Annotated in this window: 55 protein-coding genes and 2 pseudogenes (1 of these 57 running past the window's edge); 21 read left to right on the top strand and 36 right to left on the bottom strand. The window is 58.5% G+C overall.

Annotated features, from left to right (window positions below; all coding sequences use genetic code 11):
* Window positions 1–915, bottom strand: the 5' portion of a protein-coding gene (locus DHN12_RS13625; protein WP_108860699.1) for an NAD(P)H-quinone oxidoreductase. 72 nt of this gene lie to the left of the window's left edge; only the first 915 of its 987 coding nucleotides appear in the window; the start codon lies at window positions 913–915; the stop codon falls past the left edge of the window.
* Between the two features lie 55 nt (window positions 916–970).
* The gene (locus DHN12_RS13620; protein WP_108860698.1) at window positions 971–1,663 is read right to left on the bottom strand and encodes a COQ9 family protein; all 693 of its coding nucleotides are present in this window, start codon (window positions 1,661–1,663) and stop codon (window positions 971–973) included.
* A 111-nt stretch (window positions 1,664–1,774) separates the two neighbouring features.
* Here DHN12_RS13620 and rpsU point away from each other — a divergent pair, with 111 nt between their 5' ends.
* On the top strand, window positions 1,775–1,981 hold the full coding sequence (gene rpsU, locus DHN12_RS13615; protein ID WP_005614280.1) for a 30S ribosomal protein S21: 207 nt from the start codon (window positions 1,775–1,777) through the stop codon (window positions 1,979–1,981).
* Between the two features lie 293 nt (window positions 1,982–2,274).
* Window positions 2,275–3,312, top strand: a complete 1,038-nt coding sequence (locus DHN12_RS13610; RefSeq protein ID WP_108860697.1) for a CAP domain-containing protein — start codon at window positions 2,275–2,277, stop codon at window positions 3,310–3,312.
* A 60-nt stretch (window positions 3,313–3,372) separates the two neighbouring features.
* On the opposite strand, the gene ppk2 is transcribed toward DHN12_RS13610, so the two are convergent.
* On the bottom strand, window positions 3,373–4,290 hold the full coding sequence (gene ppk2 / locus DHN12_RS13605) for a polyphosphate kinase 2 (protein WP_108860856.1): 918 nt from the start codon (window positions 4,288–4,290) through the stop codon (window positions 3,373–3,375).
* Between the two features lie 289 nt (window positions 4,291–4,579).
* On the opposite strand from ppk2, the gene DHN12_RS13600 reads away from it, so the two are divergent.
* Entirely contained in the window at window positions 4,580–5,419 is an 840-nt protein-coding gene (locus tag DHN12_RS13600; RefSeq protein WP_108860696.1) for a CPBP family intramembrane glutamic endopeptidase, read from the top strand.
* A 3-nt stretch (window positions 5,420–5,422) separates the two neighbouring features.
* Here the strand turns inward: DHN12_RS13600 and DHN12_RS13595 are convergent, their stop codons facing one another.
* Window positions 5,423–5,881 (bottom strand): Lrp/AsnC family transcriptional regulator, encoded by a 459-nt coding sequence (locus DHN12_RS13595; RefSeq protein ID WP_058278916.1) that lies wholly within the window; start codon window positions 5,879–5,881, stop codon window positions 5,423–5,425.
* A 138-nt stretch (window positions 5,882–6,019) separates the two neighbouring features.
* Between DHN12_RS13595 and ald the strand changes: the two genes are divergently transcribed.
* Window positions 6,020–7,138 carry an alanine dehydrogenase gene (gene ald / locus DHN12_RS13590; RefSeq protein ID WP_108860695.1) on the top strand — a complete coding sequence of 373 codons (1,119 nt, stop codon included), beginning with the start codon at window positions 6,020–6,022 and terminating at the stop codon, window positions 7,136–7,138.
* A gap of 195 nt (window positions 7,139–7,333) precedes the next feature.
* Here the strand turns inward: ald and DHN12_RS13585 are convergent, their stop codons facing one another.
* Window positions 7,334–8,146, bottom strand: a complete 813-nt coding sequence (locus tag DHN12_RS13585; protein ID WP_373455759.1) for a mechanosensitive ion channel family protein — start codon at window positions 8,144–8,146, stop codon at window positions 7,334–7,336.
* A 211-nt stretch (window positions 8,147–8,357) separates the two neighbouring features.
* On the opposite strand from DHN12_RS13585, the gene DHN12_RS13580 reads away from it, so the two are divergent.
* The gene (locus tag DHN12_RS13580; RefSeq protein ID WP_108860694.1) at window positions 8,358–9,056 is read left to right on the top strand and encodes a glutathione S-transferase family protein; all 699 of its coding nucleotides are present in this window, start codon (window positions 8,358–8,360) and stop codon (window positions 9,054–9,056) included.
* Here the strand turns inward: DHN12_RS13580 and DHN12_RS13575 are convergent.
* The 12 genes from DHN12_RS13575 to DHN12_RS13520 all read right to left on the bottom strand — a co-directional run bounded on the left by DHN12_RS13575 (window position 9,037) and on the right by DHN12_RS13520 (window position 21,583).
* The gene (locus tag DHN12_RS13575) at window positions 9,037–10,644 is read right to left on the bottom strand and encodes a GMC family oxidoreductase (protein WP_108860693.1); all 1,608 of its coding nucleotides are present in this window, start codon (window positions 10,642–10,644) and stop codon (window positions 9,037–9,039) included. The two genes, DHN12_RS13580 and DHN12_RS13575, sit on opposite strands and share 20 nt — an antisense overlap.
* Before the next feature lie 73 nt (window positions 10,645–10,717).
* On the bottom strand, window positions 10,718–11,164 hold the full coding sequence (locus DHN12_RS13570; protein WP_108860692.1) for a YtoQ family protein: 447 nt from the start codon (window positions 11,162–11,164) through the stop codon (window positions 10,718–10,720).
* A gap of 81 nt (window positions 11,165–11,245) precedes the next feature.
* Window positions 11,246–13,642 (bottom strand): phenylalanine--tRNA ligase subunit beta, encoded by a 2,397-nt coding sequence (pheT, locus tag DHN12_RS13565; RefSeq protein ID WP_108860691.1) that lies wholly within the window; start codon window positions 13,640–13,642, stop codon window positions 11,246–11,248.
* A gap of 220 nt (window positions 13,643–13,862) precedes the next feature.
* On the bottom strand, window positions 13,863–14,054 hold the full coding sequence (locus tag DHN12_RS13560; RefSeq protein ID WP_159090032.1) for a cupin domain-containing protein: 192 nt from the start codon (window positions 14,052–14,054) through the stop codon (window positions 13,863–13,865).
* A gap of 127 nt (window positions 14,055–14,181) precedes the next feature.
* Entirely contained in the window at window positions 14,182–14,976 is a 795-nt protein-coding gene (locus DHN12_RS13555; RefSeq protein WP_108860689.1) for a PHB depolymerase family esterase, read from the bottom strand.
* Window positions 14,977–15,089: 113 nt separating this feature from the next.
* The gene (locus tag DHN12_RS13550; protein ID WP_108860688.1) at window positions 15,090–15,698 is read right to left on the bottom strand and encodes a hypothetical protein; all 609 of its coding nucleotides are present in this window, start codon (window positions 15,696–15,698) and stop codon (window positions 15,090–15,092) included.
* 30 nt (window positions 15,699–15,728) lie between these two features.
* Window positions 15,729–16,802, bottom strand: coding sequence for a phenylalanine--tRNA ligase subunit alpha (pheS, locus tag DHN12_RS13545; RefSeq protein WP_108860687.1), 1,074 nt, complete (start codon window positions 16,800–16,802; stop codon window positions 15,729–15,731).
* A 65-nt stretch (window positions 16,803–16,867) separates the two neighbouring features.
* The gene (locus tag DHN12_RS13540) at window positions 16,868–17,989 is read right to left on the bottom strand and encodes a Hint domain-containing protein (protein ID WP_234416642.1); all 1,122 of its coding nucleotides are present in this window, start codon (window positions 17,987–17,989) and stop codon (window positions 16,868–16,870) included.
* Between the two features lie 64 nt (window positions 17,990–18,053).
* Window positions 18,054–19,424 carry a glutamate--cysteine ligase gene (locus DHN12_RS13535; RefSeq protein ID WP_108860686.1) on the bottom strand — a complete coding sequence of 457 codons (1,371 nt, stop codon included), beginning with the start codon at window positions 19,422–19,424 and terminating at the stop codon, window positions 18,054–18,056.
* Window positions 19,425–19,488: 64 nt separating this feature from the next.
* A complete protein-coding gene (locus tag DHN12_RS13530; RefSeq protein ID WP_058273616.1) occupies window positions 19,489–20,016 on the bottom strand; it encodes a hypothetical protein in 528 nt (175 codons plus the stop codon).
* A complete protein-coding gene (locus tag DHN12_RS13525) occupies window positions 20,013–20,861 on the bottom strand; it encodes a GNAT family N-acetyltransferase (protein ID WP_234416641.1) in 849 nt (282 codons plus the stop codon). Before DHN12_RS13525 ends, DHN12_RS13530 begins: the two co-directional genes overlap by 4 nt.
* Window positions 20,858–21,583 carry a 16S rRNA (uracil(1498)-N(3))-methyltransferase gene (locus DHN12_RS13520; RefSeq protein ID WP_108860685.1) on the bottom strand — a complete coding sequence of 242 codons (726 nt, stop codon included), beginning with the start codon at window positions 21,581–21,583 and terminating at the stop codon, window positions 20,858–20,860. Before DHN12_RS13520 ends, DHN12_RS13525 begins: the two co-directional genes overlap by 4 nt.
* 12 nt (window positions 21,584–21,595) lie before the next feature.
* Between DHN12_RS13520 and ubiA the strand changes: the two genes are divergently transcribed.
* From ubiA to DHN12_RS13500, 4 genes are all read left to right on the top strand, one after another.
* Window positions 21,596–22,558, top strand: a complete 963-nt coding sequence (ubiA, locus tag DHN12_RS13515) for a 4-hydroxybenzoate octaprenyltransferase (protein WP_108860684.1) — start codon at window positions 21,596–21,598, stop codon at window positions 22,556–22,558.
* A 65-nt stretch (window positions 22,559–22,623) separates the two neighbouring features.
* Window positions 22,624–24,558, top strand: a complete 1,935-nt coding sequence (locus tag DHN12_RS13510) for an OmpA family protein (protein ID WP_108860683.1) — start codon at window positions 22,624–22,626, stop codon at window positions 24,556–24,558.
* Window position 24,559: 1 nt separating this feature from the next.
* Window positions 24,560–24,880, top strand: a complete 321-nt coding sequence (locus DHN12_RS13505) for a hypothetical protein (RefSeq protein ID WP_058273621.1) — start codon at window positions 24,560–24,562, stop codon at window positions 24,878–24,880.
* Window positions 24,881–25,052: 172 nt separating this feature from the next.
* On the top strand, window positions 25,053–25,583 hold the full coding sequence (locus tag DHN12_RS13500) for a hypothetical protein (RefSeq protein WP_108860682.1): 531 nt from the start codon (window positions 25,053–25,055) through the stop codon (window positions 25,581–25,583).
* A 49-nt stretch (window positions 25,584–25,632) separates the two neighbouring features.
* Here the strand turns inward: DHN12_RS13500 and DHN12_RS13495 are convergent, their stop codons facing one another.
* The 3 genes from DHN12_RS13495 to pgsA are packed head-to-tail and all read right to left on the bottom strand — an operon-like array spanning window position 25,633 to window position 26,998.
* Window positions 25,633–26,076, bottom strand: coding sequence for a molybdenum cofactor biosynthesis protein MoaE (locus DHN12_RS13495; RefSeq protein WP_108860681.1), 444 nt, complete (start codon window positions 26,074–26,076; stop codon window positions 25,633–25,635).
* A 4-nt stretch (window positions 26,077–26,080) separates the two neighbouring features.
* A complete protein-coding gene (moaD, locus tag DHN12_RS13490; protein ID WP_108860680.1) occupies window positions 26,081–26,326 on the bottom strand; it encodes a molybdopterin converting factor subunit 1 in 246 nt (81 codons plus the stop codon).
* Between the two features lie 3 nt (window positions 26,327–26,329).
* On the bottom strand, window positions 26,330–26,998 hold the full coding sequence (gene pgsA / locus DHN12_RS13485; RefSeq protein ID WP_108860679.1) for a CDP-diacylglycerol--glycerol-3-phosphate 3-phosphatidyltransferase: 669 nt from the start codon (window positions 26,996–26,998) through the stop codon (window positions 26,330–26,332).
* Between the two features lie 178 nt (window positions 26,999–27,176).
* Between pgsA and DHN12_RS13480 the strand changes: the two genes are divergently transcribed.
* Entirely contained in the window at window positions 27,177–28,061 is an 885-nt protein-coding gene (locus tag DHN12_RS13480; protein ID WP_108860852.1) for a DMT family transporter, read from the top strand.
* On the opposite strand, the gene uvrC is transcribed toward DHN12_RS13480, so the two are convergent.
* From uvrC to DHN12_RS13445, 7 genes and pseudogenes are all read right to left on the bottom strand, one after another.
* Entirely contained in the window at window positions 28,058–29,932 is a 1,875-nt protein-coding gene (gene uvrC / locus DHN12_RS13475) for an excinuclease ABC subunit UvrC (RefSeq protein ID WP_108860678.1), read from the bottom strand. The two genes, DHN12_RS13480 and uvrC, sit on opposite strands and share 4 nt — an antisense overlap.
* Window positions 29,933–30,222: 290 nt before the next feature.
* Window positions 30,223–31,005: pseudogene (locus DHN12_RS13470) on the bottom strand (SDR family oxidoreductase); the annotation flags it as partial.
* Between the two features lie 18 nt (window positions 31,006–31,023).
* Window positions 31,024–31,986 carry a calcium/sodium antiporter gene (locus DHN12_RS13465; RefSeq protein ID WP_108860676.1) on the bottom strand — a complete coding sequence of 321 codons (963 nt, stop codon included), beginning with the start codon at window positions 31,984–31,986 and terminating at the stop codon, window positions 31,024–31,026.
* Between the two features lie 168 nt (window positions 31,987–32,154).
* Window positions 32,155–32,952, bottom strand: a complete 798-nt coding sequence (locus DHN12_RS13460; protein ID WP_108860675.1) for a S49 family peptidase — start codon at window positions 32,950–32,952, stop codon at window positions 32,155–32,157.
* A 104-nt stretch (window positions 32,953–33,056) separates the two neighbouring features.
* Entirely contained in the window at window positions 33,057–33,818 is a 762-nt protein-coding gene (locus DHN12_RS13455) for an ABC transporter permease (protein WP_058273631.1), read from the bottom strand.
* The gene (locus tag DHN12_RS13450; protein ID WP_108860851.1) at window positions 33,815–34,744 is read right to left on the bottom strand and encodes an ABC transporter ATP-binding protein; all 930 of its coding nucleotides are present in this window, start codon (window positions 34,742–34,744) and stop codon (window positions 33,815–33,817) included. Before DHN12_RS13450 ends, DHN12_RS13455 begins: the two co-directional genes overlap by 4 nt.
* 101 nt (window positions 34,745–34,845) lie before the next feature.
* On the bottom strand, window positions 34,846–36,168 hold the full coding sequence (locus DHN12_RS13445; RefSeq protein ID WP_234416640.1) for a TAXI family TRAP transporter solute-binding subunit: 1,323 nt from the start codon (window positions 36,166–36,168) through the stop codon (window positions 34,846–34,848).
* 66 nt (window positions 36,169–36,234) lie between these two features.
* Between DHN12_RS13445 and DHN12_RS13440 the strand changes: the two genes are divergently transcribed.
* Complete coding sequence (locus DHN12_RS13440; RefSeq protein WP_108860673.1) at window positions 36,235–37,344, top strand: CaiB/BaiF CoA-transferase family protein; 1,110 nt, start codon at window positions 36,235–36,237, stop codon at window positions 37,342–37,344.
* 47 nt (window positions 37,345–37,391) lie between these two features.
* Here DHN12_RS13440 and hemE read toward each other — a convergent pair whose 3' ends face one another.
* On the bottom strand, window positions 37,392–38,435 hold the full coding sequence (gene hemE, locus DHN12_RS13435) for a uroporphyrinogen decarboxylase (protein ID WP_108860672.1): 1,044 nt from the start codon (window positions 38,433–38,435) through the stop codon (window positions 37,392–37,394).
* Window positions 38,436–38,543: 108 nt separating this feature from the next.
* Here hemE and hemC point away from each other — a divergent pair, with 108 nt between their 5' ends.
* The gene (hemC, locus tag DHN12_RS13430; protein ID WP_108860671.1) at window positions 38,544–39,503 is read left to right on the top strand and encodes a hydroxymethylbilane synthase; all 960 of its coding nucleotides are present in this window, start codon (window positions 38,544–38,546) and stop codon (window positions 39,501–39,503) included.
* Between the two features lie 229 nt (window positions 39,504–39,732).
* Here the strand turns inward: hemC and DHN12_RS13425 are convergent, their stop codons facing one another.
* The 7 genes from DHN12_RS13425 to DHN12_RS13395 all read right to left on the bottom strand — a co-directional run bounded on the left by DHN12_RS13425 (window position 39,733) and on the right by DHN12_RS13395 (window position 47,698).
* Entirely contained in the window at window positions 39,733–41,010 is a 1,278-nt protein-coding gene (locus tag DHN12_RS13425; RefSeq protein ID WP_108860670.1) for an aspartate aminotransferase family protein, read from the bottom strand.
* A gap of 1 nt (window position 41,011) precedes the next feature.
* Window positions 41,012–42,055: a mandelate racemase/muconate lactonizing enzyme family protein gene (locus DHN12_RS13420; protein WP_373455758.1), complete on the bottom strand. Its 1,044-nt coding sequence runs from the start codon at window positions 42,053–42,055 to the stop codon at window positions 41,012–41,014.
* Window positions 42,056–42,111: 56 nt separating this feature from the next.
* Window positions 42,112–43,218: a mandelate racemase/muconate lactonizing enzyme family protein gene (locus tag DHN12_RS13415; protein ID WP_108860668.1), complete on the bottom strand. Its 1,107-nt coding sequence runs from the start codon at window positions 43,216–43,218 to the stop codon at window positions 42,112–42,114.
* Window positions 43,215–43,499 (bottom strand): cupin domain-containing protein, encoded by a 285-nt coding sequence (locus DHN12_RS13410; protein WP_108860667.1) that lies wholly within the window; start codon window positions 43,497–43,499, stop codon window positions 43,215–43,217. The genes DHN12_RS13415 and DHN12_RS13410 overlap by 4 nt, the downstream gene beginning before the upstream one ends.
* A gap of 88 nt (window positions 43,500–43,587) precedes the next feature.
* A complete protein-coding gene (locus tag DHN12_RS13405; protein WP_108860666.1) occupies window positions 43,588–44,166 on the bottom strand; it encodes a dimethylsulfonioproprionate lyase family protein in 579 nt (192 codons plus the stop codon).
* Window positions 44,163–45,245, bottom strand: a complete 1,083-nt coding sequence (locus tag DHN12_RS13400; protein WP_234416639.1) for an alcohol dehydrogenase family protein — start codon at window positions 45,243–45,245, stop codon at window positions 44,163–44,165. The genes DHN12_RS13405 and DHN12_RS13400 overlap by 4 nt, the downstream gene beginning before the upstream one ends.
* Window positions 45,245–47,698, bottom strand: a complete 2,454-nt coding sequence (locus DHN12_RS13395) for an FAD-dependent oxidoreductase (RefSeq protein ID WP_108860665.1) — start codon at window positions 47,696–47,698, stop codon at window positions 45,245–45,247. The genes DHN12_RS13400 and DHN12_RS13395 overlap by 1 nt, the downstream gene beginning before the upstream one ends.
* Before the next feature lie 68 nt (window positions 47,699–47,766).
* On the opposite strand from DHN12_RS13395, the gene DHN12_RS13390 reads away from it, so the two are divergent.
* The 3 genes from DHN12_RS13390 to DHN12_RS13380 all read left to right on the top strand — a co-directional run bounded on the left by DHN12_RS13390 (window position 47,767) and on the right by DHN12_RS13380 (window position 50,243).
* Window positions 47,767–48,654 (top strand): MurR/RpiR family transcriptional regulator, encoded by an 888-nt coding sequence (locus tag DHN12_RS13390; RefSeq protein WP_108860664.1) that lies wholly within the window; start codon window positions 47,767–47,769, stop codon window positions 48,652–48,654.
* Entirely contained in the window at window positions 48,651–49,739 is a 1,089-nt protein-coding gene (locus DHN12_RS13385; RefSeq protein ID WP_108860663.1) for an aromatic ring-hydroxylating dioxygenase subunit alpha, read from the top strand. Before DHN12_RS13390 ends, DHN12_RS13385 begins: the two co-directional genes overlap by 4 nt.
* Before the next feature lie 120 nt (window positions 49,740–49,859).
* Complete coding sequence (locus DHN12_RS13380) at window positions 49,860–50,243, top strand: carboxymuconolactone decarboxylase family protein (protein ID WP_108860662.1); 384 nt, start codon at window positions 49,860–49,862, stop codon at window positions 50,241–50,243.
* Between the two features lie 71 nt (window positions 50,244–50,314).
* Here DHN12_RS13380 and DHN12_RS13375 read toward each other — a convergent pair whose 3' ends face one another.
* The gene (locus tag DHN12_RS13375; RefSeq protein WP_058273647.1) at window positions 50,315–50,917 is read right to left on the bottom strand and encodes a helix-turn-helix domain-containing protein; all 603 of its coding nucleotides are present in this window, start codon (window positions 50,915–50,917) and stop codon (window positions 50,315–50,317) included.
* A 147-nt stretch (window positions 50,918–51,064) separates the two neighbouring features.
* Between DHN12_RS13375 and glyA the strand changes: the two genes are divergently transcribed.
* From glyA to gcvT, 6 genes and pseudogenes are all read left to right on the top strand, one after another.
* On the top strand, window positions 51,065–52,318 hold the full coding sequence (glyA, locus tag DHN12_RS13370) for a serine hydroxymethyltransferase (RefSeq protein ID WP_108860661.1): 1,254 nt from the start codon (window positions 51,065–51,067) through the stop codon (window positions 52,316–52,318).
* An 11-nt stretch (window positions 52,319–52,329) separates the two neighbouring features.
* Window positions 52,330–53,712 carry a dihydrolipoyl dehydrogenase gene (gene lpdA, locus DHN12_RS13365; RefSeq protein WP_108860660.1) on the top strand — a complete coding sequence of 461 codons (1,383 nt, stop codon included), beginning with the start codon at window positions 52,330–52,332 and terminating at the stop codon, window positions 53,710–53,712.
* A 14-nt stretch (window positions 53,713–53,726) separates the two neighbouring features.
* Window positions 53,727–54,671, top strand: coding sequence for a lipoyl synthase (lipA, locus tag DHN12_RS13360; protein ID WP_108860659.1), 945 nt, complete (start codon window positions 53,727–53,729; stop codon window positions 54,669–54,671).
* A gap of 25 nt (window positions 54,672–54,696) precedes the next feature.
* Window positions 54,697–56,067 (top strand): sodium:alanine symporter family protein, encoded by a 1,371-nt coding sequence (locus DHN12_RS13355; RefSeq protein ID WP_108860658.1) that lies wholly within the window; start codon window positions 54,697–54,699, stop codon window positions 56,065–56,067.
* A gap of 78 nt (window positions 56,068–56,145) precedes the next feature.
* Complete coding sequence (locus DHN12_RS13350; protein WP_058273652.1) at window positions 56,146–56,568, top strand: universal stress protein; 423 nt, start codon at window positions 56,146–56,148, stop codon at window positions 56,566–56,568.
* Between the two features lie 16 nt (window positions 56,569–56,584).
* Window positions 56,585–57,122 (top strand): annotated as a pseudogene (gene gcvT / locus DHN12_RS13345) (glycine cleavage system aminomethyltransferase GcvT); the annotation flags it as partial.

Here is a 57,122-nt window from a genome sequence, read left to right as displayed (position 1 = left end):
CTCGGCCAGATCAAACTCACTGTCCATGACGGGGGCCACGTTCCCAGCCTCCAGCAATGGCCAGACAGCCTCGCGCAAATCCTGCGCAATCTTCGCCTTTGCCAGATCACTTTGAGGGCGCAAAGTACTGCCAGTCAGGATCAGGCGTTTGACCATCATCATCGCAAAGTTCAACTCGACCTTCGGACCTTGCAGGAAGGCGATCTGAACCAGACACCCATCCTCGGCCAGAGCTTTGACGTTGCGCGGGATATAGTCGCCACCAACCATGTCGAGGATCAGGTTCGCGCCACCCTCAGCCCGCATGACGCCCACGAAGTCCTCATCCCGGTAATTGATCGCCTTCTCGGCCCCGAGGTTCACACAGGCTTCGCATTTCTCAGCAGATCCGGCGGTTGCAAACACCCGCGCACCAAACGCGTTCGCCAGCTGGATCGCTGTTGTGCCAATGCCGCTGGACCCGCCATGCACCAGAAAACGCTCACCTGCCTTCAGACCGCCGCGCGTGAAAACGTTGGACCACACAGTAAAGAAGGTTTCGGGCAGGCACGCGGCCTCTTTCATGCCCATTCCCGAAGGAACTGGCAGACAATGCGCAGCCGGTGTGGCCACATATTCCGCATAACCGCCACCGGGCAGCAAGGCACAGACCTGATCGCCGATGGCCAGACCCTCGACCCCGGCACCAACGGCAACAACCTCGCCCGATGCCTCAAGCCCCGGCAAATCGCTGGCACCCTGCGGCGGATCATACGCCCCGGCACGCTGCAGCGCATCCGGGCGGTTCACACCCGCATAGGCCACTTTCAGGATCACCTGTCCGGCTTGTGGTTCCGGCACCGGGCGTTCCGTCAGTTGCAGAACATCCGGACCACCGGGTTTGGTGATTTCGACAGCGCGCATCATCTGGGTCATGGGCAAATCTCCTTTGCCCAATGCCTAGCAGGCAATTTCTGGAAGGCCCAGACGCTTACTTGCGCGGGTTTAACATACCCGGCAAATCAGCCCGTATCTTTGTCGGCGCTTTTACCTGACCAGCCAACCAGTTCGGCACCGCCAGAAACGGTTTGAACAACGGGTTGTCATTCACCTGCGCCTTGATCTTTTCGAACTGCATGACGTTGTCTATCCGCCGATCCAGAAACTCCCAAGTTTTCTGGTGATCGGGGGAATCGTCGCCCAGCCAGAACAGCAGAGTCGAGGAATAGACACCCGACAAAGTCGCCCGTTTCGTGTACCAGTTCACGTCTTCCGAGGAATCGCCCAGCGTGTCCCAGATCAGATCGCAGGTCTGCCACAAGGCTTTTGCCCCATCGGCTGCGTGGGTGGGCAGCGAAAACAACGTCATACCCCGGCGAACAAGCTCTTTGTCCGGAACCGCCTCAAGCCGGAACCGAACTGCAGCGGCGATTCGCTCGCGGAACTTCAACTCGCTCAGGTCCGAGGACTTCAGCCGATCTTCCATCGCCGCGTCGCCGCGCGCGTGAAAGGCCAGTGCCAGATCAACCGCGCCACGGGGACAAATCGCGCGCGCCAGCGTGTCATCCATATCGCAATCTAAGATAGCTGCACGAAAGCTGGCTTCGGACCAGCCGTCAAACGGCACATGGATCAAAATCGCGTCCAACAACTGCTGCTTGGTGTCTTCATATGTGGTGGTCATGGCGGTTCTCCGGTTCTGGGGACCAGTACTAGACAAGATAGAACGGCTTTGCTATACGGCCAATTCCTGCAATTTCCTTGCAACTCTATCTAGAAAGGTGGTGACAACCACATGCAGGTTAGTGTTCGCGACAATAACGTCGATCAGGCGCTTCGTGCCCTGAAGAAAAAGCTGCAGCGCGAAGGCGTGTTCCGCGAAATGAAGCTCAAGCAACATTTCGAGAAACCGTCCGAGAAAAAAGCGCGCGAGAAAGCTGAAGCGATCCGCCGTGCCCGTAAACTGGCACGTAAGAAAGCACAGCGCGAAGGTTTGCTCTAAAACCTCGCTCGTCCAGCTTTGGATGACACTATTTGACGACCCCCGAGGCATCGCCCGGGGGTTTGTCGTTTTTAGGGTCGGATGATTTTTGCCGACTCGGGCCGCCCACGCGCGACAAGCTGCCATTTCCCCCTCAGCAACATTTTGCCCGGCATTTTGCAGCGCAGCGAATCCCGTGACGGTAGCACTGACCCGCCAAAACTCGCCTCTGAACACGCCATCCCTATGAAGGTCGTATCGAGCCTTTGTAACTGGCGCCGTCTACCACGACAAAAAACCAATCGGAGGCAAAAATGTCGACTGCAAGTAGTATCGAACAAGAAATGCTGGCGCTGATTAACCAAGAGCGCACATCCCGCGGGCTGGACCCCCTACAGCTTGAAACGCGGCTGAACGACTCGTCCGAGGATCACAGTGAATGGATGCTGGAAACTGACAGGTTCAGCCACACGGGCTCGGGTGGTTCCAGCGCCACTCAGCGGATGGAAATGGCCGGATTCGACTTCTCGGGCAACTGGCGGTCGGGTGAAAACATCGCCTGGCAATCCGAGCGCGGCGCGCCAGGCATCAGCGATGACGTCGCCCAGCTTCATCAGAACCTGATGAACAGCCCCGGTCACCGCGCCAATATTCTGAACCCAGATTTCAAATACATCGGAATCGGAATTGAAACCGGCGACATGCAGGGTTTCGACGCTGTGATGGTGACGCAGAACTTTGCTGCCACCCAGGGTGAAGTCATGCTGGACAACGGTTCTGCCACTCCGCCGGCGCCGACGCCACCAGTTGAAGAAACCCCGCAGCCCGAAGAGCCGGTTGCCGAAGTGCCAGAACCCGAGGTTACCGAGCCTGAGGAACCCGTAGCCGAAACGCCGGATACCGACACCGAGGAACCGGCACCAGAAACGCCTGACACCGATGTCACCGAGACCGAAGAACCGGAGCCCGAAACGCCCGACACCGACGTCACCGAGACCGAAGAGCCGGAACCAGAAACGCCCGACACTGACGTCACCGAGACCGAAGAGCCGGAGCCTGAAACACCTGGAACCGAAGAACCGGAAGAAGTCGCCTGTTTTGACGTTCAGGAGTTTCTTGCGGAGATCCGGGCATTCGTCCAATCGATTCAGGCGCAGTTCGACCAGTTTGATTGGAACGACACGGACTATGCCGATGCGGAACCCGAAACCGACGATTTCGATATGGTGATGACCGGCGATGACAATCCTGTGGACGATGTTGAGACTTGCTCTGACATGACCGGGGACAATTCAGGTGATGTCTTTGTGTTCAACTATTATGATTTCGACTGCATGATGGACGCCGCTTAACGGATACTACGGTGCGGGGCGGGGGCGACCCTGCCTCGCACCAATTTCTACTTCAATAGTTCAATAGACCTTTGGAACATAGAGATCGTCCGGCAGAATCCGGCGTTCATATTCCGGGTTGTACTTTCGATCCGGCAGATCGACCTTTTCCTGCGGCACATCCAAATACGGGATCTTGGTCAGCAGGTGTTCAATGCAATTCAGGCGCTCGCGCTTTTTGTCATTGCCTTCGACGATGTACCAGGGCGCTTCAGGTATGTTCGTGCGGAACAACATGTCCTCCTTGGCCTTGGTGTAGGATTCCCACCGAATGCGCGATTCCAGATCCATCGGCGACAGCTTCCACTGCTTCATCGGATCGTGAATGCGCATCAGGAATCGCAACTGCTGTTCTTCGTCGGTGATCGAGAACCAATATTTCAGCAGGATGATCCCCGACCGCACCAGCATCCGTTCGAATTCGGGAACGTCCTGAAAGAACTGTTCGACCTGATCTTCGCTGGCAAAACCCATGACCCGTTCGACACCGGCCCTGTTATACCAGGACCGGTCGAACAGAACGATTTCGCCAGCTGCGGGCAGGTGCGGCACGTAGCGTTGGAAATACCACTGGCTTTGTTCCCTGCGACTCGGTGCAGGCAACGCAACTACACGCGCAACACGCGGGTTGAGGCGCTGGGTAATCCGCTTGATTACCCCCCCTTTACCGGCACTGTCGCGACCTTCGAACAGGATGCACACTTTGGCGCCGGTATGTTGAACCCAATCCTGCACTCTGATCAGTTCGGCCTGCAATCGCAGCAGGTTCTGGAAATAGACCTTGCGGTCCAGCATGTCGGGATGCTGTTCCTTATAGATCTTGCGAACTTCCATCGACAGCATCGGCTCGCTGAATTCGATTTCGAAATCTTCGTCCAGCGTGTCTTCGAGCTCGGCTTCCAGCCAGTCTTTTGGGGCATCATTGTTTTGGTAAGCCAAGATCTGCTCCTTATCAGTCAACGGGTTCCGACCATACCCAGAGAGTGTGACCGCCTGATGTCATCAGATATAATTGATGAACGCTCCGCGCCGGTTCAATACCAAGTTGGTGCGGGGTCGTAAAACAGGCAGATGTACGGTCATTCCTATAATTGAACTGACCTGCGCCTAGATACAAGCGTCCGATTTGACGCAACGCCGGCAGTTAAGCACAGGCTGACCCTTGCACGGCCTTGCCATTTGGGGTTGTCCGACGGCATCAATACGCACCTGAATACATGAGAGAGCCGTGGCGCATTTTGTATCCCTTCTGCCATTGATATGGCCCTGGTCCATACTGATCGCCGGCATGGTCAGTGCGGCCTCGGGCCGGCGTCAACTTGGCCTGACGCTGCTATTGGTGTTTGGTCTTACCGCCCTCGCCATGGGGCTGGTCACACCTTTGGCTATTGGACTTGTTGCTGCCGGATTGCTGGGGGCTGCGGCCCTGAACCATCTTACAGGCACCGGTGCGGCGGTTGGCCACGTCATGTTGATCGGCTGGTGTCTTGCATTGGGCGCGCATCTGGTGCCCGGTTTTCAAAACCTGCTGGTACTGGACCGGGTCTACGCCGGGCCGGACAGTTCGGCGTTTTCAATGTACTTGAATCTGGACAAGCCAATGGTGCTTTTTGCGGTTCTTCTGGCCTGGCCGGGAATGACCGATTCAGCGAGACCTGTCCGGAGAACACCGTTGCTGGTGGGCCTTGCGACCTTGCCCGCGCTCTTCGCCGTCGGGCTGTCCGCGCAGGCCATCCGGCCAGAACTCAGCCTACCGCCTTGGTGGCTGATTTTTGCATTGTCGAACCTGTTTCTGACCTGCTTGACGGAAGAGGCTTATTTTCGCGGGTACCTGCAGTCGCTTATTGCGTCCAAACTAGGTGCAGCACTTGGTGTGACTCTGGCCAGCCTTCTGTTTGGTTTGGCGCATTTTGCCGGGGGTCCGGCCCTAGTCGCTTATGCCGCGATTCTTGGCGCGGCCTGTGGTTTGGGATTTTATGCGACCGGTCGGGTGTGGGTGCCCGTCATAACGCATTTCGGCTTCAATGCCATGCATCTGATCCTGTTCACCTACCTGGCCCCAGCCTGACGGTCACACCGGCAAGGCCGTCGTCTTGAACACAGTACGCAAAGCAAATGAGCTTTGCATTTGCGCCACGCCGGGCAAGCGCGACAGGTACTGACGGTGAATTCGGGCGAAATCCTCGGTGTTCTCGGCGACAACCTTCAGAATATAGTCCGCCGTCCCCGCCATAAGATGACACTCCAGAACGTCGGGAATACGCGCCACCGCTTTTTCGAACGCATCCAGAAGCTCTTCGGCCTGGCCCTGCAGCGTGATCTCGACAAACACGGTGGTCGGAACGTTCATCTTGCGTGCATCCAGCAACGCCACATAGTTTCGAATGTACCCTTCGGCCTCAAGCCGTTGGACCCGCCGATGACACGCCGACGGCGACAGATTCACCTGATCCGACAGCTCGGCATTCGACATCCTGCCGTTTCTCTGCAGGGCGGCCAGAATCTTTCGATCGGTCGTATCGAGGCTCATACGCGCAAGTCCTTTGCAAGAAACTCTAATAATACCGAAGATTCTCGCAAAGAAAACCCAAATGACGGGCAGAGTTTCACAGAAATTGCATCCCGAATTGCACATAATTTGGGCAGTTTATGAATGGAGGAGCGAGAAATGAAAATCGGTTGCCCCAAGGAAATCAAACCCCAGGAATTCCGTGTTGGCATGACCCCCAACGCTGCGCAAGAAGCTGTTGCGCGCGGCCACGAGGTCATCATTGAAACCAATGCCGGCATGGGTTCCGGCTTTGACAACGACTCGTATGTTGCCGCAGGTGCGCGCATCGTCGACACAGCAGAAGAAGTTTTTGCGACCGCGGACATGATCGTAAAGGTCAAAGAACCCCAGGCGGTCGAGCGCAAGATGCTGCGTGAAGGCCAGCTGCTGTTCACCTACCTGCACCTGGCACCCGATCCAGACCAGACCCACGACCTGCTGGCGTCGGGCTGCACCGCGATTGCCTATGAGACCGTAACCGATTCCAAAGGCGGCCTGCCTCTGCTGGCACCGATGTCCGAAGTTGCCGGCCGTCTGGCACCTCAGGTCGGTTCGTGGACCCTGCAAAAGGCCAATGGCGGCCGCGGTGTTCTGATGGGTGGCGTTCCCGGCGTTGGCCCGGCCAAAGTCATTGTGATCGGCGGCGGCGTTGTTGGCACGCACGCAGCCAAGATCGCGGCCGGCATGGGCGCTGATGTCACCGTTCTGGACCGGTCTCTGCCACGCCTGCGTTACCTCGACGACGTCTTTGGCGGTACGTTCAAAAGCCAGTACTCGACAGCCGGCGCAACGGCCGAGCTGATCCAGGAAGCCGACATGGTCATCGGTGCGGTTCTGATCCCCGGCGCTGCGGCACCAAAGCTGATCTCGCGCGCGCAGCTGTCCACCATGAAACCCGGTGCGGTTCTGGTTGACGTTGCGATCGACCAGGGCGGCTGCTTTGAAACCTCCAAAGCGACCACCCATGCTGACCCGATCTATGAAGTGGACGGCGTCATGCACTACTGCGTAGCCAACATGCCGGGCGCGGTTGCGCGGACCTCGACCATCGCATTGGGTAACGCAACCATGCCGTTCCTGCTGGCGCTGGCGGGTAAAGGCTGGAAGAAAGCATGTCAGGACGACCCGCATTTGCTGGCAGGTCTGAACGTCCATGCCGGTCAGCTGACTTACGAAGCTGTTGGTACGGCGCTGGGTCTGGATGTTGTCTCGCCCGAGGCAATCGTCAACGCCTGACGCACTCCCGCCCCTGAAAGTAGCCGCAGAAGCGGCTGCTTTGCAGCGTTGGGCATGGCGGCGCGCCTTTGGCGCGCCGCTTTTCTTTTGATCGAACGGCTTTTGCACCAATAAGAAAAACGCCGCGCTAAAAGCGCGACGCCGGGTCCAATCGCAGGAGGGCATTTCCAATGCCCGCGCGACGGGCGGGAGCATTTACCCTTCTTTGTGAATTTCCACAGAATGCGGGTAGGGAATCGAAACGCCTTTGGCGTCAAACGCTTCCTTCACGGCTTTGGTAGTCTCGAACTTCACATCCCAATAATCCGCGGCCGCGCACCACAGCCGCGCCGTCAGATCGACCGAGCTGTCGCCCAGATTTGTCACGCGCACCCAAGGTTCCGGATCACTGTGGATACGGTCATCGGCCTTTGCCACATCCAGAATGATCTTCATCGCCTCATCAGCGCTATCGCCATAGTCGATGCCGAACACCAGATCGACACGCCGCGTGTCATGCGCCGAGTAGTTGGTGATGATCGATCCCCAGGATTGCCCGTTCGGAACGATGATCTGAACGTTATCTGGCGTCACCAGCTCGGTCGTGAACAGGTTCAGATCCTTAACAGTGCCTGCGGTACCGCCGATATCGACATACTGACCCAGCTTGTAGGGGCGGAAGACGACCAGCATAACGCCCGCAGCAAGATCGCTCAGCGTGCCCTGAAGAGCCAAACCGATGGCCAGAGAAGCAGCACCCAGAATGGCGACGATGCTTGTCGCCTGAATGCCAAAGATGCCCAGGACGGCAACCAGCACCATTGCCAATATGACCCACTTCACCAGGCTGGCGACAAAATTCCCAAGCGTCTGATCAATATGCGGTGTCGCATTGATCCGGCGCCGGACTACACCGGCAATGGCGCCAGCAATGATCCACCCAAGGATCAGTACGACCAGCGCCTTGACCGCGCTTATGATCAGCGGGGCATAGGCACCCACCTGTGTTACGACCTCATCCACGCGCATCTCCTTTCGATTCACGGCGAACCCGCGTCTCTCAGCACGGGATTGGCGGAATAGTGGTCCATAAGCGCGCTTCGGTCTAGGTGTGAGATACGCAGGTTTTCCCCGTTGTTCTCACGTACACAGCCCCTGACCTTGTATGCACAGCCCGGATACTGGCAAGACTGGGCAATTGTACCTACCTATTGCTGGCAACCCATGACAGGAGCCCTCCATGCTGGACACCGCCTCTCACCCGATCACGGCCCGCTGGCCCGCGCAGTTTCCCGACAGGATTCAGCTCTATTCTTTCCCCACGCCGAACGGTGTCAAAGCGTCGATCATGCTGGAAGAAACCGGCCTGCCCTATGAAGCCCATCGGGTTACGCTTTCGGACTCGGATGTCAAAAGCCCCGAATTCCTGTCATTGAATCCCAACAACAAAATCCCGGCGATCATCGACCCGAATGGCCCGGACGGAGAACCCATTGGTCTGTTCGAAAGCGGAGCGATCCTGATATATCTCGCCGAGAAAAGCGGCAAGTTTCTGGGTCAGACCAAAGCCGACAAATATCGCGTGATCCAATGGGTGATGTTCCAGATGGGTGGCATCGGTCCGATGTTCGGGCAACTGGGCTATTTTCACAAATTCGCGGGCAGCGAGATCGAAGACCCGCGCCCCCGCGAACGCTACGTGAACGAGGCCAAGCGATTGCTGAATGTCCTGAACCAACAGCTTGAAGGCCAGGATTGGATTGCCGGAGACTATTCCATTGCCGATATCGCAATCGCGCCGTGGCTGCGCGGGCTCGAATTCTACAATGCGCACGACCTTGTTGGTTGGGAAGACCACGCCAATCTGGTGGCGTATCTCGACCGGTTCCTGGAGCGACCCGCGGTGCAAAAAGGCCTGGTTACGCCGCCCCGGGACTGATTGCTTCGGCGATCTTTTCGGCAATCATGATGGTGGGCGCATTGGTATTGCCGCCGACCAAAGTCGGCATGACTGATGCGTCCACCACCCGCAGCCCCTCGACCCCATGAACCCGGCCTTCGGTATCGACAACGGCCATATCGTCGAAACCCATCTTGCAGGTGCCCACCGGATGATAAATCGTGTCGGCACGGCTGCGGATATCAGCCTCCAAGGCCTGATCACTGCCGTCATGGGCATAGAGCCGCTTTTTGCGCCAGGGTTCCAGCGGCTCGGATTCGAGAATTGACTCCATGATACGAGCCCCACGCTTCAACAGATCCAGATCGCGGTCATCGCTGAGATAAGCCGGATCAATACGCGGCGGCTCTCCTGCCCGGTCCGAGGTTAGCCCAACGCTGCCCCTGCTGAACGGGCGCAACACACAGACATGGCACGAATACCCGTGCGGCAAGTGAATCTTTCGCATGTGGTCGTCAACGATTCCGACAACAAAGTGCAGCTGAAGATCCGGTTTGGAAACGGATGGATCAGATTTGAAGAACGCGCCGCCTTCGGCAAAGGGAGTCGCAAACAGCCCCTCTCCGGTGCGGCGCCAGTCCAACCCCGCCTTAGCCAGGTTCCATAGCCCGCCCGGGGTCAGCCCGATGACATCCTTACGTTTCGAATGATAGCTGAGGACATAGTCCAGATGGTCCTGCAGATTCTGACCAACGCCGGGCAAGTCGTGCAGAACAGGAATACCGTGCTGTTTCAACTCGGCCTCGGGCCCGATACCGGACAACATCAGCAATTGTGGCGAACCAAAAGCACCCCCCGAAAGGATGACTTCCCGGCGGGCGCGAATTTCGACTTCTTTGCCTTTTTGACGCAGCAACACGCCAGCCGCGCGCTTTTTGTCAAAAAGGATCTTCTGGGCTTCTGCCCCTGTCATGATTGTCAGGTTGGGTCGCGTTTTGACGCCCCGCAAATAGGCCGCAGCTGCCGAGCAACGTTCACCCTTATGCGCCCCGTCGTGGAACTGCGTGACCTGATACAGGCCTGCGCCTTCCTGCTCCGGCCCGTTGAAATCCTTTGTTTCGCGAATTTGTTGCTGGCCGCAGGCTTCGACAAACGCATGAGAGATGGCACGCGGCTCAGACTGGTCCGACACGTGCAAGGGACCATCACCGCCATGGAGATCATCGGCACCGCGCGCATTGCCCTCGGCCCTGCGGAAGTAAGGCAGGACATTCTTCCAATCCCAACCTTCGCACCCCAAATCCGCCCATTCATCATAGTCGCTGGGATGCCCACGCACATATAGCATCGCGTTGATCGCCGATGAGCCCCCCAGCGCCTTGCCGCGTGGCTGAAACCCTTTCCGACCATTCAACCCGGGCTGGCGCACCGTTTGAAAAGCCCAATTGTTCAGCTTGGGTCGCCCCGATACCATGGCCGCCACCAGGGCGGGAGCCCGGATCACCAGATCCTCACCCGCCCCGCCCGCTTCGATCAGGCAAACGCTTGTGTCTGGTTGTTCGCTCAGCCGCGCGGCCATCACACAACCAGCGGACCCGCCGCCCACGATGACGTAATCGAATTCCATGGCTGCTCTCCCCTACTGCCCTATCAGACGGTAGAAAGTGCCCTGAAATCAGGCAAGCGAAACGTAGCGTGAGTTATTTTGGCAGGGCGCCAGTCAGAACATAGCGCAGCACATCAACCACTTGGCCCGGGTGCTCGGCCACAGCCAGCGCCGCAGCGTCCACTTCTTTCAGCGCGTGCTGGTGATCAGGACCGTGCAGTACGATCAAGGACTTTCCCAAAGCCGCAGCATAACCCGCATCGAAGGCTGCATTCCACTGTTTGTACTTCTCGCCGAACCGGACCACGACCACATCGGCATCCGCAATACCCTTGCGCGTGCGGATCGCGTTGACCATCGCGCCCTTGTGGTCATGCCAATACTTGTTCGGCTCGGCCCCCAGAATGGCCACACCGCAATCGTCGCTGGCCCCGTGATCGGTGACCGGGCTGTTGAAAGTGATATCCAGACCCTGAGCACCCTCAATGATCTGTTCCCGCCAGTCGGTGTGGATTTCGCCAGATAGGTAAACGTTCAGCATCTTTTGTCCTCCGCAAAAACAGAAAGGGCGCGACCGCCCCTTCATCTTTTCAAAAACACTCCCGCCAGCGGCGGCCAAGCATCAACCGCGTAATGTACCGCCTGTTGCCTTGGTAACCTTGGCGATGATCTTTTCGGCCACCGCTTCGATGTCTTTTTCCTTCAGCGTCGCATCCGTCGGCTGCAGTCGCACGGTGATGGCCAGTGATTTCTTGCCTTCACCCAGGCTGCCGCCGATGAATTCGTCAAAAACCCGCACATCCTCGACCAGCGCCTTGTCGGCGCCGGCTGCGGCGTTCACCAATGTCAGCGCCTCGACGCTCTCGTCGACGACGAATGCAAAGTCACGCTCGACCGCCTGCAAATCACGCAGTTCAAGCGCGGCGCGGGTCGCGCCGGATTTACGCGGCAGAGGCACCTCTTCCGGCCAGATGGTGAAGGCCATCGCCGGGCCTTTAATGTCCATCGCCTGCAACACACGCGGATGCAGTTCGCCAAAGACACCCAACACCTTTTTGGGACCCAGACAAATTTTGCCGTGACGCCCCGGATGCCACCAGGCGTCGCCATCGCGCATGACCTGGACCTTGGAAGGTGCACCAATGGCCGTCAGCACAGCCTCGGCATCCGACTTGGCATCAAACACGTCAACTGGGCGCGAGGCACCGTGCACGTCCTTGGGGCCGTTGCGACCGACAAGCAGCCCGGTAATCTGGGTTTTCTGATCGCCAGGTTCGCCGTCATGGAAAACCGGGCCAACCTCGAACAGCGCGACATCTGCATACCCGCGCGCCTGATTGCGGGCGGCGGCCTGCAGCAAACCGGGCAGCAGGTCGGGACGCATATGGCTCATCTCGGACGAGATCGGATTTTCCAACTGCGTCGCTTCATCCCCGCCACCGAACAAGGCAGCCGAAGCCTGATCGATGAATGTATAGCTGACGCATTCATTGTACCCCAGCGCCGCACAAGTGCGACGCGCCATCGACTGACGCCGCTGCGTTGGGGTCATCACCGCCTTGGGAATACCATCCGTCACACGCGGCAGCGGCTTGCCCTGCAATTTGGTCAGGGATGCAATCCGCGCGACCTCTTCCACCAAATCAGCTTCGCCCATGATATCGGGACGCCAACTGGGGACATGCGCCATCTCGCCTTCCAAACGGAAACCTAGGCGGGTGAGCGTCTGGCGTTGCTCGCTTTCCGGAATGTCCATGCCCACCAGCGACTGCACGCGTTCAGCGTCCAGCTTGTAAGCGCGCGAGTGATCCGGTGCCTTGCCAGCTTCGACGACTTTCGAGGCTTCGCCACCGCAGATATCCAGGATCATCTGCGTCGCATGTTCTAACCCTTCCAGCGTGTATTCAGGGTCTACGCCACGTTCGAACCGATAGCGCGCGTCCGAGTTGATCTTAAGCGCACGGCCGGTCAACGCGATCTGCACATGATCCCAAAACGCGCTTTCAAGGAACACATTCACTGTGTCCTCGGTACAACCAGTTTCCTCACCGCCCATAATCCCGGCAATCGACTCCGGGCCCTTATCGTCCGAAATCACCATCATACCGGGCTGCAGGGTGTATTCTTTCTCGTCCAGCGCAACCAGCTTTTCACCGCCTTTGGCACGGTGAACGCGCAGGTTACCCTGCACGTTGTCCGCATCGAAAACGTGCAGCGGGCGGTTCTGGTCGAACGTCATATAGTTGGTGATATCCACCAATGCCGAGATCGGACGCAGGCCGATTGCCTTCAACTGATCCTGCAGCCATTGCGGGCTGGGGCCATTCTTGACCCCTTTGATCAGGCGGCCGGTGAAATGCGGCGCACCGTCCAGCGTATCCTCGTCGATTGTCACCTTGACCGGGCTTTCGAACTCACCCGGCACCGGTGTATAGCCGCGTTCTTTCAGCGTACCGACGCCACGTGCAGCCAAATCGCGAGCGATCCCGGCCACGCCCAGCGCGTCGGGGCGGTTCGGCGTGATGGCGATCTCGATCATCGTATCGACTTTTGCCGGCTCGTTCTCGGCCAACCAGTCGACGAATTTGTCGCCGACTTCGCCCGAGGGCAGCTCGATGATGCCGTCATGTTCTTCTGACAGCTCCAGTTCCCGCTCCGAGGCCATCATACCAAAGCTTTCGACGCCGCGGATCTTGCCCACGCTGATCGTAAGATCCAGACCGGGGATATACATGCCCGGTTTACAAACCACGACCGTGATACCTTCGCGTGCGTTGGGCGCGCCGCAGATGATCTGCAGATCGCCTTCATCGGTCGCAACGGTGCAAACGCGCAGTTTGTCCGCATCCGGGTGCTTTTCCGCGTGTTTCACATAGCCCAGCGTAAAGCCTGCCAGACGGTCCGCCGGGTTCACGATCTCTTCGACTTCCAGTCCAAGATCGGTCAGCGTCTCTGCAATCTCATCCACCGACGCATCGGTATCGAGGTGGTCTTTCAGCCAGGAAAGAGTGAATTTCATCGGTCGGTTTCCGCCAGTAAATCTAGGGTCAGACCGCGTGTAACGGATATTGCGGACAGGGGAAAGAGGGTGCGGGGGGCTTGGGCGCCTACTCTTCCGCGACCGTGTTGGAAACACCATTCGCACCAGCAAACACCGCCAGAATCCGAGCAATACCATCCCCGGAGTTTACCCCTGCATGAGGTGTGCGAAACGCCTCGACCAGCGCATCGCCGGTTTTTTAGGTTTTGGTCCCGGCATCCCCGTAATCCACCGTGATTTCACCCTCTAGCATGTAAGCTGCCAGCGGGACCTCGTGCCTGTGCCAGCCGGTTTTTTGACCAGGCTGCATGGTGACGATGGCCATAGTAATCTGCGGTGTGCCGTCCGGGTATTCCAGTGGTTCGCCAATCACGGATTTATCGGTCTGCAACAGCACCTCAACCGGCGGATAGGTGTCGCGCGCCAGAACAGGTGTGGTGGCAAGGATCAGGGCGCTTAAAAACAGGGTTCTTATTAGGACCGTTCCATTCTCGGATCATTCCGGGCTAGTCAAATGTTCAGGGGTAGGTCGGTTCCCGTCCCAAAAGCTCATCCAGTTGTCGCCCGATCCAGCCATGCGGGATGAAATGCCCGCCGGGATGCGTATCCAGCGAAACCTGTCCCTGTGCGCAATCGGTCCACTCCACCCGGCTGAGGTTCAGGATCGGCACAACACTCCAATCCCCGCGCGGCGTCGCTGTTTCACACCCGAACTTCTGCCGCCACAGCGCCACTGGATAAGTCGTGTCCCCGCCCGGCCCAAAGGGGAAGTCCATTACGGTGTCGCTGGTCCCGTGCACATGGCGCACCTCGGCCGGGGCTTGCGGGCAGTCCTCAGTCTGACGGATCGACCCCGCGACCGCCAGCAAAGCAGCCGTGTCATTGCCCGACTGGCACACATAGCGCCACGCCATCGCACCGCCAAAGGAGTAGCCCGAGACATAAATTCTTTCCGGATCAATCGGATAGCGTTTGGCGACGTCCTCAAGCACCCGATCAGCGAAGGGGACATCACGCGTGTCCGAGGTCCAGAAATCCCAGCTTTTACCCAACCCGTTCGGGGCCACCAGCAGCACGCCGCGCAGTTTCGTGGCCCCGGCGATGCGTTCATGGTTCACCACCACGGTCCCCTGCCGCGCCCAGCCGTGAAAATGCAGCAACACCGGCAGAGGCGTTTCACCATCCCACCCGTCGGGCTCCAGCACATGATACGAGCGGTCGCCGACCTGACAGGCGGTATCACCGTGGCAGGTTTCGATAGCGGAGGCTTGTGTGGCGGTCAGCAGGAAGAGGCAGAGCAGTCGATAAATCATCTGCCGAACCCTAGCGAGCTTGCGCCCGCTGTCACGTCACAACCCCGTGGGCGCATGTAACAAGCCGCGCCGTCGCCAGACCGCGCAGGCGATCTGGCGCAATAGAATTGCTCCTATGCAAACCTGTTCCGATCATATCTGGCAATCGGTCGTAAAACTTCGTTTATAGTTTGGATTGCATTATCTTGCCTTGGGCCCAATTCGTCCTTGTCGCTACCCAGACCATTCAAGTGAACATCACATTCCGCTTTCAGCTCCTGCGCTTCCGGAGTTTCACGATGCTCCACTTCAATTTCAATTAAACAGTTTATTGCCCGAACAATATTTTCGCGAATGCTAAAAAACTCACTGAAAGACTTAGAGACCTCATTGTTTCCAATCAGGATATCCTGTTGCACTTCAGCTCGCCGAAGTTCTTCGAAAATACCATTCTTATCAAAAACTTGCCGGTATCGGTATTCGTAGTACTCAAGTTTATCATCAAAACGCTTTGGCAGGCCCCGACCCCAAGGCAATGCCCGGATGCTTCTTAACGCCTCATCTGCATTGGTACCGGCAATCAAACACGTTTGCGCCACTTCAGCTTGGGCTCGTAACTTGGCCTCCGACCGCCAGCGTTGGTATTGAAACAGCCCAACGATCGCTACAACGCCGACTAGGAATGTTCCAATGTTTGCCAGCACAGCGGCCAGCGGAGCAATCCAGAAGAAATCACGGCACATTTTCGCACGCCGTTACCACTTCGACTTCGCTCAACGCGACAAACCACCATGAAGGTTCGGCATATCCAGCGCTGCAAACCCATAGTGGCGCAACCAGCGCAGGTCGCTATCAAAGAACGCCCGCAAATCCGGAATGCCGTACTTCAACATCGCCAGACGGTCGATGCCGATGCCAAAGGCAAAGCCCTGATAGACATCCGGATCAATCCCGCCGGCGGCGATCACCTTCGGGTGGACCATGCCCGAGCCCAGAATCTCCATCCAGTCGTCGCCATCGCCGATCTTCAGCTGACCATTATCCCAGGAACAGCGGATATCGACCTCGGCCGACGGTTCAGTGAACGGGAAGTGCGAGGCGCGGAAGCGCAGTTCGACATCGTCGACCTCAAAGAACGCCTTCACGAACTCTTCCAGAACCCATTTCAGGTTCGCCATCGAGATGTCCTTGTCGATGGCCAGCCCCTCGACCTGATGGAACATCGGCGTGTGGGTCTGGTCATAATCGGCGCGGTACACGCCGCCCGGACAAATGATGCGGATCGGCGCGCCCTGTTTCTCCATCGAGCGGATCTGCACCGGCGAAGTATGGGTGCGCAGCACATGCGGCGGGCGATTGTCGCCCTCGGCACGGTGCATATAGAACGTATCCATCTCGGCCCGCGCGGGGTGGTGGCCGGGGATGTTCAGGGCGTCAAAGTTATACCAGTCGTCCTCGATCCGCGGCCCTTCGGCCACCGAGAAGCCCAGTTCGGCAAAGATCGCGGTCAGCTCCTCAGTCGCTTGGCTAACTGGGTGGATCGAGCCCTGACGGCGCGCGCGGGTCGGCAGAGTCACATCCAGCCATTCTGTGCGCAGGCGTTCGTCCAGCGCGGCATCGGCCAAAGCGGCTTTCTTGGCGGACAGGGCCGAGTTGATCTCATCCTTCAGGGCATTCAGCGCGGGGCCAGCGACCTGACGTTCCTCGGGCGTCATCTTGCCCAACTCGCGCATCTTCAGCGCGACTTCGCCTTTTTTGCCGACAGCCGCGACACGGATCGCTTCGAGCGCGTTTTCGTCGCCTGCATCGGCGATCTGACCCAGATATTTTGCCTTAAGATCGTCCATGACGGTTCCCTGAATGCTGTTGAAGCTCTGCTATCACAGCAGTCTGCGAAAGCAAGAGGGGCGGATCAGATCGCCCGCAGCATTGCCACTTGTGGGCCGCACCGGACCGGGCGAACAGTCGGGCCATAATTTTGCGGCTGATCCAAAAGCTCGGGGAACAAGGCGAACAGCTCGTCTGCGGCTTCGCGGTCAAGACTCGACAAGCCCTGCGCCCCGGGAAAGAAGCTTTCCGAGATCAGGCCAGAGGTCGACACCAGTTGATGCCGGTCAAAGAACAGGTGGACATAGTGGACAAGGTCGCAAGGCGCGGATGTGATGGTCGTGTCATTGACCATTGATTTGGCCGCGACAAGAACCTCATCTTCTCCGAACAGCAGCTGCGCCTGCCAACCTGCGACCAGCAGACGGTGTTGCGGCGAGACGTAAATGTCTCTTTCCGCCCCCAACGCACCGGAACGGATGCGAACGGGTGCAAACCGACCCCGTCCCGAAACAGTGCGGCCACCGGCCCAACGAATGATGCAAGCACCATCGTCCTGTGTCAGCACCAGGTCACCCGGCCCCAGAGTTTCAACCCTGCGCGGACCATCTGGCGTGTCGACCAACGTGCCAGCCGCGAAACACGGTGCGCCTGAATCGCCGGGCGAGAGCGGCGCATGCACCAGTGTGTCCGGGTTGGGCTGATTGAATTGCAGGGTCGTTGTGGTTTGGTTCGGCCCGACAAGAACCGGCAGATTTTCCGAAGTTTCCCCGGCGGCCAACCCGTTTTGAGCGACGATATCAGTGGTTCCGCCACCGATATCGTAGAAATCAATGACCTCGCCCGTCGACGTATTGGTCAGCGCATAGGCCTCATAGTTGGTAGAGCCGCCGCCATTGGGATCGGTCAGCAGGATCGGAAAGAAATCCGCTGAAATCACAAAGACCTGTTCGTTATTGTCAGGGTCTATCGAGACCTGAACCGAAGGGTGATCCAGCGGAATTTCGATCCCGACCTGACCATTCGCCTGATAGAAGGACACAGTGAAATTGGCCGGATCCTCATCGGATCTCAGCGCAACCTCTAGGAACTCGGACACACCGCTTTGGGCGGCGTAGGCATTGGAATAATGCAGTTCGCTGATACGGGCCATGACGCCATCACGCTCGGGAATATCCCGCCAATCATACTCGAAGGACCCTGCCACATGGCAAGGTCACATCGCGTTAATTGGCAAATACTCTCCTAAAGGCAACAGACCTAAAAGACGGTCAGTAACTGAAATCGGGATAAATCCGGGTCAGATCGCCGTTCCAGTCGCCGTTATAGTGATCCAGCAATTCATCCGCCGGAACCTTGCCTGTTTCGATACTGTCCTTGAGGGCATTCAGGAAATGCGTCTCATCCGGTACCAACCCACCTGCGCCAGGAAAGGCGCGGGATTTCAGGCCGGCTTGGGCGATCGAAACCACCTCACCAGCCAGATCGTGCATGTTGATGTCGCCGACCTGCGCTTGCAGGCCGTCCCGGGCCGCGGCAACCCGCAGATCTTCGCGAGTTTTGGCATCCCAGCCTTTGACAAGATCCCAGGCCGCATCCAACGCACCCTGATCATAGGTCAAACCCACCCAGAATGCGGGCAAGGCACACAGGCGCCGCCATGGGCCACCATCGGCCCCGCGCATCTCCATGAACTTCTTGATCCGCGCCTCGGGGAAGGCTGTGGTCAGGTGATCCGCCCAGTCTGACAAAGTCGGCGTTTCGCCCGGCAATGCAGGCAGTTTGCCTTGCAGAAAGTCACGGAAGGACTGGCCCAGCGCGTCGATATACTTGCCGTCGCGATAGACGAAATACATCGGCACATCCAAGGCGTACTCGACCCAAGCCTCAAACCCGAACCCGTCTTCGAACACAAAGGGCAGCATACCGGTGCGCGCATCATCCAGATGACGCCAGATATAGCTGCGCCAGCTCTTCTGACCGTTTGGCTTACCCTCAAAGAACGGGGAATTGGCAAACAGTGCGGTTGCCACAGGCTGCAACGCCAGCGCGACGCGCAGCTTTTGCACCATGTCAGCCTCGGACCCAAAGTCGATATTGACCTGCACGGTACACGTCCGGCGCATCATCGACCGGCCCATGGTGCCGACCTTTTCCATGTAGTCATTCATCAGCCGGTAACGCCCCTTGGGCATCAGCGGCATTTCCTCATGGGTCCAGATCGGGGCGGCCCCAAGGCCGATGAAGCCGACACCGATCTTGTCCGCGATATCCTTCACATCGCGCAGATGCGCGTTCACCTCGTCACAGGTTTCATGAATGGTCTCAAGCGGCGCGCCTGACAATTCCAACTGCCCACCGGGTTCCAGCGAGACATTGGCGCCGTCCTTTTCCAGCCCGATCAGCTTGCCGGCCTCTTCCACCGGGGCCCAGCCGTGCAGATCGCGCAACCCCTGCAGCACTGCAAGTATAGAGCGCTCGCCCTCAAAGGGCAGAGGTTTCAGCGTGTCTTTGCAATAGCCGAACTTCTCATGTTCGGTTCCGATGCGCCAATCCTGTTTGGGCTTGCAGCCCGATTCCAGATATTCGGCCAGTTGCTCATGGCGTTCGATCGGTCCGCCGCCGGACTGGGGAATGGACATGAACCGTGCTCCGATCCTGATGTGTCTGTCGTTTGGTCAGTCGTGGTCTTAAACCGCGCCAGTGTCAATGCAGCCTCAAATGGGCCGGACGCAGAGGGGTACGTTCCCAAATAACCACAGGATGCGTCGCGCCACCGTTCAGTTCCGACAGCATTTGTTCAGTTTTCAAACCCGGAAGGGCCGAGAACACATCGAACAGCGCTTCGGCACCTTCCGCATTCACAGGAATGTGAAGCGTCGGCTGCCCCTGTTGATCCAAAATCCAATGCGCCGGGGACGATGTCGGGTCCAGCGCAAGGCGCTCGATTTCACGTGTCGCAACGATGCCGCCTGTCAGCGGTCCTAGATAAGTGATCTGACCTTCATCGATGGTCACCAGACCAGGGCCACCTGCACCGGTTCGGAACCGGGCACGTTGAATGCCAATAACGGCCAGCGCCACCGAGACTGCGATCAGAACCCAGCCCAGCCAACCCAGCAATCCACCGGGTCCGCCGATCCAGCTGAGGCCGACCAACAAGACGACCCCTGCCACCAGCACTTCGCGCCAGCGCCACAGGGCCAGTTTGGCTTCGGGTCGGATGAAACTCATGCCGTGTCCTCGGGGTTTTTGAACAGAATCAGGGAATAGTGGCCTGCTGGCCGGAACCCAATTGCTATATAGGCACGCGCGGCGGCATCGCTAGCGGCAAACAGAACAGCGCGGGTTGCGCCGTTGCTGTGCGCCTCGCGTAGATGCAGCGCCACTGCCAGTCGCGCGTATCCATGCCCCCGAAGATCGGGCGGCGTGTACACGCCCCCAATCTGGACAACCTCTGGCAAACGCGAGTTGAACCCGGTCATTCCTACCGGCTGGTTATCCATCAACAAGGCCCGATGAGAATCGCGTTCGATATAGGCAGCGATATCTTTTTGTGCCTGAGGTTGCGCGCGTTCGGGGTCAAAGCCCATTGCTTCGATCAGGTAGTCTTGTCGCCATCCCACTGTTATGGATCGGTCCAGTTCACCCAGCGGCACCAGTTTCGCGCCGGTGGCGTCCGGCATGACAAGATTTCTCAGATCCAGCGAGAACCCCGGCTCGTCGCTGTTTAGGGTTGCGGGCCGATCTTCCCACCCTGCAAGTTGCATGATCCGACGGGTTTGAGTGGCCTCAGCCGCCAGACCGAACAACTTGCGCCCTCGGATCAGGCGAATCGCATGGCTCAGGTCTTCGTCCGAGCATTCTGGGCATTGCGGCAGAACCATACCTTCATTTGTGATTCCAAAAACCGCCCGCGGACCATCACCCAATACCCACAAGTTCACGGCGCGCGGGTCTGAGCCACGCAAGCCGTAGTCCCGCAGGTTCGCCAGAGGGAACATGGACGTTTGGATGTGTTCGAACAGGAACCTGTCGATCTTTGGAACGTCTGCGCCTTGCGCTTCTTGCCAGTTCACACCCAGTCTCCCAGCGCCTGCTGCCACATGGTCAGCGCCGCTACGGCAGCCGTATCGGCGCGCAGGATGCGCGGGCCAAGGCTGACCACATGTGAATAAGGCAACGCGGCCAGCCTCGCGCGTTCACGCTCGGAAAAGCCACCTTCGGGGCCGATGAGAATAGCCCAGGGTTGGTCCGTTTCATTGCCAGCCAACCGCAGGGCCGAGCCTACCTCGGCCTCATCGCAGAACATCAGTTGCCGCCCTCCGGGCCAGCTTTCCAATACGCGATCCAATCGCTGCAGATCAGCCACCTCGGGCACAAATGTTCCACCGCATTGCTCGGTCGCCTCAACGGCGTGCGCCTGCAATCGGTCCTGACGAATGCGTTCCGAATTGGTGAACTCCGTCTGCACCGGCATGATCCGCGCCGCGCCCATTTCGGCTGCCTTTTCAACGATAAAGTCAGTGCGCGCCTTTTTGATCGGCGCGAACAGGAACCACAGATCTGGGGGCAGTTGCAGCTGTTTGGATTGCTCAACGCAGGACAAGACGCCGCCCCGCTTGCCTGCCTCTATTACCTCGGCCAGCCACTCTCCGTCCTGCCCATTGAACAGCGCGACCTGTCCACCAACGGACAGGCGCATGACGCCAAACAGGTAATGGGCCTGCTCGCGCGTCAAAGGAACCGATTGCCCCTGACCCAGAGGGTGCTCTACATACAGTCTGATCTTTGCACTCATGAGACCTTACATATGCAAGGCAATGCCCCAACACCAGACGGTCAGGTTGCCGACGCTGTCAGCGGCAACTGGGTCGATTCATATGCGCCCGCGTTTACCCGCCCCTACCTGCGCCTCAGCCGCGCTGACCGGCCTATCGGCACGTGGTTGCTGTTGATTCCCTGCTGGTGGGGATTGGCACTGGCCATCCTCAGCGACGGCACCCCGCGGTGGGAAGATCTGTGGATCGCCATCGGCTGCGCCTTCGGAGCCTTTCTGATGCGCGGCGCGGGCTGCACATGGAACGACATCACCGACCGCGAATTCGATGGTCAGGTCGAACGCACACGATCCCGCCCAATCCCGTCCGGTCAGGTCAGCGTACGCCAGGCCATGATCTGGATGGGGCTGCAATGCCTGCTGGCACTCATGATTCTGCTGACATTCAACCAAGCTGCGATTGCGATGGGTGTGCTATCGCTGTTGCCTGTAACGATCTACCCATTTGCCAAGCGCTTCACGTGGTGGCCGCAGGTGTTTCTGGGGCTTGCCTTCAACTGGGGCATCCTGCTGGCCTGGGCTGCGCACACGGGAACAGTAAACATACCCGCAATCACGCTATATCTGGCCGGGATCGCGTGGACGCTGTTTTACGACACGATCTATGCCCATCAGGACGCCGAAGATGACGAGCTGATCGGGATCAAGTCCACGGCCCGGCTGTTTGGCACTGATACTGCGCGGTGGTTGAAGTATTTCCTGATGGCCACAGTGGCGCTGATGGGACTGGCAATCATTGACGCTGCGACGACCCAGACGTCAATCATGGCCCTGGTGGTGGCCCTTGGCGGGCCTTGGGCGATGGGGTGGCACATGGCATGGCAATTGCGGGGACTTGATATCGAGGACAACGCCAAACTGCTGCAATTGTTCCGTGCCAACCGTGACACCGGCCTTATTCCGCTGATCTTCCTTTGCGTCGCCTTGTTGCTCTGATTGCACCCGGGCCTAGGCCTCTGTAAGAGTTCTGAACACTCACCCGAGGAGTCGATAGTTCGCACATGCGTCTGCCTTATATCTTCGTCGTTGCCTTTGTCTTCCTTGCGTCCGCCGGGCTGTCTCTGCTGGCGGCAAGCTTTGCTGTAACAAAGGTCGAAGAAGCCTCGGAATTCGCCGTTCGGCGTGCACTGGACCTGAAAGGCCATAACTGGGCTGAGGTCCATTCGGACGGGCTGCGGGTGGTTCTGACCGGCACCGCCACCGATGAGGCCACACGGTTTAATGCTCTGACGGCGGCGGGGACCGAGGTCGACACCTCGCGCGTGATTGATGACATGGAGGTCGCGCCCTCGACGCAGCTGGCCTCTCCACGCTTTTCAGCCGAAATTCTGCGCAATGACAGCGGTATCTCGGTTATTGGTCTGATCCCGGCCAGCGAAGACCGCGATGCGCTGACGAAAAGATTGCGCACGCTGAATGACGGGCCGGTATCAGATTTGCTGGAAACCGCCGACTATCCAAAACCCAAAGGCTGGGACGATGCGATCGCTTTTGCTGTTGAGGCGCTGACCCGACTGCCGCGAGCAAAAATCTCGGCCAGCCCCGGGCTCGTAAAGGTGACGGCAATTGCCGACAGCCAGCAGGAAAAAGAGCGGCTTGAGCAAGAGCTGACGCGCGCAGCGCCGCCCAGCCTGCGCATCGGCTTGTCCATTTCCGCACCGCGCCCGGTCATTACACCCTTCACCCTGCGTTACCTGATCGACGAAAATGGTGGGCAATTCGATGCCTGTTCGGCCCAGGACGAAAAGGCGCGGGACCGGATCGTCGCAGCCGCAAAGGATGCTGGTCTGACCGGGCCTTATTCCTGCACCATCGGTCTGGGTGAACCCTCGCCTCGCTGGCCCGACGCCGCCGTGTTAAGCATTCGGGCGCTGGCGGAAATCGGCCAGGGTACGGTGACCTTGTCAGATGCGGATATCACTCTGGTCGCAGCCGAAGGCACTGGTGCCGCGCTGTTTGACCAGGTGATCGGCGAACTGGAAAACGCACTGCCCGAGGTCTTTGCCCTGCATGCGGTTCTGCCGGAACCCGAAACGGAAGACCAATCCGGCCCGCCCGAATTCTCAGCAACACGAAGCCCCGAGGGTCTGGTACAAATGCGCGGCCGGCTGGGGGATGAAACCCTGCGCGACATGGTCGACAGCTATGCCCGTGCAGCCTTTGGTTACGAACACGTCCATACCGCAACCCGCGTCGCCCCTGACCTTCCCGCTGATTGGCCCATTCGCGTCCTCAGCGGGCTCGAGGCGCTGTCGCAACTGCACAATGGTGCGCTGACCGTGACACCGGACGAAGTGGTTCTGAACGGTGTCAGCCACGATCCCAAAACCCGGGCCTATATTTCGGGGCTGTTGTCGGAAAAACTGGGCGAAGCACAGGATTTCAGCTTGGTGATCACCTATCAAAAGCCACCCGAACCCGCAGACAAGCTGCCAGATCCGGATGTTTGCGAAGAGCGCATTGCCGAGGTTCAGGCGGGTTCGAAAATCGCCTTTGAACCGGGATCTGCCACGGTCGCCGCCGAGTCGCGCGATACGGTCAATCAGATCGCCGACATCCTGCGGGAATGCGGACCTATCCGACTAGAGATTCAGGGCCACACCGACAGCCAGGGGCGCGAAGAGATGAACCAGCAGCTCAGCCAATCACGGGCACAATCCATCTTAAATGAGCTGCGCGCGCGGCGCGTGCCTACAGCCAGCTTTACCGCCATGGGCTATGGTGAAACCCAGCCAATCGCCGACAATGACACCGAAATCGGGCGGGAAGAAAACAGACGCATCGAATTCCGCCTGATCCGGCCCGAATCCACCACCGAATCTCAAACCGCGCTGGAAGCGATGGAAGACGAAGCAGAGACGTCACAAGACGCAGAGCCAGAGGCCGAAGCCGCGGAACCGGATGCGGAAACCGACTCGGGCGCAGGGGACCAGTAAGTTGAACAGAATCGAATTCATTATCGCGACCGCCGTCATATTGTTTGCCGCCTTTTGCATGGGGTGGTTCGCCAACTGGCTGGCCCATCGCCTGTCGCGCGTCCGCCAAAGCGACGTCGCCGATCTGGACCGCATGAGCCAGGAGCTGCACGAGGCAGAAGAAACCCGCGATCAGGCGATCACCTATCTGCAGCAGCGCGAGGCCGAGTTGACCAACCAGCTGACCCAGACCGAGGCAGAGCTGGCTGCTGCCATGGACGGCCTGCGCGCGGCGCGGCAAGAGGCTGAAGAATTGCGTGGACGTATCAACAACGCGGATTGATCCCAGCACCGGACTTAACAGCTGACCCAGGTTGGGGCAGATTGCGCTTTCGGCACAAATCAGCCGATCGGAGGCAATCGCCTTCAATTTTTACAACAAATTCAATATTAGGAATTGGTGCATTTTTACACCTGCACATCACTGTTCACTATCCGGAAAATTGGAGTGTACTATGAATTTCAAATCATCATTAACAACCGCTGCGACTCTAAGCATCTTCTCTGCTACAGCCGCTTGGGCTTCAAGTGACGTGATACCGTCAGAGAACGATACCTTCACCAACTGGGGCGAAGAATCTGGTTGGACTATCTTCGTGGATGACACACGCGAGTCTTGCCTGATCGAACGCATGGACGAAAACCAGAACGTCGTTCAGATGGGCCTGACTAAGGACCACGAGATGGGCTATCTCGGTGTGTTCACGAAGAACGACATTGGCCTGAAGGGTAAGAAGGAAAAGATATTCCTGTCACTTGACGGCAACGTCTACGAAGCTGAGGCGCACAAGAAGACCAAGCATCTCGCCGACGGATATACCGGCGGATACATCCTTGCGAACAACGCCCAGTTTGTGGATGACGTCATGAACAAATACGAAATGACCGTGTTTCCGAAGAAAGAGTTCGCATTCACCGTTAGTCTGGATGGTACTAAAAAAGCCATCGAAGCGGCACGGCAGTGTAACACCGAACAAAGCACCTAACTCGCTATGATAGACCCGGCACCAGATAATCCGGTGCCGGGCACAGAACCTACCAGCGGGTCAGCGCATCTTCATCCTCATCCTTGGCTGCGACCCATTCCGCGCCGGATGTGGTGATTTCCTTTTTCCAAAAGGGAGCGCGGGATTTCAGGTAATCCATCAGGTATTCTGCCGCCTCAAACGCATCCTTGCGGTGCCGCGCTGCGGTGGCCACCATCATGATCCGGTCCCCCGGAGCCAGACGTCCGTAGCGGTGGATCACCAGAACATCGCCCAACGACCAGCGCTGCTGTGCCTCTTCGGCGATTTTGGTTAGCGCCCGTTCGGTCATACCGGGGTAATGCTCGATCTCCATCACATCCAGATCACCGGATGCCAGATCGCGCACCACGCCGGTAAAGGTCACGATGGCGCCGTTGGCATCGTCTCCGGCAGCGAAGGTATTGGCTTCGGCCCCAAGATCAAATTCTTCTTCCTGAACCGCGATGCGCATGGATTTAGCCGCCGGTCATCGGCGGGAAAAAAGCCACTTCGCGCACGCCAGAAAGCGATGCGTCAAAATCGGACAGTTCCTGATCCAGTGCCACACGCAGTGCGGACAGGTCCGCAAATGCGGCAGCATACCGGTCTTCACGCGCGCTCAACTCGGCGACCAGATCGGCTACGGTTGCGGCCTCGGTCTCGATCCGTTCTTTCGGCAAGCCGATCCGTTCACGCACCCAGGCAAAATACAGAACGTCCATCCCTTAGCTCTCCTTCAGGTGGGGCATGGCTTTACGTAGGTAGTCATAACCGGTGATCAATGTCAGCGCCGCAGCGATCCACAACAGCCACAACCCGATCCGGCCAGACCAGAACATCGCCTCAAGGTGCCAGCGCATATGATTCAGGTCTTCCAATTGACCCGTCAGAACCTGATCCATCGTTGCGGCATCCATGCCGAATGTAGCCATCACAAAATAGTGCTCGAAGATCCCCTGCGAAAACAGAATCGCAATCGCCACCATCTGCGCAGTCGTTTTCCATTTCGCCAGCTTCGTGACTTTCAGCGTTCCGGCTGTATCGCCGAGATATTCACGCAGGCCCGAGACAAACACCTCGCGGAACAGAATGACCGTCGCTGGCAGCACCAACCAGGGCGTCCAGTGTTCAGCGGAGTAACCTACAAGGATCATCAGCGCCATCACCACCATCGCCTTGTCCGCAATCGGGTCCAGCATGGCGCCGATCTTGGTTTCCTGTTTCCACGCTCGCGCCAAATATCCGTCAAACCAGTCGGTAATGGCCGCCGTCAGAAACAGGATCAGCGCAAACCAGTCTGCATAGGGTCTGGTGAAATACAGAAACATTACGGCCAGACCGGGCGCGGCCAGTAGGCGCAGGACAGTCAGGATATTCGGTAGGTTCCACTTCATGAAGCAGACCCTACATCGCTGACCGGGGACAGGAAAGACGGGGCGGAAAAAAACTGTACCGATCACAGAGACTTGGTCAAAGCGCCGCAGTCCGGCGCGGCACCGGTTATTGGCCTTGGCCCCGGGTCGGATTGTCGTCAGAGTGCAGCCGACCAAGCCCAATGGCAAAGACGACCCGATGACCCCGAATATTGAGACCGACGCACGCGCCAACCTGATCGGTAGCGCATGGATGATCGGCGCAATGGCATGTTTTGCGCTGGAAGACGCGCTGCTGAAAGCGGCGGCGGTTGCATTGCCCGTCTGGCAAATTCTTCTCCTGTTCGGATTGGGTGGCGCGGTCATCTTTGCCTGTGTCGCCATCGCACGGGGCACGCGGCTGCTGCAACCGGATGTGCTGTCGCCTGCAATGAAGATCCGCGCGGTGTTCGAAATTCTTGGGCGGCTGTTCTACGTTCTGGCCATCACATTGACCCCCTTGTCATCGGCAACCGTTATCCTGCAAGCCACCCCGCTTGTGGTCGTCGCCTGTGCCGCGCTTCTATTCGGAGAGACCGTTGGTTGGCGGCGGTGGAGCGCCATTCTCGTTGGCCTGATCGGCGTTGTGATCATCATCCAACCAACTGGGGACAGTTTCACCATCCTGTCCCTGCTGGCCGTGCTGGGGATGTTGGGATTTGCTGGTCGCGATCTGGCCAGTCGGGTCGCACCCGCCAGCCTTGGAACCGAAGTTTTAGGGTTCTACGGCTTTGTCAGCGTGATTGTCGCCGGGTTTGCCTACAGCTTTTGGGAACAGGCCCCTATCGCGCCTGTGCCGTTGCTCACAAGCCTCCATATCGCCGGAGCTGTGGGCCTTGGCGCAATCGCATACGCTTCCTTAATGAAAGCCATGCGGACGGGAGAGGTGTCCGCCGTCACGCCTTTCCGCTATTCCCGCCTGCTGTTCGGTGTTGCCTTGGGCGTGATCTTTTTCGGCGAGGATCTGGACCAGACAATGTGGATCGGTAGCGGTCTGATCGTGGCCTCCGGCCTCTACATCCTATGGCGCGGGCGAAAGGCCTAGCCCTTGTCGTGGAAGAAGTCATAGACCTTCTGCGCCAACCCGGCTGAGATCCCCTCGACCGCTTTCAAATCCGCCAGATTGGCCCGGCTAACGGCCTTGGCACTGCCGAAATGCGCCAGCAATGCCCGTTTGCGCGCAGCACCAACTCCGGGGATTTCGTCCAACGGCGTCGCGCCGACTGCTTTGGCCCGTTTGGCACGGTGAGTGCCGATTGCAAACCGGTGCGCCTCGTCCCGCAGACGTTGAATAAAATACAGCACCGGGTCATTGCGTTTTAAGGCAAAGGGGCGCTGGCCGGTACGATGGAACTCTTCCTTGCCGTGATCGCGATCAACGCCCTTTGCAACACCGACCATAGGAATATCTTCGACCCCATGTTCAACCATGATCTCGCGCACAGCACTCACCTGCCCCGCGCCGCCGTCAATTAGCAACAGGTCGGGCCACAATCCCTTGTCACGATCCGGATCCTCTTTTTGCAAGCGGGTAAAGCGGCGGGTCAGAACCTCTTTCATCATGCCAAAGTCGTCACCGGGGGTCAGGTCATCACCCCGAATGTTGAACTTTCGATAGGCGTTTTTCATGTACCCTTCTGGGCCTGCCACGATCATCCCACCAACAGCGTTGGTCCCCTGGATATGAGAGTTATCGTAAACCTCGATCCGGTTCGGCGGGCTGTCCAGATCAAACGCCTCGGCCACGCCGCGCAGCAGCTTGGCCTGCGTGGCACTTTCCGACATCCGCCGGGCCAGAGATTCCCGCGCGTTGCGCGAGGCCCCTGCAATCAGTTCCTGTTTCTCACCGCGCTGAGGCACTAGGATTTCGACCTTGCGCCCCGCCTTCTCGCTCAGCGCCTCGTGCATTAGATCGGCGTTTTCAACGGCATCCGACAGGATCAGCTGCCGGGGCGGTTCCTTATTGTCGTAGAACTGGCCAAGAAACGCCTCCATCACCTCAGCTGCGGACACATCCGCACCGACACGAGGATAGAAATCCTTGTTCCCCCAGTTCTGATTGGCGCGGATAAAGAACACCTGAACACATGCCTGCCCGCTGTCCATATAGAGGCCAATCACATCCGCCTCAGCCACGCCGCGCGGATTGATACCCTGGGACGTCTGCACCTGCGTCAGTGCCCGGATGCGATCTCGTAGCCCGGCGGCGCGTTCGAACTCCATCGCCTCGGACGCGGCCATCATCTGTTCGGCCAGTTCCTCTTGCACTTTGGTCGACCGCCCCGACAGGAACCGCTCGGCATCTTTGACGCTTTCGCCGTATTCGTCTTCCGAGATCAGACCAACGCATGGCCCTGAGCACCGCTTGATCTGATAAAGCAGACAGGGCCGCGTGCGGCCATCAAACATGGAATCCGAGCAATTGCGCAACAGAAACGCCTTTTGCAGCTGGTTCAACGTTCGATTGACCGCGCCAGCACTGGCGAAGGGGCCAAAATAAGTCCCCTTCTCTTTCTTCGCGCCACGGTGCTTTTTGATCTGCGGATAGGCATGGTCCTTGGCGACCAGAATATTGGGAAAGCTTTTGTCGTCGCGCAGCAGCACGTTGTACTTGGGCTTGAGCTGCTTGATCAGGTTCTGCTCAAGCAGCAACGCCTCGGTCTCTGTCCGCGTGGTCAGGAACATCATCGAGGCTGTCGCCGCGATCATCCGCTCAATCCGCCCCGAATGTCCCGGCCGCGCATAGTTCGACACCCGCGCTTTGAGGTTGCGCGCCTTGCCGACGTACAGCACCCGGCTGTCCGCATCCAACATCCGATACACACCGGGTGAACTGTCCAGCGTCTTCACATACCGCAAAATGCAGGCATAGCCGGTCAGTTGAATTTCAGGGGTCGAGTCGCTGTCTGTTGTCATTTGCCTGAGATATGATTCTCTGACCATGGCTGCAATCTTGTGGCCCCCAGATCAAGAGAAAACAAATCCACGGTTTCTGTGGATAAGTGTGAAGATAAGTTTCTGAGCGTGGCGAATTTCCCTTTATTCATTAAGGAATCCTTGATTTGCACAAAAAATAAGCAAATATCTAACTTGTTGTTTTTATTATAAATAAATTCATTCACAAGGCAAGTGTATGAAAAAAAAGACATTTTTGTAACGCGAAGGTAACAGAACCGAGAGCGGTGCAAAACTTGCAGCAGTTTTATCTATTCAAGGCCCAGAACATCCGGTGTTTTCCACCCCAGATGCTGACCCCCGTCGACGCACAATAGTTGGCCTGTGACCGCATGCGCATCCAGGAAATAGCCCAAAGCCGCGGTGATATCGGAAGGGTTTGACCCGCGCTCCAGCACCGTGTTCGCGCGCTGCGCATTGAAGTGTTCTTGGCTTTGCCGATGACCTTGCATCGTTGGGCCAGGCCCGATCGCATTGACTCGGATCGCTGGCGAGAGCGCCTGCGCCGAGGTCCGCGTCAACGCCCACAGACCCATCTTGGCAATCGTATAGGTCATGAACTCTGGCGTGAGCTTGCGAACCCGCATATCGACCATGTTGACGATCAGACCGGTAGCAACAGGCTCACCCGCCTCGTCCGTGCCCGGCTGCAACCCCTGCGCAGCCATGGCCTGCGTCAGTACGAAAGGCGCGCGCAGGTTGCTGTCGAGGTGCCGGCCCCAACTTTGCCGCGTGGCGGATTGAAGGTTGTCGTATTCAAAGATCGACGCGTTGTTCACCAGACAGGTGATCGGTCCGCCTAACGCCTCTGCCGCGCGGGGCAGTAAGGTAAGAACCTGCGCCTCATCCAGCAGATCGGTGTGCAAGGCGACCGCCTTACGCCCATGCGCCTGCACCTCGGCTACGGTCTCGGCAGCAGGTTGTTCAGATGTCGCATAGTGCACGGCGACGTCATATCCCCGCTTTGCCAAATACAGGGCCATTGCCCGACCAAGACGAATACCTGCACCGGTCACCAACGCTCGGGCCATGGATTTCTCCCTATCTTCAGGTCACGCCAGCAAGGAGACGATGTAGACCGCATACAGCAGCGTCAACACCAGACCCCAGCCGCGCGTGATATCTTGCTTCAAGAACACGAACGGGATCAACAGAAGCGATGCGCCCAGCATGACCCACAGATCGAAACGCAGGAATTCCGGGTCCACCGGGATACGTCCAAACAACGTGGCGATACCGACGATGGCCAAAAGGTTGAACATGTTCGACCCGATCACGTTGCCCAAGGCGACATCCGCCTGTCTGCGCAAGGCCGCCATGACGGTCGTGGCCAGTTCCGGCAGGGATGTCCCCACCGCGATCAGAGTCAGACCAATAATCGTTTCGCTGACGCCATATGTGCGGGCAATGATCGTGGCGTTGTCGACCAGTAGATGCGCACCCATCGGCAGGCCAATCAGGCCCAGGACCAGATAGATCGATAGTTTCCAATAGGGCATGTCCGGATCGGCCTCTTCCAGACCTTCCAACTCATCCTCTTCCGCACAGGCTTCGCCGCAGGCTTTGCGATGCGCGCGCGCATCGCGGAACGCGTTAAGCAGGACCAATCCCAAAGCAGCCAGCAAGATCGCACCACTGGCCATGTTGAACACGCCGCAAAATGCCAGGCCGATGAACAGCACCGTGGCCAACAGCATGAAAACATAGTTTCTTCTGGTGTTGCATTCGCTGGTGTGCAGCGTGGCAAGCAAGGCTGGCAGACCCAGAACCAGCAAGATGTTTGCTGTATTCGACCCGACCACGTTACCCAACGCAATCCCCGGCGCGTTTTCCTTGATCGCGCTGATCGCGATCAACAGCTCAGGGGCCGAGGTGCCAAAGGCCACAATGGTCAGGCTGACGATCAGGGCCGGAACACCCAGGCGCAGGCTCAGGTTCACTGCACCGCGGACCAAAGCATCACCTGCCAGCAGCAAGATAAGCAAGCCGAGGCCGGATAACAGCCACGCCGTCATGTACGGCCTCCTTTTTCGCAGGAGCAAGGCCCCTTACCTATACTGAACCGTCCACAGCGCGGGCATCTTGCAGATTGCAACTTCTTCTGCCCCGGAAAGCGCAGTTTGCCGAACATCGCCAAGACACCCATGGCAATCAGGAAAAGGGTGACAATCTTGACAATCACGTCACAAACCAAAGCGCGCGTAAGCCGCCCGCTCCTCAATTCCGGCTATGGCGTCTTGCGCAAGTGTGGCACCGAACCGCGACCAGAACGGTTTGCGCAGGCCATAGCGGCGGAACTTCACCTTGTCGCCGAACCGCTCCTGCATTTTCGGCCTCAGGTGTGCGACGCCGTCAATCAGGCCCAGTTCCTGCGCGCGTCTGGCAAGCCAGACCTCGCCCGTGAACAGATCCGCACTTTGATCCAGCTTGTCACCGCGGCGGGCTTTGACATGGTCGATGAAGTTCGCGTGGATATCACCCAAAAGGCCTTGCAGCCGCGCGACATCTTCTTCTTTTTCCGGCGAAAACGGGTCGAGCATTGATTTTGATTTGCCCGCCGTATGTACGCGCCGCTCGATGCCTTGCCGTGCCAGAAGGACATGCGCGCCAAATCCAGCTGAAATCACGCCGATCGACCCCAGGACCGAGCTGTCATCCGCCCAGATTTCGTCGGCGGCAGCGGCCAGCCAGTAGCCGCCAGACGCTGCAACGTCTTCTACGAAGGCGATAACGGGGATCTCAAGCTCTTCCGACAGCCGCCGGATTCGCGACCCGATCAGAGAGCTTTGCACCGGCGATCCACCGGGCGAATTGATCTCAAGCGCTACGGCCGCAGGTTTACCTTTGCGAAACGCCTTTTCCAGAACGGGGGCCAGCGCGGTGTCGTTCAACGATCCGCGCCCCGCCATTCCGATGGCGCCGGACAGGCGAACCACGGCCACGAGGGGCTGCTTTTTGACAAATGGCAGGCTGAGCTTCATGGGTGCCGATGTAGAGTGCAGCCGGGCCCTAAACAAGGGACCGTTCGGGCCTTAGACGTGACGTGAACCAAATTCACACACATGGCGGGCAAAAATGCAACGCCCTAGCTGCGAATGCGCCAACCGGTTTTGAAGATCCAGCCGATCACAGCCAGACAAGTCCCCGTGAAGACCAGAATCGCCAACAGGCTGAATCCGATAGGGACATCGGCCAACCCGTAAAACGACCAGCGGAACCCGGAAATCAGATATACAACCGGGTTGAACAGGGTGATCGTCTGCCACACCGGCGGCAGCATCGAGATCGAGTAGAACGTGCCGCCCAGAAATATCAGTGGCGTGACAACCAGTTGGGGCACCAAAGATATCTGTTCAAAGTTGCTGGCCCATATCCCGACGATAAAGCCCAACAGCGAAAAACTGAGGCAGGACAGGATCAGAAAGGCCGCCATCGCAAAGGGATGTTCGATGCGTATGTCCACGAAGAATGTGGCTGTCACCAGGATTACCAGCCCGACAAACAACGACTTGGTGGCAGCAGCCCCAACGTAACCTATTACGATTTCAATGAAATTCACCGGTGCCGACAACAGTTCGTAGATCGTACCAAGGAATTTAGGGAAGTAGATCCCGAATGACGCGTTTGAGATTGCCAGCATCACAACGGACAACATGATAAGCCCCGGCACGATAAACGCGCCGTAGGAAACCCCTTCGACTTCCTGGATACGGCTGCCGATGGCAGTACCGAAGACCACAAAATACAACGAGGTCGACAGGACCGGCGACAGAAAGCTCTGCGCCAGAGTGCGGAAGAACCGGGCCATTTCGAACCGGTAGATTGCAGCGATGGCAGACCAGTTCATGCGGGTTCTCCGGATACCAGGTTCACGAAAATCTCTTCCAGGCTCGACTGCCGGGTCTGCACGTCGCGCAGAACAAGCCCCGCCTGCGCCACATCGTTCAGCAAAGTGGTGATCCCAGTGCGGTCCGCTTGGGTGTCATAGGTATAGACCAGCGCATCGCCATTGCCGTTCAACGTCAGGTTATGCACAGCCAGACTGTCGGGAATGGCCTGGATAGGATCGGCCAGCATAACCTCGATCTGTTTCTTGCCCATCTGGGCCATCAGGGTGTTCTTGTCCTGCACCAGCCGCAGCTCACCCTTGTCGATCACACCTACCCTGTCGGCAATGGCCTCGGCCTCTTCGATGTAGTGCGTCGTCAGGATGATGGTGACCCCGGCCTTTTTCAGCTCGGCCACGATCTCCCACATGTCCTTGCGCAGTTCGACATCTACGCCGGCGGTCGGCTCATCCAGGAATAGCACGCGCGGCTCATGTGCCAGGGCCTTGGCAATCAGCACGCGGCGCTTCATGCCACCGGACAGTTCCTTGATCGCGTTTTTACGCTTGTCCCACAAAGACAGCTTGCGCAGGATCTCTTCGATCCGAGCATTGTCGCTGCCATATCCGAACAGGCCGCGAGAAAACCGGACCGTGTTCCAAACTTTCTCAAACGGCTCAAGCGCGATTTCCTGCGGCACCAGCCCGATCATCCGGCGCGCGGCACGAAATTCGGTCTGGATGTCATGCCCACCTACGGTAACGGTGCCCGAAGTCGGAGTGGTTATGCCACACACGGTGGAAATCAGCGTTGTCTTGCCAGCCCCATTTGGGCCCAGCAACGCCAGAATTTCGCCCTGCTCGATATCCAAGGACACCCCTTTGAGCGCCTCGAATCCGTCGGCATAGGACTTACGCAAATCCCTAATGGACAGAATAGTTGTCATGCACATTCCCTGTTCTGGCGGGGACACTACCCCGATGGCCCGCCACAGAACAGGTCAATTCCGCACATTGTTCTGCGCTTTTTTGTGGGCGCGCGGCTGGGTCAGGTCCGACTATGCTGCTGCAATTCGGCCACCCGTTTTTGTACAAGTTCGACATGCAACCGCGCATCGTACAGTCCTTGCCGATAGGCCGCGGGCAGCCGCAACGTTGCGAGGCGTTCATCTAGGGCGTTCAGATGCGCCTGCATCTCGCGCAGCTCGTTGACACCGGGATTGTTGGCCAGTTCCTCCTCAATCTCCCGGATTTCGGGGTAGTGCTGCCAAACCCGCCACCGCATCGCGTAGGCATAGGCCATAGGCACAAGCCGGATCAGAGGCACGACGATGAAAAAGAACGGCAACAACAGCAAAAGAACCCGGTTAATCTGTGCTGCGATCCAATAGGGCAGCCAATTATGCCATGTCGAAGGACCATCAACAATTAGCTGCCGGGCCGTATTGTTGATCGTCATCCCTGCACCTTCGAGGTTGGGGAATGCCCCCGGATCGGCGATAATTCCGCGGGCACTGTGCAATTCAATCGCCGCCATCGTCAGACGGTTGATCAGCGCAGGGTGCAAATCCGGTCGCACGACCAGACGGGCTTCGATCGCTATCAACTCTACCGGTTGCGGCGGAAGAACTGGGTCCAACGACATTCCTCCCGCCGGAACTGTCACCACCGTCGCGTATTCCAACCGCCGCGAGATCGCCTGAACATGATCCAGCGCCAGCACGCGAAGCCCCGGCTCTGCATATGCGGCCTTCAGATAGGGAGCTTCGATGGGCGCAACATAGACGGCGATATCCAAATCCCCGTCCAACAAAGCGGCCGCGGCTTTTGCATAGGGGATTGAGAAATGTATATTATCCCCCTCATTCAAGCCGACCGCCTTTTCGAAATCCCGAAACGCCGCAGCCGTACCTGAGCCTGGTGCGCCGCTGTTGATCCTCAAACCGGTCCACAAGGCGGGGTTTTTGGGGATTGTTGCGCCTTCGTTGACCAAAAAGATGATGGGTTCAAAAAACGCTGCCCCGACGGCCTCAGCATTTTTTGGATCAACCCGGATACCGCCTTGTAGAAACGCAGCGTCGACATCGCCCGCACTAAGCAGTTCAGCATTTTCGACCGAACCAGCGGTATCCAGTATTTCCAGTTGAATATCATCGCGCGCCAGAATTTCGGCATAGTCCCGCGCAACCGTTTCATACGCACCGCCTTCTGGACCCGCCGCCAACATCATACTGCCAGGGGGATGCAGGCGCGAAAACACGCCTACCAACACCGCCAGCGCAACGGCGCTACCAAAAAGGAACCACAACCGCATCCGAGCCTCGCTCTCCATCCCGTTTGGAACGCTAAGGATCGCGTGACCATCTGGCAAGTCAGCAGAATCCGGGCTTGCAATCCCCGGGTATCCCCGAAAACCTGCGCAGAAAGGAGAGGGCTCATGCTCAGCGGAATACGGATCATTGAAATTGAAGGTTTGGGGCCAGGTCCATTCGCCGCCATGCTGCTGGCCGATCTGGGGGCGGACGTCATCACGATCCACCGCAAAGGCCAGCCTGCCGTACCGGGCATGCCCGAGCAATCCGTCCTGGATCGCGGCAAACGCTCGATTGACTTGAATCTGAAGGATGCCGCCGATCTGGACATCGCAAGACGCCTGATCGCCTCGGCCGACGCGCTGATCGAAGGGTTTCGCCCCGGCGTGATGGAAAAATTGGGGCTGGGTCCCGACACGTTCAACGCGTCAAACCCAAAGTTGGTCTATGGCCGCATGACCGGATGGGGTCAGGACAGCCCGCTCTCTGCGACTGCCGGGCATGATCTGAACTACATCTCTCTGTCCGGGGCATTGTGGTACGCATCAGCAGCGGGCCAGCCCCCGCAGACCCCTGCGACCCTGGTCGGGGATATTGGCGGCGGTGCTATGTATCTAGTTGCTGGAATTCTAGCCGGGCTTCTCAACGCGCAGCGGACCGGACAGGGCACCGTGGTTGATGCCGCCATCTATGACGGCTCAGCCCACATGATGAACCTGTTGATGAGCATGCGCCAATCCGGAAATCTGTCTGAGACGCGTGGTCACAGCCTGCTGGACGGCCCTCATTGGAGCCGCACGTACGCGTGTCTGGACGGAGGGTTCATGACCGTCCAGTGTCTTGAACCCAAATTCTACGCCGAATTCCTGCAAAAACTGGGACTCACCGACGATCCCGAATTCAAAAACCAATATGTTCCTGCACTTTGGCCCAAACTCACGCAACGGCTCACCGACTTATTCGCCAGCAAACCCCGCGCCCAATGGGCCGATATATTCCAAGGTTCCGACGCCTGCGTCGCGCCCGTACTCGACCCGGTCGAGGCGCAAGCCCACCCCATGAACGCCGCGCGGCATACCTGGATCGACCATGACGGCGCATTGCAGGCTGCGGCTGCACCCCGCTTTTCGACCGAGACATGGCAGCCCAAAACCAGCCCTCGCCGAGGCGAACACAGGCAGGATATTCTGGATCAGCTGTCCGCCAACACGCCTCCTGACCCTTCACCTCGCTAAAAATCTCCCTGGGTGAGTTGGCCTAAATCCAAGAGGGGCTGGCCCCTCTACGCGTCCCGCCACGACCGCACCGTGTCGATCATCAGTTGAACGTTTTCAGGATCGGCATCTGGCGTGATCCCGTGGCCCAGATTAAAGATATGCGGTCCTTTCGAGAACGCCTCGACAATCTGACGCGTCTCATCCACCAGCGCCTGTCCACCTGTCACCATGTGTGACGAGGCCAGATTGCCCTGAACGCAGCCATCCACCTGCACATGCTCGACCGCCCAATCCGGCGACACAGAATTGTCCAGCGCAACGCAATCCACGCCGGTGGTCTTGGCAAAACCTATGTAACCATCACCTGCCTCGCGCGGGAAGCCGATCACCGGGATGCCCGGATGGCGCTGCTTGATGGCCTGCGTGATCACACGGCAAGGCTCGATCGCATATTTCTGAAAGGCATCGCCCTTCAGCGACCCGGCCCAGCTGTCGAAAATCTTCACCACCTCAGCCCCGGCCTCGATTTGGGCCGAGAGATATTCGATGGTGGCCAGCGTGATCCGCTCCAGTAGCGCTTCGAACAGGGCGGTGTTTTCCTCGCGCAGCGCATGAGCCGGTCCCTGATCCGGCGTGCCGCGACCGGCGATCATGTAGGTCGCAACCGTCCATGGCGCGCCTGCGAACCCGATAAGGGTGGTCTCGGATGGCAATTCTCGCGAAAGGATTCGGACAGTTTCGTACACCGGCGACAGGGTTTCATGGATATCCGATACCGGTTTCAGCGCATCGAAATCGGATTGCTGAGTGATCGTCGACAACCGCGGCCCCTCACCTGTGACAAACCACAGATCCGCACCCAGAGCTTGCGGCACCAACAGAATGTCAGCAAACAGAATAGCCGCGTCAAAGCCATAGCGGCGGATCGGCTGTAACGTCACCTCGGCCGCCAACTCGGGGTTATAACACAAAGACAAAAAGTCCCCGGCCTGCGCCCGGGTTGCGCGGTACTCCGGCAAATAACGCCCCGCCTGCCGCATCATCCAGATCGGTGGCACGTCCTGTACTTCGCCAGCCAGCGCCCGCAGCAGTTTCTTTGTCTCGGCCATCTTTGTCCCCACTCGTCTGGTTTGCGGCAAACGGGTCTGCCTTCGGCGTCAATTTGTCAAGGTCTGCCCCCATTGTCAGGGCAATGTGACGCGACTAAAGCTGTGCATATGACACTGACCCTGCCAACCCCCGCATCACCGCTCAAAATCGGCACTCGTGGCTCACCGCTGGCGCTGGCGCAAGCTTATGAAACCCGTGAGCGACTGGGCAAAGCCTTTGGTCTGCCCGAAGACGCGTTTGAGATTGTGGTGATCAAGACCACCGGTGACAACCGCGCCATGATTGATGCGGACCGCCCGCTGAAAGAGATTGGCAACAAGGGCCTGTTCACCAAGGAAATCGAAGAGGCGATGCTGCGCGGAGATATCGACATCGCGGTGCATTCAACCAAGGACATGCCGGTTGAACAGCCAAAAGGTCTGGTCCTGGACACGTTCCTACCGCGCGAAGATGTGCGCGACGCCTTTATCTCACCCAGCCTGAGCTCGATCCGTGACCTCGCGCAGGGTGCAGTTGTGGGCACCTCATCGCTGCGGCGGCGGGCACAATTATTGAACCGTCGCCCGGACCTGAACGTGGTCGAGTTTCGGGGCAATGTTCAAACGCGCCTCAAGAAGCTGGCAGATGGTGTGGCCGATTGCACGTTTCTGGCCATGGCCGGCATCCGGCGTCTGAATATGGAGGAGGTTCCCGCAACCGCCATCGCCGTCGAAGATATGCTGCCCGCCATCGCCCAAGGCACGATCGGCATCGAACGCCGTGGCGATGATTCCCGTGCGGCCGAAATGCTCGAGGCCATCCACCATGCTGAGACCGCGCAGCGATTGGCAGCAGAACGCGCATTACTGGCCGCTTTGGACGGCTCTTGCGAAACGCCGATCGCGGGTTTGGCAGAAATAAAAGGTGATCAACTACGCCTGCGCGGTGAGGTTTTGCGCCCCGATGGATCCGAATCCATATCCGAGGACACCTCAGGGTCGATCGCAGATGGCCCGGAAATAGGTCGCGCCATGGCAGAATCATTGCTGAAACAGTCAGGCCCAGGCTTTTTTGATTGGAAGAAATAAAAAAGTTTATGAAAAGTGAACTACTTCACTGAGACAGCGCCGTCGATGGTGCATAAAGTATTCATACCGGTTGTGAAGTCGGGTAGGTCTCGAAATAGTCGAAAGTTTTTTTAGTCCGTTCTCTTTTAAGTGGTATTCGAGGGGGCGAGACCAGACCCTGAAATCCAACCAGTTAGGGCCGCTGTCAGAAATGACAGCGGCCCGCTTAATTTTATGGCCTTGTTGACCCTCAGGCTGCTCTGATCGCCTGAACCGCTTTCTCAACGGCCATCCGCGTCTGATCCAGATCTGCTTGGGTCACAGCCAGAGACGGATAGAGTTTGCCGGGGGCTTTGAAAATCCCATGTGCGCGCAGCGAATCGTTGTAGATAGCGTTACGTCGGGGGTCGTCATGTTTGGCGCTGCGGTAGTCAAGACAGTCCGTATCGGTGAAATAGATGTCGAACAGCGTTTCGTCCCCGCATATCTGATGCGGGATGCCAGCCCCGGTCAGCGCATCCATCTGCATCTGCTGAAGCTCGGCGCCGATTTCACGCAGATGGTCATACATGCCGTCGCGCCGCAAAACCTCCATTGTCTTCAAACCGGCAGCCGAAGCGACGGGGTTACCCGACAGTGTGCCCAACTGCATCAGCCAGCCTTCCTCGCCAACTTTCGCTTTGTCGAAATGCTGCATAATCTCGGCGCTTGCGCCCAGCGCGGCCAAAGGGAAGCCGCCGCCGATGATTTTGCCCAAGGTGCAGATATCGGGCGTCACGCCATATTTCTCTTGCGCGCCGCCATAGGCCAAACGGAATCCGGTGACGATTTCATCGAAAATCAACAGGACATTGTATTTGTCGCAGAGATCGCGCAATCCCTGAAGGTATCCGGGTGCCGGAGGGACAATTCGTTGCAACGGCTCAACCATGATCGCGGCAACGTCATCATGCTCGGCCAGCAGGTTGGCAACGGCTTCCAGATCATTGAAGGGCGCGATCAGCATCTGCTCGGCCACGCTGTCCGGAATGCCCGCGCTGTCCGGGACCGCCTGGGGGAAGTTGACGTGGCGGCTGGGGGCCAGGCTCATCTGTGCCTCGGCGCTCATCCCGTGATAGCCGCCTTCGAATTTCAGAATCTTGCTACGGCCAGTATAGGCACGGGCCAGACGAATGGCGTACATATCAGCCTCTCCCCCCGCGGCCACAAAGCGGACCTGCTCGCAACACGGCACCGCGTCAACGATGGCCTCGGCAAGTTCGATGCCCCGGGCGTTGTTGGCAAAGAAAGTCATGCCCTTGGGCAGCTGTTCCAGCACGGCTTCCATGACCTCGGGGTGACCATGGCCCAGCAGCATCGGGCCCGAACCGATCAGGTAGTCCACATATTCGTTGCCATCCTCATCCCAGACATGGCTGCCCTCACCGCGCGCGATGATGATACCGGGATCGAAATTACCAAACCCACCGGCGGGCAGCACCTCATTCGCGCGGGCGATCCATTCGGATTGGGTGTTGATTTTCAGCATCTCAAACGATCTCCAAAATTGGCGGACCAAGAACCTCTGGGTCTGGCACAACACCTAACCCCGGTCCTTCGGGTGGCGCAATCCGGCCGTTTTCACGGTTTGGTGCGTCGGGGCAAAGGCGCGGTGACACATAGGATGACAGGTCACATGTGTTCATCAGTGACCCGTGCGGGCTCGAGGCCGCAAAATGCAGCGATGCAGCGGTGACAATATCCGAGCCCCTGGTGCATTCGGCACAAGTCTCAGCCCCGAAATGCACGGTCAGATCACGCGCCCGGCGCATGGCCGACAAACCGCCAAACTTAGACAGTTTCAAAGCGACGGCATCCATGCAGCCCAGCTCATGTGCACACCGCAGCGACGCCAGATCATGGGCGTTCTCGTCTATCTTCATAGGTAAGCCAGTGGCCTGTCGAACCGCCGCACAGTCCTCAAGTGTTTTGCAGGGCTGTTCCAGCATCACATCCTGGCGGGCCACCGCCCTGCCCGTTCGCGTAGCGTGCAGGCGTGACGCACCGCAGTTCCAGTCGCCATAAACCAGAGGCCCCGGTCCCACGGCCTCACGCACTTTGGTCAAACGCTCGGCGTCGGCCTGCCAGTCGCCTTCGACCCCCAGCTTGACCTGAAACTGGCGAATGCCGGTCTGGTAAGCCGTCTTGGCGATCCGCGCCATGTCATCCGGCGCGACGCAGGTGATCGAGTGGTACAGCGGCATGTCCTTTCGTGTCCGCCCGCCCAGCAGCGCATAGACCGGCTGGCCCGTTGCCTGCCCGAACAAATCCCAAAGCGCGATGTCGACGAGGGACTTGGCATAGAGATGCCCCTGCAGGAACCCGTCCAGCTTTCGCATCGGCGCATCTACCCCGAAGGGGGACATGCCCAGAATCTCGCGGCCCATCTCTGTCACTGCGCCCGGCACGCCGCCTGCAAAGGCTGGCAGGTAATGCGGGATCGGGCAGACCTCGCCCCAACCCCTCAAGCCTGTATCTGTCTCAAGGTACAGGATATGAGAGGTCACGTTCGCGCAGGTCTTACCCTCAGCCATGTGATAGATCTCACGACTCGTCAGATCGACGGCCCAGAGCGTTATCCTGATGACCCTCAATGATAAACCCCGACGGGATCGCCCAACGCATCTTCGTCAGGGTGCACACCAAGTCCCGGCGCCTCTGGTAAATGCAGATGGCCATCGATGTTTCGTGGGCCTCGCCCGCCAGCGACATCGACGGTGATCATGTCCTGACAAGCCCAAACGGCATGACAGTTGTCGTCCGGGATGGTGGCCGCCAGATGCAGCGCCTCGGTATCGGCCAGAACCGAACCGCCGGTGGCCATCACGAACATGTCGATTCCATGCGCCAACGCGATGTCCCGCATCCGTGCCGCCTTGGTCAGGCCACCGACACGGTTCAGCTTTATTCCGAACACCTCAGCCAGCCCTTCGCGGGCTATGCGGGCGGCGTCTTGCAGTGTCACAAGGCTTTCATCCACTGACACGGGTGTGGCGTGACGGCCCGCGATCACGGCGATATCGTCCAGCGACTCGCAGGGCTGTTCAAACATCACGTTCAGGTCCTCACAGGCGCTCATCACCCGCAGGGCCTGCTGCCGGGTCCAGCCACGGTTGACGTCATAAAGGACGATCTCGCCGGGGCGTCGGATGCTTTCCACGTCACGGACGCGGGCAATGTCGCGTTCTACATCCCCACCGATTTTGACCGAATGCGCAACGTAGCCGCGGCGGCGATAGCGTTCCATCACTTCGCGCGTTTCTTCGACGGTCTTCGCACCGACCGATGAGGCAATCGGGCGCGGCGTGCGAGACCCGCCGCCCATCAGATCGGCAATTGGCAGACCGGCGGCCTGACCCGCAATATCCCAGCAAGCCATATCAATGGGGCTTTTGGCATAGAGGTGGCCGGGCAGTGCGATATCCATCGCTCGTTCGACATTCAGCACCCGACGCGGATCAAGTCCCAAAACGAATGGCGCCATCGTCTGAATTCCGGCGCGAATACCCGGACCGTGAGCCGGAACATATGTGTGGCCCCACGGGGTACCCTCGCCCCAACCGGTCAGACCTGAATCGGTTTCGATCTTTACAATCGTTGCGTCGAGCGTTTCAAACTTCAACCGCCCGCCAGACAGCCAATACGGATGCTCAAGCGGTAGGTCGACATGGTAGACTGAAAGACGAGTGATTTTCATTTCAGTTCCACTTCAACAAAGGTCATCGGCGCGTCCCCGGCATTGATCACGTTGTGTTCGACACCCTCGTCGCGGCGATAAGTTACTCCCGCAGCAACCGTCACTTCATTGGCCGAACCATCGGGCAGTTCCAGCCGCATATGGCAATCGGTTACGGCGGTGATGACGTAGTCCATTGCGTGGCGATGCCATCCCGTTTCGGCCCCCGGTGCAAAGTCAAATCGCGTCACACGCACGCGGGCGTCGTCAATCAACTGAGTGGCTTCGGCTTGCGGTCTCATAGACGGATCTCCTCAATGGGCATACTGGGCCATTTCGCAACAAATGCCCGCCCACATTGGGATGAACAGGCATGTACGGGAATGATTTTCATGCCGCATCCATTTGTGGCAAGTCGTTCAATCCTTGTCCTCGCCAAAGAACGAAAGCCAGAATTGGCTCGTCGGTTGTTGTCATTGCGTGGCTCTGCCAGCTTCGGTGATGCCGTGTCTGATTGGGGCCGACGTAAGTCTGGTCTTCTTCGACGCGGAACATCGCCCCGCCGCCTACGATCAGATAGAGTTCTTCGGCCTGATGGCTGTGCCAATCATAATCCAGACCCGCCCCCCAGTAAGCGACGTAGCCGCGCATTTGAGTCGAGTGGAAATGCCCGGTTGGGCCGAACAGCTCATAATAGCCATAGCGGTTAAGAAAATCGGCACCGACCTCTTCCTCAGTATAGGTGTGTTTCCACAGCGCCAGATGCGCGGTTGCCCTGATCGCGTCTGAAAGGGATCGCGTTGCATCCTCGGTCCGGAAACCGGTCCGCTGAATCAGTTCAACGGCAGGGATTTGGTATGGCTCCAGATCGGCCGGCGTCAGGTCATCAGGCCAGGCTCCGAATTCTGAAAGCTCAGGACGTGATTGATGCAGCTGTCGGGCAGCTTCGAGAACGTCGCCCATCGTCATGGGATCACCACGATGTTCCCGGTGTGCTGCTTGGCAATGAATGCGGTCTGCGCCTCGCGCAACTCTTCCAGGGGATAGGTCGCGGCCAGGGCGGGCTTGATCTCACCGGCCTCGATATACTGAACGATGTTACGCATCACCTGCGGGTCAATCACGGTAGAGCCGGTGAAGGTCAGGTCACGCAGGTAGAACGTGCGCAGATCGAATTCGACCATGGGCCCGGCAATCGCGCCCGAGCAGGTATAGCGCCCCCCACGTTCCAGAACGTCGATCAGGTTTGGCCAGTAGGGACCACCAACCACATCGGCCACAACGGTGACCTTTTCATCGCCAAGCGCCGCGCGCAGATTTTCCGGGGCACGAGACAAGATTTTGTCGGCACCCAGTTCGGCAACGTCTGCGTGTTTTGCATCCGACGCCATCGCGATCACCCGTGCACCCCGGCGTTTGGCCAGTTGCACCAAGGCACCGCCGACCCCGCCCGAGGCTCCGGGCACCAGAACCGTGTCAGTGTCAGTTACATTTGCGCGGGTCAGCATGCCTTCGGCGGTCGAATAGGAGCACGAGAACGTGGCCAGTTCGGCATCCGACAGGTCGGACCGGATCGGCACCGCGTTAACCGCCAGAGTCGTGGCGTATTCAGCAAAACCACCGTCCCGTTCCGAGCCGAAATAACCCGTTTTGTCCTTATTGCCCGGATCAGACGGGTCGCGCAGCCAGCCATCGGTGATGACGCGTTGACCGATCAGCCCGGGATCGACACCGCCACCCACGGCGACGATTTCCCCGCAGATATCAGCCCCTTGGATTCGGGGAAAAGTGATGGGCGCGCCGCCCCATGTCGGATCCTCGTCACTGACTTCCTCGAACGCGCCGCCCGTCGTCGCATCGGTCACGGCTTTTGAGTACCAGCCAGACCGCGTATTGACGTCCGTGTTGTTTAGCCCGCAGGCAGCGACTTTGATCAACACCTCGCCGGCCGCGGGTTCCGGGCGCGGCCAGTCTTTGTGCAGCACCATTTGTTCCAAGCCGCCATGGCCCATCGTGACCATGGCCTTCATTTTGTCAGGCAAGCTCATTATGCAGTCTCCAGAATAGCGTCGGTGCGGGGCAGCAGGCTTTGCGGATCATAAGCAGGTTCGCCCAGAACACGGGCCGCGCGGGGTTGGCCGTGGATGACGACCTCCAATTCGGTGCCGTGGTCGGTAGCCTCGGGCTTGATGTACGCAAAGGCCAGGATCTTGCGGACCGTGTGCCCATAGACGACCGAGGCTGTTGAACCCACGACACGTCCATCCAGCATCACTGCTTCTCCACCGTGGCCGTCAATTTCACCATCCGGCTCGATCTGCAGATACGCGCAGACCCACGGCAAGTCAGTGTTCAGGGTTTTGTCTTTACCCAGATACTCCTTGTCGGAGCGGGCAAAACGCAGCACGTCAGCCTCGGCCAAAGTGACCTCGTTGGTCAGCTCGCCCGCGCCTTTGAAGCCTTTTTCCATCCGCATCACGTTCATGGCGAAGCTGCCATAGTCGGTGATGCCGTGCGGCTCGCCCGCTGCCCAAAGCGCATTGTAGACATCGAGGCAGGCGGCATTGGGCATGTGCAGCTCCCACCCTAACTCACCGGCATAGGACATGCGGAAGGCCCATACTTTGTGACCCGCGACGGTGATTTCTTGTGCCGACAACCAGCGAAAGCCAGCATTGGTCAGATCGGCATCTGCACACTGTCCCAGCACGTCACGCGCCCTCGGACCGTTCAGCGACAGGGCGGACCAATCGGTGGACAGCGCGGTTATCTGAACATCCTCGTCCGCGCGCTGTTGTGTCAGATGATCCAGCAGACGCTGCTCAAAGAAGGCAGCGCAGACCAGATAGAACCGATCCTCAGCCATTCGGACAATCGTGGTCTCCAACTCGATCCGGCCACGGCGGTTCAACATATGCGTCAGAGTGATCGAGCCAACCTTTTGCGGCATCCGGTTAGCGATCAGCCGGTCCAACAGCGCGTAGGCATCAGGGCCCGAGACTTCGACCTTGGTGAAGGCGGTCACGTCCATGATGCCGACGCGTTCGCGCACCGCTTTGACCTCAGCCGCGACCATGTGATCCGCAGGGGTCCGGCGGAAGGAGTAGTGATCGCGCTGCTCGACCTCATCCCGCGCGAACCAGCGGGGGCGCTCAAAGCCATAAACCTCTTCATGTACCGCACCCTTGGAATTCAACAGATCATAGAGAGGCGACGGCTTGATCGGACGCCCTTCCAAACGGTTGAAATGCGGGAACGGGATCTCGTGGCGCAGGCAGTAATCTTCCTCAGCTTTGATCACCTGCCAATCCTTGGTCGCATAGCTGCCGAACCTGCGTGGATCGAACTCACGCATCGAGATATCGGCCGCGCCATGCACCATCCAGCGTGCCAACTCGCGGGTCAGACCCGGCCCCCAGCCAATGCCAATTTGGGTCCCGCAGCAGCACCAGTAATTCCAAACGCCCGGCGCAGGCCCGATCAGCGGGTTGCCATCGGGCGGGTGCGAGATCGCACCGTGCACGTCGCGCTGAATTCCTAGATCCGCAAAAATCGGCATGCGGTTCAGGCTTTCTTCAAGCCACGGCATCACCCGGTCGTAATCCGCATCGAACAACCAGTTCTCGTATTCCCACGGGCAATGGTTGTGCCAAACCGAGTTCGGGTTCTCTTTCTCGTAAATCCCGATCAGGCCGCGCTGCTGCTCCATCCGGATATAGCCCGAGACCTTGCGGTCATCGCGAATCACCGGCAGCTCCTTGTCCAGCTTCTGGAACTCGGGCACCGGCTCGGTCACAAAATAGTGGTGTGTCATCGAAGTCATGGGCAGTTGCAGCCCCGACCATTCGCCCATCTGACGGGCATAGGTGCCGCCAGCGTTCACCACATGCTCGCATGTGATGGTGCCCTGCTCGGTCTCGACCACCCACTCGCCGTTTTCGGCCTGGGTGATGTTGGTCGCACGGCAGTTGCGGAAGATGCGTACACCCTTTTGCCGCGCCCCGGTTGCCATCGCCATGGTGACGTTGGTCGGGTCCACATGCCCATCATCTGGCGTGTATAGCGCACCCAATACGCCGTCGAGATTGTAGAACGGGTGCAGTTCCGCCACCTTTTCAGGTCCGACCAGTTCAATGTTGAACCCCAGCGACCGGCCCACCGACAGCGTATGCCGCAGCCAGTCCATCTCATCCTCGGTATAGGCCAACCGAAACGAGCCGCAGCCATGCCATGTCACCGGTTGACCGGTTTCGGCTTCCAGCGCGCCTGAGTAGAGGCCGATATTGTAATCGACGCATTTGCCCAGCCCAAAACTGGATGTCGAATGCGTGATCTGCCCTGCCGCGTGCCAGGTGCTGCCGCTGGTCAGCTCTGCCTTTTCAAGCAGGACGGTATCAATGCCCCAACCTTCACGCGCCAGATGATAGGCCAGACCGACCCCCATGACGCCGCCACCGACAATCACCACGCGGGCATGGGACGGCAGATTCTTCTCGGACATGATTTTTCCTCTTCCCGAGTCGCGTTTCTGCTCGACAGGCTAATTCCACAAATGTACCATCGTCAATCATGAATGACACAAATGTATCATCAACTGTTCTGGATCGCTTGTCCGAAGAATGGGACGCCCTAACGCCCGAAGCGCAGAAGGCCGCGCGCTACGTGCTGGAAAACCCAACGGACGTTGGAGTTTCAACCGTGCGCGAGATTGCCGAGGCCGCCAGAGTAAAACCGAACACCTTCGTGCGGATGGCCCAGCAGGTGGGTTTCGAAGGCTACGAAGATTTCCGTGCCCCGTTCCGGGATGCGATCCGGCAGGGACGTGTGTCATTTCCGGACCGCGCCCGCTGGTTGCAGGACATCGGCAAGTCAGGGGAACTGGGCGGCCTCTATGCCGATATGATCGGCGCCGCGATCCGCAATATCGAAGAAACCTTTGCCGGGATCGACGCCGCAAACCTGAAGGCCGCGGCCGAGGATATCTGGAATTGTCGCCAGATTTTCACACTGGGCGTTGGCGTCAACAATTCAAACGCGCGCAACTTTACCTATCTGGCCTCAACCGGCATGAAGCAGTTTCACGCCATCCCGCGCCCCGGCTCGACCCCAGTCGACGATCTGGCTTGGGCGGATGAGCAAGACGTACTGATCGCGATCACCTGCCACCCTTACCGCACCGAAGTCATCGACGCGATCAAACTGGCACGGCAACAGGGAATGACCGTCATCGGCATTTCCGACAGCCCGGCCAGCCCGGTGATCCTGAATGCACAACACGGTTTTGTCGTTGCCGCCGACACACCACAGTTCTTTCCGTCCTCGGTTTCGACCATCGCCTTGCTGGAAACGCTGCTTTCCTTTGTGATCGCCGTGTCCAGCGATGAGATCGTCGAGCGGGTAGAACGGTTTCATCTTCGCCGCCACCAGCTTGGCCTCTACGCGGAGGAACCCGAGTGAACGCCCCTCTGACGCATTCGCTCGACGCGCGGTATTATACCGACACCGCCATTTTCGAGCAGGAGATGCAGGGGCTTTTGGCCCGCACGTGGCAGTTTGCCGGGCACGTGGCGCAGGTCCGGGAATCGGGCGATTACTTTGCTTTTGAAATCGCCGGGCAAAACCTGTTCTGCATTCGGGGCCGAGACGGCGAAATTCGCACGTTCTATAACGTGTGCCAGCACCGCGCGCATGAAATGGTCACCGGTGCTGGTAACACCCGCGTCGTGGTCTGCCCCTATCACGCCTGGACCTATGAGCTGTCAGGCCAATTACGCGCCGGACCCAATATCAAATCCGTCCCCGGTTTTGACCGCAGCGCCATCTGCCTGACTTCGGTGCGGACCGAGGTGTTCAACGGATTCATCTTCGTCAATCTCGAGGACGATGCAGCCCCGATGGACGACTGGTATCCCGGCGTGCGCGAAGAAATCCGCGCCTTTGTCCCTCATATCGACGATCTGGAACCGCTGGAATGGGTCGAAATCCCGGAAAAGTGCAACTGGAAGGTCAGTATCGAGAATTACTCGGAGTGCTATCATTGCCCGACCAACCACCCGACCTTTGCCGAGGGTGTGGTCAAGCCCGAGACCTATGACATCCAACCCGATGCAGGCGGCGGTTACGTGCTGCGTCATACGACCGAATGCCAAAGTCTCGACAAGATGACCTACCCGGTCGACCTGTCGGTGCCGCATGCGAGCGACTACCAGTCATGGTTCCTGTGGCCGATGTTCTCGTTCCAGTGTTACCCGGGCAATGTGCTGAACACCTATCACTGGCGCGCCATTGATGCCGACCACTGCACCGTCTGGCGCGGCTGGTACACCGAGGGTGGATCCGAAAGCGCGGTGATCCGACAACTGGCCGTGCAGGACCGGGAGACCACAGTCGAGGAAGACATCCATCTGGTCGAAAGCGTCCATCGCGGCCTGAAATCCCGCGGGTATCGCCCCGGTCCGCTCGTGCTGGACCCCAGTTGTGGGGTGATGTCGGAACACTCAATTGCCCGGTTGCAACAATGGATGCGCGAGGCGGTGGAATAATCTGCGCCCGCCCAAAAGTGACCTGCAGGATCGGATCGAACGGGTACAGTTCAAAACGAACCCACAATATGATCGCATTTACGAACACCGCGCAAAGCGATGAAGAACCGGAGACCATAGATGGCTGATATTTTCGACGAAGACCTGTTCCTGAAAGGCCTGGAGCAGCGCAAAAACACGCTTGGTGCGGAATATGTAGAAAAGAACCTAGCGGCGGCCGATGACTTTACCCGCCCGTTTCAAGAAGCGATGACGGCGTGGTGCTGGGGGTTTGGCTGGGGCGATGACGTGATCGATGCCAAAACGCGATCGATGATGAACCTGTCCATGATCGGCGCGCTTGGGAAGATGCATGAATGGGAAATTCACTGCAAAGGCGCGATCAACAACGGCGTCTCGCCCGAGGAAATCCGAGCCATCATCCACGTGATTGGCATCTACTGTGGCATCCCGCAAGCGCTGGAGTGTTTCCGCGTTGCCCGCAAAGTACTGGGCCACACCTGACCCAGTGACCGCCTTATCCTACAAAAAAGCGGCCGCTGGGGCCGCTTTTATTCATGCCTTGTGCGCAGCGCTTATTCGAGTGACACCCACAGCACCTTCGCGTCTTCCTCACTGGTTGAAATGCATCCGTGCCCCATCCCGCTGTCATAATAAAGCGAGTCACCAGCCTTCATCGGCAGCGGGCGATAATGCTCTGATACAAAGATCAGCTCGCCACTGATGACATACATGAACTCTTCACCCGTATGCCGGATCCAGTTTTCGAACTCTGACAGGTCGCGGGCTTTGATTGTCGCGATATAGGGCAGCATCCGCTTGCTGGTCAGCTCGGGACACAGCAATTCGTGCAAATAGGTCGGTGTGCTTTTTATCTCGCCTTCACCTTTAGGGGTAAAGTCGCGCCTTCCCGAAATCCCCGATTGCCCGGACTGCAGAAACAGCTGAGGGGTGCTCATATCCAGCGCCTGTGTCAGCCTGCGCACGATGTCGAAACTTGGCCGCGTCTGGTTGTTCTCGATCTTCGACAGGGTTGACCGACCGATTCCCGCCGCGCGTCCGGCTTCCTCCAAAGTCCAGCCTTTTGCACGTCGTGCATCGCGGATGGAACGCCCCAGAACCTCACCTTCGTCCTGATCTTCCGGTGAGGAAACATCACCGCGAGTCTCGTCGCCCATAAATATCTCCCTGTTTTACCGGAGGTTACAGATTTCCCTCACACCACACAACTTCACAAATGTGAGATATATGTTGCTTTAGCTGCACGAATTCCACTATAGGAAACAAAATTTCGTACTGAGGATTCGGTGCCTGAGGAGGAAACCATGTTCAAAACGTCGCTTACCGAAGCAGATCCGGTTGTCGCCGCGTCAATTGCGCGAGAAGGCAAACGTCAGGCTGAACAGATCGAACTGATCGCATCCGAGAACATTGTGTCGCAAGCTGTGATCGACGCGCAGGGGTCAGTCCTGACCAACAAATACGCCGAAGGGTACCCTGGCCGTCGCTACTATGGCGGCTGCGAATTTGTAGACGAAGTTGAATCCGAGGCCATCGACCGTCTGAAACAGTTGTTCGGCTGCGAATACGCCAACGTGCAGCCGCATTCGGGCGCGCAGGCAAACGGCGCCGTTAAATTGGCCCTGCTCAGCCCCGGCGACACGATCCTGGGCATGTCACTGGATGCGGGTGGCCACCTGACGCACGGTGCCAAACCAGCACAATCCGGCAAGTGGTTCCGCCCGGTTCAGTACGGCCTGACCGATGCCGGTCTGATTGACTATGATCAGGTCGAAGAACTGGCGAAAGCCGAAAAGCCGCAACTGATCATCGCTGGCGCATCCGCCTATTCGCAAAAGATCGATTTCGCCCGCTTCCGCGCCATTGCGGATGAGGTCGGCGCTTGGCTGCTGGCGGATATGGCACATATCGCCGGTCTGGTCGCAACCGGGCTGCACCCCTCGCCTATCGGCCACGCGCATGTGGTTACCTCGACCACACACAAAACCCTGCGCGGTCCGCGCGGCGGGATCATTCTGACGAATGACGAGGCGCTGGCGAAAAAGATGAATTCGGCCGTATTCCCCGGCCTTCAGGGCGGCCCCCTGATGCATGTGATTGCCGGTAAGGCTGTCGCGTTTGGCGAGGCGCTAAAGCCCGAATTCAAGGACTACATGCAACGCGTTGTGGATAGCGCATCGGCGCTGGCAAACGTCATGATGGCGCGTGGATGTGACATCGTTTCGGGCGGCACGGAAAACCACCTGATGCTGGTCGATCTGCGCCCGCTGGGCGTGACCGGCAAAGACGCAGAAGCCGCGCTGGAGCGTGCCGGTTTCACCTGCAACAAGAACAGCGTGCCGGGCGATCCGCAAAAACCTACCGTGACCAGCGGTATCCGGCTGGGTACCGCAGCAGGCTGCAGCCGCGGGTTTGGACCGGAAGAGTTCAAACAGATCGGTCACCTGATCGGCGACGTGCTCGAGGCCTTGGCCCAATCCCCCGAGGGCGACGCGAAGATCGAAGCCGAAACCCGCGAAAAAGTCCGCGCACTCTGCGCCAGCCACCCGATCTACTGAAAGACCGTTCAATGAGTATCTACGACCTAATCGTCATCGGGGGCGGACCCGGCGGATATGTTGCAGCAATCCGCGCAGCACAACTGGGCATGAAAGTCGCCTGCGTTGAAGGCCGCGGTTCGCTTGGCGGAACCTGTCTGAATGTGGGGTGCATACCCTCCAAAGCGTTGCTGACCTCCTCGGCTAAGTATGCCGAGCTTGCACATCTCTCCTCCCATGGCATTGCTGTCGAGGGGGCCAGAATCGACCTGAGCTCGATGATGGGTCGCAAGGACAAGATCGTCGGCGATCTGACCAAGGGCATTGCGTTTCTGTTCAAGAAAAACGGCGTCGATCTGGTTGAGGGCTGGGCCAGTATCCCCTCTGACGGGCAGGTCAAAGTTGGCGACGATGTTTATGAAGCCAAAAACATCCTGATCGCCACCGGTTCCGAGCCAACCCCGCTAAACGGGATCGAGATTGACGAGCAGGATATCCTAAGCTCGACCGGAGCGATCGCGCTGGATGCTGTTCCCGAACATCTGGTGGTCGTCGGTGCTGGCGTGATCGGCCTGGAACTTGGACAGGTCTGGTCCCGATTGGGCGCGAAGGTCACGGTTGTTGAGTATCTTGACCGCATTCTGCCCGGAATCGACGGCGAGATAGCAAAACTCGCACAGCGCGCCCTGTCAAAGCGTGGCCTGAAGTTTCAGCTGGGGCGCGCACTGAAAACTATCGACAAAACCAACGTTGGGCTGACGCTGACATTGGACCGGGTCGGCAAAGACAAGGAAGAGGTGATCGAAGCCGACAAGGTTCTGATCGCCGTCGGACGCCGCCCCGTATCGCGCGGGCTTGGGTTGGAAGATCTGGGGATAGCCCTTGACCCGCGCGGCTTCATTCAGGTGGACACGTCGTTCCGCACCTCGGTTCCCGGCATCTATGCGATTGGCGACTGTGTCCCCGGCCCGATGCTTGCCCACAAGGCCGAAGAAGACGGCGTCGCCTGTGTCGAAATGCTGGCCGGTGAAGCCGGTCATGTGGATTACAACACCGTTCCGGGCGTTGTGTATTCTGACCCCGAAGTCGCCTCGGTCGGTTTGACTGAGGAAGCACTGAAAGAGGCTGGCACCGAATACTCGGTTGGCAAGTTTGCCTTCATGGCCAACTCACGCGCGCGTTCAACTGGCGAGACAGACGGAGCAGTCAAAGTACTGGCCGACCCAAATGGCAAAATCCTGGGCGCGCATATCTGCGGCGCACATGGCGGTGACTTAATCGCCGAGCTGGTTCTGGCCATGACCAAGGGTGCGACCGTCGGCGAGGTCGCCTCAACCTGTCATGCGCATCCGGCAATGGGCGAGGCCGTCAAGGAAGCCTGCCTGGACGCCATGGGCCGCGCAATCCACGCCTGAGAGGGAACAGCCAGATGACCATCCAGCTTCGCACCCGCCATCCGGAAAAAGCCAAAAAGGCTGACAGCGTCATCCCGCGAAAGCCCAAGTGGATTCGCAAGAAAAAGGTCGACGGCCCCGAATATTACGAGACCCGCCGCCTGATGCGCGACCACAATCTGACGACGGTTTGTGAAGAGGCTGCATGCCCCAACATCGGCGAATGCTGGTCCAAGCGCCACGCCACCATGATGATCATGGGCGAGGTCTGCACCCGCGGCTGTTCTTTCTGCAACGTCTCAACAGGACGCCCCGATGCACTGGACCTGTTCGAGCCGGGCCGGGTTGCTGCAGCGGTTAAGAAATTAGGCTTGCGCCACGTGGTGATCACCTCGGTCGACCGCGATGATCTGGCAGACGGTGGAGCCGAGCATATCGCCCAAACCATCCGTGCCGTGCGCCATCAGAACCCCGGCACCACGGTCGAGGTGCTGACCCCCGATTTTCTGGGCAAAGGCGATGCGGCGGATCTGGTGTTCGATGCTGCCCCGGACGTGTTCAACCACAATCTGGAAAGCGTTCCGCACCTGTACCCGACCGTTCGCCCCGGCGCACGCTACTATACTTCACTGCGACTTCTGGATGATGCCAAGCGCGCAAACCCAGAAATCTTTACGAAGTCCGGCTTGATGGTGGGCCTGGGCGAGAGCCTGAATGACGTGCGTCAGGTCATGGACGATCTGCGCGCGGCTCAGGTCGATTTCCTGACCGTGGGTCAATACCTGCAGCCGACCCCAAAACACCATCCAATTGACCGGTTCTGGTCACCGGAGGAGTTCGCCCAACTGGAACAGATCGCAAGGTCCAAGGGCTTTTTGCATGTGTCGGCGACACCGCTGACACGTTCCTCGTTCCACGCCGACGAAGATTTTGCCGCCCTCAAGCAGGCCCGCCAGCGGGCAATCGCCAACGGGGCATAAACCAAACGCAAATGGGAGGGAAACCATGGAAGCGTTAAATTCAATCGTAGGAGCCATCAATGGCGTCGTATGGGGGCCGCTGATGCTGGTCCTCATCCTTGGCGTCGGCTTCTTCCTGCAGGTCGGGCTGAAATTCATGCCGATCCTGAAAATCGGCACCGGCTTCAAGCTGCTGTTTGCTGGCCGCGAAGGCCAAGGTGATGGTCAGATCAGCCCGTTCAACGCGCTGATGACGTCGCTGTCGGCAACCATTGGTACCGGCAACATCGCCGGTGTGGCCACTGCTGTCTTCCTGGGCGGTCCGGGCGCTTTGTTCTGGATGTGGATGACCGCCCTGGTGGGCATGGCCACCAAATATGCCGAAGCCGTTCTCGCGGTTAAATACCGTGAAAAAGACGAGCTGGGCAATTTTGTCGGCGGCCCGATGTACTACATCAAAAACGGCCTCGGCGCGAAATGGGCCTGGCTGGGCGTTGCATTTGCCCTGTTCGGCGCAGTTGCAGCCTTTGGCATCGGCAACGGCGTTCAGGCCAACGGCGTGGCGCAGGTTCTGGAATCGAACTTCGGCGTGAACACTTCGGTCACCGGCGTTGTTCTAATGGTCCTGACCGCAGCCGTTATTCTGGGCGGCATCACCCGCATCGGTGCGGTTGCTGGTAAACTGGTTCCGGCCATGGCAATTGCATATATTGTTGCAGGCCTTTTGGTTCTGATCATCAATATCGGCGAGATCGGCAACGCGCTGTCACTGGTCTTCACCTACGCCTTCACGCCGTCCGCCGCCGAAGGTGGCTTTGCAGGTGCAGCCGTTTGGGCCGCCATCCGTTTTGGTGTGGCACGTGGTGTGTTCTCGAACGAAGCCGGTCTGGGTTCGGCTCCGATTGCTCACGCGGCAGCCGAGACCAAAGGTCCGGTCAACCAGGGCCTGATCGCGATGCTGGGTACGTTCATCGACACCATCATCGTGTGCTCGATCACCGGTCTGGCGATCATCTCCACAGGTGCATGGACCTCCGGTGAATCCGGTGCGGCCTTGACCTCGCTGGCATTCGCCACGTCGCTGCCGGGTGGCGGTGCTCTGATCGCAATCGCTCTGTCGATCTTCGCCTTCACAACCATCCTCGGCTGGTCGTTCTACGGCGAAAAATGCGTCGAGTTCCTTCTGGGTGTTAAATCCCTGATGCCGTACCGCGTTCTGTGGATTGTCGCGATCTACTTCGGCGCAACCGCGGATCTGGGCTTTGTCTGGCTGCTGGCGGATACGCTGAACGCCATGATGGCCATTCCGAACCTGATCGCCCTGGCCCTGCTGAGCCCGATCGTCTTCAAACTGACGAAAGAGTTCTTTGCCTCGGGCGGCAAATCCGAAGAGCCGGGCGGCACGCCTGCCGAATAATCCGGCCCTGAAGAATACGGGGGGCCATTCCGGCCCCCCGCCTTTGAAATAGAATTCCATATCTCGAGGAGAGACGTGATGGCCACGAAAATCCTGCTGCCTATTGACCATACCGACGACCGCTCGTGGAAACTGGCCCTGCCGGTCGCACTGGAACAGGCGAAGTTCTACGGTGCCGAACTGCATGCGGTTGCCGTCATCCCCGAGATCATCCAATTGCCGAACCTGCCTGCCAACTACGGCGCTGGTGCCAAAGACCACGTGCGCAATGCGGTTCAGGCCATACTGGATCACGGCAACGCCTCTGACGTGCAAGTGCATGTCGAAGAAGGCAGCGTCTACCGCGAAATCCTGAAGCTGGCCTACAAGGACGGCTTTGATCTGATCGTCATGGCGTCAACCAAAGGCGATTTCCCGAATTATGAGATTGGCCCAAACCTGGCCCGTGTCGTGCGCAACGCGCATTGCACCGTCATGGTCGTTCGTGACCAGTCTCGCTGATCGAAAGGCTAGAGATATGACTGATTTAAAACGCACCCCATTGCATTCTTTGCACGTTGAGTTGGGAGGTAAGTTGGTTGATTTTGCTGGGTGGGAGATGCCTGTTCAGTATCCTTTGGGGATTATGGGGGAACATAAGCAGTGTCGTGAGAAGGCGGCGTTGTTTGATGTGTCTCATATGGGCCAGGTGATCCTGCGCGGTGAGAATGTGGGTGAGAAGCTGGAAGCTCTGTGCCCGCAGGCCTACGCGACCCTGAAGCCGGGCAAGGCGCGGTACGGTTTCTTTACCAACGCGGATGGCGGGATCATGGACGATTTGATCGTGTCGAATGCGGGGGATTACTATTTCGTGGTGGTGAATGCAGCGCTGCGTCATCAGGACATTCCGCATATGCGTGACCGCCTTGACCGCGTCGAAGTGGTCGAGATCTTTGTCCGCGCGCTGGTGGCGGTGCAAGGCCCTGCGGCGGAAAACGTGGTTGGGGATCTGTGCCCTGCCGCCCGCGACCTGAAGTTCATGGAAACCACTGAGGCCCCGATCAACGGCGTAGACT

The sequence above is a fragment of the Ruegeria sp. Alg231-54 genome (genome assembly GCF_900143525.1).
In the GTDB taxonomy this organism is placed as follows: domain Bacteria; phylum Pseudomonadota; class Alphaproteobacteria; order Rhodobacterales; family Rhodobacteraceae; genus Ruegeria.
The sequence above is the reverse complement of the archived record's forward strand: the minus strand, read 5'-3'. Positions and strand labels throughout refer to the sequence as shown.

Coding starts and splice junctions, on each gene's coding strand:
- DHN12_RS13620 (WP_108860698.1), bottom strand. CDS start 1,663: ATGACCACCACATATGAAGACACCAAGCAGCAGTTGTTGGACGCGATT.
- rpsU (WP_005614280.1), top strand. CDS start 1,775: ATGCAGGTTAGTGTTCGCGACAATAACGTCGATCAGGCGCTTCGTGCC.
- DHN12_RS13610 (WP_108860697.1), top strand. CDS start 2,275: ATGTCGACTGCAAGTAGTATCGAACAAGAAATGCTGGCGCTGATTAAC.
- DHN12_RS13595 (WP_058278916.1), bottom strand. CDS start 5,881: ATGAGCCTCGATACGACCGATCGAAAGATTCTGGCCGCCCTGCAGAGA.
- ald (WP_108860695.1), top strand. CDS start 6,020: ATGAAAATCGGTTGCCCCAAGGAAATCAAACCCCAGGAATTCCGTGTT.
- DHN12_RS13585 (WP_373455759.1), bottom strand. CDS start 8,146: ATGCGCGTGGATGAGGTCGTAACACAGGTGGGTGCCTATGCCCCGCTG.
- DHN12_RS13580 (WP_108860694.1), top strand. CDS start 8,358: ATGCTGGACACCGCCTCTCACCCGATCACGGCCCGCTGGCCCGCGCAG.
- DHN12_RS13575 (WP_108860693.1), bottom strand. CDS start 10,644: ATGGAATTCGATTACGTCATCGTGGGCGGCGGGTCCGCTGGTTGTGTG.
- DHN12_RS13570 (WP_108860692.1), bottom strand. CDS start 11,164: ATGCTGAACGTTTACCTATCTGGCGAAATCCACACCGACTGGCGGGAA.
- pheT (WP_108860691.1), bottom strand. CDS start 13,642: ATGAAATTCACTCTTTCCTGGCTGAAAGACCACCTCGATACCGATGCG.
- DHN12_RS13555 (WP_108860689.1), bottom strand. CDS start 14,976: ATGATTTATCGACTGCTCTGCCTCTTCCTGCTGACCGCCACACAAGCC.
- DHN12_RS13550 (WP_108860688.1), bottom strand. CDS start 15,698: ATGTGCCGTGATTTCTTCTGGATTGCTCCGCTGGCCGCTGTGCTGGCA.
- pheS (WP_108860687.1), bottom strand. CDS start 16,802: ATGGACGATCTTAAGGCAAAATATCTGGGTCAGATCGCCGATGCAGGC.
- DHN12_RS13535 (WP_108860686.1), bottom strand. CDS start 19,424: ATGTCCATTCCCCAGTCCGGCGGCGGACCGATCGAACGCCATGAGCAA.
- DHN12_RS13530 (WP_058273616.1), bottom strand. CDS start 20,016: ATGAGTTTCATCCGACCCGAAGCCAAACTGGCCCTGTGGCGCTGGCGC.
- DHN12_RS13520 (WP_108860685.1), bottom strand. CDS start 21,583: ATGAGTGCAAAGATCAGACTGTATGTAGAGCACCCTCTGGGTCAGGGG.
- ubiA (WP_108860684.1), top strand. CDS start 21,596: ATGCAAGGCAATGCCCCAACACCAGACGGTCAGGTTGCCGACGCTGTC.
- DHN12_RS13510 (WP_108860683.1), top strand. CDS start 22,624: ATGCGTCTGCCTTATATCTTCGTCGTTGCCTTTGTCTTCCTTGCGTCC.
- DHN12_RS13500 (WP_108860682.1), top strand. CDS start 25,053: ATGAATTTCAAATCATCATTAACAACCGCTGCGACTCTAAGCATCTTC.
- DHN12_RS13495 (WP_108860681.1), bottom strand. CDS start 26,076: ATGCGCATCGCGGTTCAGGAAGAAGAATTTGATCTTGGGGCCGAAGCC.
- moaD (WP_108860680.1), bottom strand. CDS start 26,326: ATGGACGTTCTGTATTTTGCCTGGGTGCGTGAACGGATCGGCTTGCCG.
- pgsA (WP_108860679.1), bottom strand. CDS start 26,998: ATGAAGTGGAACCTACCGAATATCCTGACTGTCCTGCGCCTACTGGCC.
- DHN12_RS13480 (WP_108860852.1), top strand. CDS start 27,177: ATGACCCCGAATATTGAGACCGACGCACGCGCCAACCTGATCGGTAGC.
- uvrC (WP_108860678.1), bottom strand. CDS start 29,932: ATGACAACAGACAGCGACTCGACCCCTGAAATTCAACTGACCGGCTAT.
- DHN12_RS13465 (WP_108860676.1), bottom strand. CDS start 31,986: ATGACGGCGTGGCTGTTATCCGGCCTCGGCTTGCTTATCTTGCTGCTG.
- DHN12_RS13460 (WP_108860675.1), bottom strand. CDS start 32,952: ATGAAGCTCAGCCTGCCATTTGTCAAAAAGCAGCCCCTCGTGGCCGTG.
- DHN12_RS13455 (WP_058273631.1), bottom strand. CDS start 33,818: ATGAACTGGTCTGCCATCGCTGCAATCTACCGGTTCGAAATGGCCCGG.
- DHN12_RS13450 (WP_108860851.1), bottom strand. CDS start 34,744: ATGACAACTATTCTGTCCATTAGGGATTTGCGTAAGTCCTATGCCGAC.
- DHN12_RS13440 (WP_108860673.1), top strand. CDS start 36,235: ATGCTCAGCGGAATACGGATCATTGAAATTGAAGGTTTGGGGCCAGGT.
- hemE (WP_108860672.1), bottom strand. CDS start 38,435: ATGGCCGAGACAAAGAAACTGCTGCGGGCGCTGGCTGGCGAAGTACAG.
- hemC (WP_108860671.1), top strand. CDS start 38,544: ATGACACTGACCCTGCCAACCCCCGCATCACCGCTCAAAATCGGCACT.
- DHN12_RS13425 (WP_108860670.1), bottom strand. CDS start 41,010: ATGCTGAAAATCAACACCCAATCCGAATGGATCGCCCGCGCGAATGAG.
- DHN12_RS13420 (WP_373455758.1), bottom strand. CDS start 42,055: ATGGCTGAGGGTAAGACCTGCGCGAACGTGACCTCTCATATCCTGTAC.
- DHN12_RS13415 (WP_108860668.1), bottom strand. CDS start 43,218: ATGAAAATCACTCGTCTTTCAGTCTACCATGTCGACCTACCGCTTGAG.
- DHN12_RS13410 (WP_108860667.1), bottom strand. CDS start 43,499: ATGAGACCGCAAGCCGAAGCCACTCAGTTGATTGACGACGCCCGCGTG.
- DHN12_RS13405 (WP_108860666.1), bottom strand. CDS start 44,166: ATGACGATGGGCGACGTTCTCGAAGCTGCCCGACAGCTGCATCAATCA.
- DHN12_RS13400 (WP_234416639.1), bottom strand. CDS start 45,245: ATGAGCTTGCCTGACAAAATGAAGGCCATGGTCACGATGGGCCATGGC.
- DHN12_RS13395 (WP_108860665.1), bottom strand. CDS start 47,698: ATGTCCGAGAAGAATCTGCCGTCCCATGCCCGCGTGGTGATTGTCGGT.
- DHN12_RS13390 (WP_108860664.1), top strand. CDS start 47,767: ATGAATGACACAAATGTATCATCAACTGTTCTGGATCGCTTGTCCGAA.
- DHN12_RS13380 (WP_108860662.1), top strand. CDS start 49,860: ATGGCTGATATTTTCGACGAAGACCTGTTCCTGAAAGGCCTGGAGCAG.
- DHN12_RS13375 (WP_058273647.1), bottom strand. CDS start 50,917: ATGGGCGACGAGACTCGCGGTGATGTTTCCTCACCGGAAGATCAGGAC.
- glyA (WP_108860661.1), top strand. CDS start 51,065: ATGTTCAAAACGTCGCTTACCGAAGCAGATCCGGTTGTCGCCGCGTCA.
- lpdA (WP_108860660.1), top strand. CDS start 52,330: ATGAGTATCTACGACCTAATCGTCATCGGGGGCGGACCCGGCGGATAT.
- lipA (WP_108860659.1), top strand. CDS start 53,727: ATGACCATCCAGCTTCGCACCCGCCATCCGGAAAAAGCCAAAAAGGCT.
- DHN12_RS13355 (WP_108860658.1), top strand. CDS start 54,697: ATGGAAGCGTTAAATTCAATCGTAGGAGCCATCAATGGCGTCGTATGG.
- DHN12_RS13350 (WP_058273652.1), top strand. CDS start 56,146: ATGGCCACGAAAATCCTGCTGCCTATTGACCATACCGACGACCGCTCG.